Origin of the sequence: Gottfriedia sp. NPDC058432, from assembly GCF_042721555.1 — a bacterium.
In the GTDB taxonomy this organism is placed as follows: domain Bacteria; phylum Bacillota; class Bacilli; order Bacillales; family Bacillaceae_G; genus Gottfriedia.
Genome location: NZ_JBHXLC010000011.1, coordinates 115,344 through 173,014 on the forward strand (window position 1 = coordinate 115,344; position 57,671 = coordinate 173,014).

49 protein-coding genes and 2 pseudogenes (1 of these 51 only partly in view) are annotated in these 57,671 nt (G+C 33.1%); 21 read left to right on the plus strand and 30 right to left on the minus strand.

From position 1 onward, the window contains the following. The first annotated feature begins 78 nt into the window (after positions 1-78). A complete protein-coding gene (locus tag ACFWM3_RS13285) occupies positions 79-984 on the plus strand; it encodes a LysR family transcriptional regulator (RefSeq protein ID WP_390311631.1) in 906 nt (301 codons plus the stop codon). Positions 985-1,267: 283 nt separating this feature from the next. Here ACFWM3_RS13285 and ACFWM3_RS13290 read toward each other — a convergent pair whose 3' ends face one another. Beyond that, positions 1,268-2,557, minus strand: a complete 1,290-nt coding sequence (locus ACFWM3_RS13290) for an MFS transporter (RefSeq protein ID WP_056467776.1) — start codon at positions 2,555-2,557, stop codon at positions 1,268-1,270. Between the two features lie 447 nt (positions 2,558-3,004). On the opposite strand from ACFWM3_RS13290, the gene ACFWM3_RS13295 reads away from it, so the two are divergent. After that, entirely contained in the window at positions 3,005-3,778 is a 774-nt protein-coding gene (locus ACFWM3_RS13295; protein ID WP_056467779.1) for an SDR family NAD(P)-dependent oxidoreductase, read from the plus strand. A 92-nt stretch (positions 3,779-3,870) separates the two neighbouring features. On the opposite strand, the gene ACFWM3_RS13300 is transcribed toward ACFWM3_RS13295, so the two are convergent. The 5 genes from ACFWM3_RS13300 to ACFWM3_RS13320 all read right to left on the minus strand — a co-directional run bounded on the left by ACFWM3_RS13300 (position 3,871) and on the right by ACFWM3_RS13320 (position 10,028). Further along, complete coding sequence (locus ACFWM3_RS13300; protein WP_390311632.1) at positions 3,871-4,821, minus strand: alpha/beta hydrolase; 951 nt, start codon at positions 4,819-4,821, stop codon at positions 3,871-3,873. Positions 4,822-4,968: 147 nt separating this feature from the next. Then, entirely contained in the window at positions 4,969-5,967 is a 999-nt protein-coding gene (locus ACFWM3_RS13305; RefSeq protein ID WP_390311633.1) for a TauD/TfdA family dioxygenase, read from the minus strand. Between the two features lie 64 nt (positions 5,968-6,031). Then, positions 6,032-7,354, minus strand: a complete 1,323-nt coding sequence (locus tag ACFWM3_RS13310; RefSeq protein ID WP_390311634.1) for an MFS transporter — start codon at positions 7,352-7,354, stop codon at positions 6,032-6,034. A gap of 64 nt (positions 7,355-7,418) precedes the next feature. After that, positions 7,419-8,474, minus strand: a complete 1,056-nt coding sequence (locus tag ACFWM3_RS13315) for a TauD/TfdA family dioxygenase (protein ID WP_390311635.1) — start codon at positions 8,472-8,474, stop codon at positions 7,419-7,421. Between the two features lie 33 nt (positions 8,475-8,507). After that, complete coding sequence (locus ACFWM3_RS13320; protein ID WP_390311636.1) at positions 8,508-10,028, minus strand: long-chain-fatty-acid--CoA ligase; 1,521 nt, start codon at positions 10,026-10,028, stop codon at positions 8,508-8,510. Between the two features lie 452 nt (positions 10,029-10,480). On the opposite strand from ACFWM3_RS13320, the gene ACFWM3_RS13325 reads away from it, so the two are divergent. Further along, positions 10,481-11,449, plus strand: a complete 969-nt coding sequence (locus ACFWM3_RS13325; protein ID WP_390311661.1) for a YeiH family protein — start codon at positions 10,481-10,483, stop codon at positions 11,447-11,449. Positions 11,450-11,555: 106 nt separating this feature from the next. Here ACFWM3_RS13325 and ACFWM3_RS13330 read toward each other — a convergent pair whose 3' ends face one another. Both ACFWM3_RS13330 and ACFWM3_RS13335 read right to left on the minus strand, forming a co-directional pair. After that, the gene (locus ACFWM3_RS13330) at positions 11,556-12,095 is read right to left on the minus strand and encodes a DUF2179 domain-containing protein (RefSeq protein ID WP_390311637.1); all 540 of its coding nucleotides are present in this window, start codon (positions 12,093-12,095) and stop codon (positions 11,556-11,558) included. 439 nt (positions 12,096-12,534) lie between these two features. Further along, positions 12,535-13,158: a TetR/AcrR family transcriptional regulator gene (locus tag ACFWM3_RS13335; RefSeq protein ID WP_390311638.1), complete on the minus strand. Its 624-nt coding sequence runs from the start codon at positions 13,156-13,158 to the stop codon at positions 12,535-12,537. A gap of 117 nt (positions 13,159-13,275) precedes the next feature. Between ACFWM3_RS13335 and ACFWM3_RS13340 the strand changes: the two genes are divergently transcribed. Beyond that, positions 13,276-15,516, plus strand: a complete 2,241-nt coding sequence (locus tag ACFWM3_RS13340; protein ID WP_390311639.1) for an MMPL family transporter — start codon at positions 13,276-13,278, stop codon at positions 15,514-15,516. Between the two features lie 689 nt (positions 15,517-16,205). On the opposite strand, the gene ACFWM3_RS13345 is transcribed toward ACFWM3_RS13340, so the two are convergent. From ACFWM3_RS13345 to ACFWM3_RS13355, 3 genes are all read right to left on the minus strand, one after another. Next, a complete protein-coding gene (locus tag ACFWM3_RS13345) occupies positions 16,206-16,616 on the minus strand; it encodes a GNAT family N-acetyltransferase (RefSeq protein ID WP_390311640.1) in 411 nt (136 codons plus the stop codon). A gap of 76 nt (positions 16,617-16,692) precedes the next feature. Continuing rightward, positions 16,693-17,211: a spermidine/spermine N(1)-acetyltransferase gene (gene paiA / locus ACFWM3_RS13350; protein WP_390311662.1), complete on the minus strand. Its 519-nt coding sequence runs from the start codon at positions 17,209-17,211 to the stop codon at positions 16,693-16,695. A 25-nt stretch (positions 17,212-17,236) separates the two neighbouring features. Further along, positions 17,237-17,689 (minus strand): MarR family winged helix-turn-helix transcriptional regulator, encoded by a 453-nt coding sequence (locus ACFWM3_RS13355; RefSeq protein WP_390311641.1) that lies wholly within the window; start codon positions 17,687-17,689, stop codon positions 17,237-17,239. A 127-nt stretch (positions 17,690-17,816) separates the two neighbouring features. Between ACFWM3_RS13355 and ACFWM3_RS13360 the strand changes: the two genes are divergently transcribed. Genes ACFWM3_RS13360 through ACFWM3_RS13370 form a run of 3 tightly spaced genes read left to right on the plus strand, consistent with a single transcriptional unit; the run spans position 17,817 to position 19,108 of the window. Beyond that, positions 17,817-18,254 carry a GNAT family N-acetyltransferase gene (locus ACFWM3_RS13360; RefSeq protein ID WP_056467892.1) on the plus strand — a complete coding sequence of 146 codons (438 nt, stop codon included), beginning with the start codon at positions 17,817-17,819 and terminating at the stop codon, positions 18,252-18,254. Between the two features lie 17 nt (positions 18,255-18,271). Then, the gene (locus ACFWM3_RS13365; protein ID WP_390311663.1) at positions 18,272-18,916 is read left to right on the plus strand and encodes a YczE/YyaS/YitT family protein; all 645 of its coding nucleotides are present in this window, start codon (positions 18,272-18,274) and stop codon (positions 18,914-18,916) included. 57 nt (positions 18,917-18,973) lie between these two features. Then, on the plus strand, positions 18,974-19,108 hold the full coding sequence (locus ACFWM3_RS13370; RefSeq protein WP_056467807.1) for a hypothetical protein: 135 nt from the start codon (positions 18,974-18,976) through the stop codon (positions 19,106-19,108). Positions 19,109-19,174: 66 nt separating this feature from the next. Here ACFWM3_RS13370 and ACFWM3_RS13375 read toward each other — a convergent pair whose 3' ends face one another. The 3 genes and pseudogenes from ACFWM3_RS13375 to ACFWM3_RS13385 form a co-directional block, all read right to left on the minus strand. Continuing rightward, positions 19,175-19,951: a putative protein N(5)-glutamine methyltransferase gene (locus ACFWM3_RS13375; protein WP_390311664.1), complete on the minus strand. Its 777-nt coding sequence runs from the start codon at positions 19,949-19,951 to the stop codon at positions 19,175-19,177. Positions 19,952-20,151: 200 nt separating this feature from the next. Next, positions 20,152-20,565 (minus strand): annotated as a pseudogene (locus ACFWM3_RS13380) (SRPBCC family protein). A 17-nt stretch (positions 20,566-20,582) separates the two neighbouring features. Further along, entirely contained in the window at positions 20,583-21,821 is a 1,239-nt protein-coding gene (locus ACFWM3_RS13385; RefSeq protein WP_390311642.1) for a helix-turn-helix domain-containing protein, read from the minus strand. Positions 21,822-22,440: 619 nt separating this feature from the next. On the opposite strand from ACFWM3_RS13385, the gene ACFWM3_RS13390 reads away from it, so the two are divergent. The 3 genes from ACFWM3_RS13390 to ACFWM3_RS13400 all read left to right on the plus strand — a co-directional run bounded on the left by ACFWM3_RS13390 (position 22,441) and on the right by ACFWM3_RS13400 (position 24,725). After that, on the plus strand, positions 22,441-23,328 hold the full coding sequence (locus ACFWM3_RS13390) for a LysR family transcriptional regulator (RefSeq protein WP_056467811.1): 888 nt from the start codon (positions 22,441-22,443) through the stop codon (positions 23,326-23,328). Between the two features lie 254 nt (positions 23,329-23,582). Continuing rightward, entirely contained in the window at positions 23,583-23,807 is a 225-nt protein-coding gene (locus ACFWM3_RS13395) for a hypothetical protein (RefSeq protein WP_056467814.1), read from the plus strand. A 204-nt stretch (positions 23,808-24,011) separates the two neighbouring features. Next, entirely contained in the window at positions 24,012-24,725 is a 714-nt protein-coding gene (locus ACFWM3_RS13400) for a DUF421 domain-containing protein (RefSeq protein ID WP_390311643.1), read from the plus strand. A gap of 54 nt (positions 24,726-24,779) precedes the next feature. On the opposite strand, the gene ACFWM3_RS13405 is transcribed toward ACFWM3_RS13400, so the two are convergent. Then, positions 24,780-29,057, minus strand: coding sequence for a S8 family serine peptidase (locus ACFWM3_RS13405; RefSeq protein ID WP_390311644.1), 4,278 nt, complete (start codon positions 29,055-29,057; stop codon positions 24,780-24,782). 583 nt (positions 29,058-29,640) lie between these two features. On the opposite strand from ACFWM3_RS13405, the gene ACFWM3_RS13410 reads away from it, so the two are divergent. The 3 genes from ACFWM3_RS13410 to ACFWM3_RS13420 are packed head-to-tail and all read left to right on the plus strand — an operon-like array spanning position 29,641 to position 33,301. Further along, a complete protein-coding gene (locus tag ACFWM3_RS13410; RefSeq protein WP_056467822.1) occupies positions 29,641-31,101 on the plus strand; it encodes a spore germination protein in 1,461 nt (486 codons plus the stop codon). Beyond that, complete coding sequence (locus tag ACFWM3_RS13415; protein WP_056467825.1) at positions 31,098-32,210, plus strand: GerAB/ArcD/ProY family transporter; 1,113 nt, start codon at positions 31,098-31,100, stop codon at positions 32,208-32,210. Before ACFWM3_RS13410 ends, ACFWM3_RS13415 begins: the two co-directional genes overlap by 4 nt. Next, positions 32,207-33,301: a Ger(x)C family spore germination protein gene (locus ACFWM3_RS13420; protein ID WP_390311645.1), complete on the plus strand. Its 1,095-nt coding sequence runs from the start codon at positions 32,207-32,209 to the stop codon at positions 33,299-33,301. The genes ACFWM3_RS13415 and ACFWM3_RS13420 overlap by 4 nt, the downstream gene beginning before the upstream one ends. 127 nt (positions 33,302-33,428) lie before the next feature. Here ACFWM3_RS13420 and ACFWM3_RS13425 read toward each other — a convergent pair whose 3' ends face one another. Continuing rightward, positions 33,429-33,860: an Lrp/AsnC family transcriptional regulator gene (locus ACFWM3_RS13425; RefSeq protein ID WP_056467903.1), complete on the minus strand. Its 432-nt coding sequence runs from the start codon at positions 33,858-33,860 to the stop codon at positions 33,429-33,431. 149 nt (positions 33,861-34,009) lie between these two features. On the opposite strand from ACFWM3_RS13425, the gene ACFWM3_RS13430 reads away from it, so the two are divergent. From ACFWM3_RS13430 to ACFWM3_RS13440, 3 genes are all read left to right on the plus strand, one after another. Further along, positions 34,010-34,591: a beta-class carbonic anhydrase gene (locus ACFWM3_RS13430; RefSeq protein ID WP_390311646.1), complete on the plus strand. Its 582-nt coding sequence runs from the start codon at positions 34,010-34,012 to the stop codon at positions 34,589-34,591. Between the two features lie 34 nt (positions 34,592-34,625). Then, positions 34,626-35,069, plus strand: a complete 444-nt coding sequence (gene cynS / locus ACFWM3_RS13435) for a cyanase (RefSeq protein WP_056467834.1) — start codon at positions 34,626-34,628, stop codon at positions 35,067-35,069. 135 nt (positions 35,070-35,204) lie between these two features. Beyond that, a complete protein-coding gene (locus ACFWM3_RS13440; protein ID WP_390311647.1) occupies positions 35,205-36,485 on the plus strand; it encodes a purine/pyrimidine permease in 1,281 nt (426 codons plus the stop codon). Between the two features lie 160 nt (positions 36,486-36,645). Here ACFWM3_RS13440 and ACFWM3_RS13445 read toward each other — a convergent pair whose 3' ends face one another. Both ACFWM3_RS13445 and pdxR read right to left on the minus strand, forming a co-directional pair. Then, complete coding sequence (locus tag ACFWM3_RS13445; RefSeq protein ID WP_390311648.1) at positions 36,646-36,819, minus strand: hypothetical protein; 174 nt, start codon at positions 36,817-36,819, stop codon at positions 36,646-36,648. Between the two features lie 429 nt (positions 36,820-37,248). Next, positions 37,249-38,646, minus strand: a complete 1,398-nt coding sequence (pdxR, locus tag ACFWM3_RS13450) for a MocR-like pyridoxine biosynthesis transcription factor PdxR (RefSeq protein ID WP_056467839.1) — start codon at positions 38,644-38,646, stop codon at positions 37,249-37,251. Between the two features lie 119 nt (positions 38,647-38,765). Between pdxR and ACFWM3_RS13455 the strand changes: the two genes are divergently transcribed. Then, positions 38,766-39,692, plus strand: coding sequence for a DMT family transporter (locus ACFWM3_RS13455; RefSeq protein WP_390311649.1), 927 nt, complete (start codon positions 38,766-38,768; stop codon positions 39,690-39,692). Between the two features lie 293 nt (positions 39,693-39,985). On the opposite strand, the gene ACFWM3_RS13460 is transcribed toward ACFWM3_RS13455, so the two are convergent. From ACFWM3_RS13460 to ACFWM3_RS13470, 3 genes and pseudogenes are all read right to left on the minus strand, one after another. After that, positions 39,986-40,738 carry a DUF3888 domain-containing protein gene (locus ACFWM3_RS13460; protein WP_390311650.1) on the minus strand — a complete coding sequence of 251 codons (753 nt, stop codon included), beginning with the start codon at positions 40,736-40,738 and terminating at the stop codon, positions 39,986-39,988. A gap of 292 nt (positions 40,739-41,030) precedes the next feature. Next, on the minus strand, positions 41,031-42,026 hold the full coding sequence (locus ACFWM3_RS13465) for a DNA/RNA non-specific endonuclease (protein WP_390311665.1): 996 nt from the start codon (positions 42,024-42,026) through the stop codon (positions 41,031-41,033). Between the two features lie 240 nt (positions 42,027-42,266). Continuing rightward, positions 42,267-42,644: pseudogene (locus ACFWM3_RS13470) on the minus strand (tyrosine-type recombinase/integrase); the annotation flags it as partial. Between the two features lie 277 nt (positions 42,645-42,921). Here ACFWM3_RS13470 and ACFWM3_RS13475 point away from each other — a divergent pair. The 3 genes from ACFWM3_RS13475 to ACFWM3_RS13485 all read left to right on the plus strand — a co-directional run bounded on the left by ACFWM3_RS13475 (position 42,922) and on the right by ACFWM3_RS13485 (position 44,155). Then, positions 42,922-43,341 (plus strand): hypothetical protein, encoded by a 420-nt coding sequence (locus ACFWM3_RS13475; protein WP_390311651.1) that lies wholly within the window; start codon positions 42,922-42,924, stop codon positions 43,339-43,341. A gap of 266 nt (positions 43,342-43,607) precedes the next feature. Beyond that, on the plus strand, positions 43,608-43,826 hold the full coding sequence (locus ACFWM3_RS13480) for a hypothetical protein (RefSeq protein WP_390311652.1): 219 nt from the start codon (positions 43,608-43,610) through the stop codon (positions 43,824-43,826). 158 nt (positions 43,827-43,984) lie between these two features. After that, positions 43,985-44,155, plus strand: a complete 171-nt coding sequence (locus ACFWM3_RS13485) for a hypothetical protein (RefSeq protein ID WP_390311653.1) — start codon at positions 43,985-43,987, stop codon at positions 44,153-44,155. 87 nt (positions 44,156-44,242) lie between these two features. Here the strand turns inward: ACFWM3_RS13485 and ACFWM3_RS13490 are convergent, their stop codons facing one another. From ACFWM3_RS13490 to queG, 9 genes are all read right to left on the minus strand, one after another. Further along, on the minus strand, positions 44,243-44,629 hold the full coding sequence (locus ACFWM3_RS13490) for a FixH family protein (protein WP_390311654.1): 387 nt from the start codon (positions 44,627-44,629) through the stop codon (positions 44,243-44,245). A gap of 110 nt (positions 44,630-44,739) precedes the next feature. Further along, positions 44,740-46,131 carry a PepSY-associated TM helix domain-containing protein gene (locus tag ACFWM3_RS13495; protein ID WP_390311656.1) on the minus strand — a complete coding sequence of 464 codons (1,392 nt, stop codon included), beginning with the start codon at positions 46,129-46,131 and terminating at the stop codon, positions 44,740-44,742. Positions 46,132-46,496: 365 nt separating this feature from the next. Continuing rightward, positions 46,497-48,641, minus strand: a complete 2,145-nt coding sequence (locus ACFWM3_RS13500) for a transglycosylase domain-containing protein (RefSeq protein ID WP_390311657.1) — start codon at positions 48,639-48,641, stop codon at positions 46,497-46,499. A gap of 946 nt (positions 48,642-49,587) precedes the next feature. Continuing rightward, a complete protein-coding gene (yhbH, locus tag ACFWM3_RS13505; RefSeq protein WP_025671718.1) occupies positions 49,588-50,781 on the minus strand; it encodes a sporulation protein YhbH in 1,194 nt (397 codons plus the stop codon). Positions 50,782-51,104: 323 nt separating this feature from the next. Then, entirely contained in the window at positions 51,105-52,007 is a 903-nt protein-coding gene (locus tag ACFWM3_RS13510; protein WP_056467909.1) for an aldo/keto reductase, read from the minus strand. Positions 52,008-52,110: 103 nt separating this feature from the next. Beyond that, positions 52,111-54,006: a PrkA family serine protein kinase gene (locus ACFWM3_RS13515; RefSeq protein WP_056467854.1), complete on the minus strand. Its 1,896-nt coding sequence runs from the start codon at positions 54,004-54,006 to the stop codon at positions 52,111-52,113. Between the two features lie 433 nt (positions 54,007-54,439). After that, entirely contained in the window at positions 54,440-54,934 is a 495-nt protein-coding gene (gene trmL / locus ACFWM3_RS13520) for a tRNA (uridine(34)/cytosine(34)/5-carboxymethylaminomethyluridine(34)-2'-O)-methyltransferase TrmL (protein WP_056467857.1), read from the minus strand. Positions 54,935-54,996: 62 nt separating this feature from the next. Further along, a complete protein-coding gene (locus ACFWM3_RS13525; RefSeq protein WP_056467860.1) occupies positions 54,997-55,911 on the minus strand; it encodes an amidase domain-containing protein in 915 nt (304 codons plus the stop codon). A gap of 76 nt (positions 55,912-55,987) precedes the next feature. After that, positions 55,988-57,112: a tRNA epoxyqueuosine(34) reductase QueG gene (queG, locus tag ACFWM3_RS13530; RefSeq protein ID WP_390311658.1), complete on the minus strand. Its 1,125-nt coding sequence runs from the start codon at positions 57,110-57,112 to the stop codon at positions 55,988-55,990. A gap of 490 nt (positions 57,113-57,602) precedes the next feature. Here queG and ACFWM3_RS13535 point away from each other — a divergent pair, with 490 nt between their 5' ends. Continuing rightward, positions 57,603-57,671, plus strand: the 5' end (the start) of a protein-coding gene (locus ACFWM3_RS13535; RefSeq protein WP_056467865.1) for a hypothetical protein. It continues 228 nt past the right edge of the window; only the first 69 of its 297 coding nucleotides appear in the window; the start codon lies at positions 57,603-57,605; its stop codon lies beyond the right edge, outside the window.

Consider the following 57,671-nt stretch of genomic DNA (forward strand, 5'->3'; position numbering starts at 1 on the left):
TATAAATTATAATGAAAAAAAATTAAAGATTTTAATGTGTAAGTTAGTAACACTAATATTCAAAAAAAGGGGACAACCATGAATATTGAACAATTAATTTATATTGTTGAAGTCGCAAAATACAGTTCCTTGTCAGTAGCTGCTCAAAATCTACATGTGACTCAATCAACAATTAGCCAGTCTATAACAAACTTAGAAAAGGAGCTAGAAATTAAAGTATTTAAACGTTCGCGGGGACATGGGGCTGTACCAACTGATGAAGGCAGAGTCATTTTAAAGCTGGCCTATGAAGTTCAAAAAAAACTTGAAGAAATAAAAGAAGCAGCTAACTTATTTAACTCTACCGAGGTGGGTGAGCTTAGTATTTCTTCTTTACCGGGTTTAATGACATTTCTCGTTAAAGCAATCTCTACATTTAGCCATGATTATCCTCATGTAAATCTGGAGGTTACTGAAAAAAGCGGTACATTGGTAATAGATGATGTTAAACAGCATAAGACTGATTTTGGCCTAATTACATATTCAAGTGATTTAGGAGTAAATATGGAAGGGATCGCTTTTGAAGCACTGCTTGATGGAAAGCAAAAAGTATACGTTTCTAAGCATTCTCCTTTAGCTATTCTTGGTACTGTAACCCCTGAAGACATTCTTGATCAAACGCTCGTCATATATAAAGGCGAATTAATGCAATATTTTGTTCAAGATTTTTTTGTCAAATATAAGCCTATGAAAATTCTATTTACAACAAATAATATGGCTGGACTTCTCCAAGCCGTAGATGAGAATTTGGCAATTACATTTGCCCCTGATTTTGTCATGCAAAATTATCCATCGGTCATTAATGGTGATATTATTCCAATCGATTTAGTGAACCATAATACTGTTAACATTTCTTTAGGGTTAGTTCGATCAGAAGATAAACATTTATCTACATATGCTAATAAATATATTAATTTTCTAAAATCGGAAATTATTAATAGCTAAAAAGGAGAAGCAATTGCGTTCAAAATGGACGCGAAAGCTTCTCCTTTTTATTCGAATCTATTAGTTATCTCGAACTAATATTTTGTTCAGTTTTGACTTCTGGTTCGATATCGATATGGTCATCAGCGTAAGTTTCAGTTATTTTATCCTGGCAACTCCAGCAGTTACTACGATTTCTCTCCATAATGGATAATTCTTCATGACATTCAACGCAACAATCGATTCCATCAAAGGCTCTCTTATTTTTACACATACTCTTTCCTCCTCGATTAAATCAAACTTTTTATAAAATGACTTGTTCTTCTAATGCGATCGTAATATTTGTTTGCTTTACAGGACGTACAGTGATCCAAAATAATAATCCAAAAACAAACATAACTAATGAGGTCACCAAAAATCCGTAACCATATCCAGCTGACTCACTGCCTGCATTTCCAATAAAATTACCGAATATAACAGGAGCAATAATACTCGTTGAACTAGATATAGCAACATATGTCCCTTGAGCCTTTCCAATGTTTTTTGGTGAAAAAAACTCCATTAACATTGCTGGCGCAAGTGAAAGTATGACAATCGCAAAACCAGGTGCAAGGATGAAGAATATGATGGAAATCAAACTTGAATTTGCGACGCTTCCAATGTATAAACAAATAGCTGATAACATCATTGAAATTCCTGCAAGATTTATTCTTGCTCTTCGAATATCTTGTGTTTTGCGGTAAATGCGGTCTGATATTAAAGCAAATGCAATTTGGCAAATAGCCGCAAAGAGAAAAGGTAAAGATACTGCCATTTTTAATGTTTTACCATCAAAATGTTGAACCTTCGAAAAGTAGGCAGGAAACCAAACAGCTTGAACAGATAATAGCCAATATGCACAACCTGCGCAAATAGCAGTGAAAATAAAATTTCTAGAAAAAATATAAGGAAAAAACTGCTTCCATGAAACCTTATTTGGGATTATTGTGTTTTTAACCTCTTGTTCATATGTAGAGAATCCGATATCTTTTGGGCTTTCTTTTCCAAAAATCATCCATAAAAGTAGAACAATACATCCGACTGTACCCATTGCTACAAATGCGGCTCTCCAACTATATTGATTAATTAGTGAGATTAATAGTGGAGAGGCGATTGCAGGTCCGATGGTAGCTCCAAAGAGCACCGCTCCAAAACCAATACCATGTCTATGTTTAGGAAACCATTTTCCAATGATTGAAGTTGAAATAGAAATAGCTGGTCCTTCCCCTGCTCCTAATAGCATTCTTGAAAACATTAATAGAGATAAACTAGATACAAAAGGTGTTGTAAATTGAACGATTAACCATATTAACATAATCCAAGTAAACATCTTTTTCGTATTTTTAGAATCAGCCATGCCACCAAGAATAAAAGAAGAGATCGTAAAGAACCAAAAAAACGAGCTTCCAACTAATCCCCATTGCGATGGACTTAAATGTAATTCTTTCATTATCGGAACTGAAACTAAACCTATGATGATTTTATCAACTTGATTGACCATGCCAGAAGCAACTAGAATTAATAAAATAATCCAAGAATATTTTGGTGTGTTCAAAAAAATCTCCCTTTCTTTCCTTCTAATTATTGAACATCTCTAAAAAGCATCCTGTTTTTAACCAAAATTAGCAATTCTCCCTTTTTAGTAAAGCGCTTACAAAATTTACTAACCAAATGACAAAGATACCCTTTCCCCCTTTATTTACATCGATTCATTTCATAGCTTTAATTACATCCAAATATTCTTTTTATTTATTATATTCATAATTTTCAGTTAAATAAAATTAAACATTTTAACTTACATATAAATACTACTAATATATGCAATATGTTCCATTTTGCATAGAGGATTTTACCACCACAATATATTAGCACAACTGAATTACAAATTAAAATCTTTAATTTTATATAAATACTATTTATATGTAGAATTAGGATAGTAATGTGTAAATACTATATCATTCAATTTTTTATAGTACGATCGAATCGAAACGGAGGCTGAACAATGGATTTAAAATTAGCAGGAAAAAAAGCACTTATTGTTGGAGGTAGTCGAGGTATTGGTAAAGCTGTTGCCCGCCAGCTAGCTCTTGAAGGTGTAGATTGTACGATTTGTTCAAGAAATGAATCCACGCTAAAGATGACTGCAGAGGAACTAGCAAAAGAAACTAATCGAAATATTTATCCAATCGTAGCTGACACTACCGATCCAGACTCCATCTTAAATCTAGTAGAAAAATCAGCAGCAGTAATGGGAAGTATAGATATCTTAATTAATAGTGGAGCCCGTGTTGGTGGACATGAGCCTGAGGACTTTAATAGTATTAAAGAAGAACTTATTATAAAGGATTTTGAAGAAAAATATATGGGTTATTTTCGAAGTATTAGAGCCGTTGCACCATATATGATTGAAAACAACTGGGGACGAATTATCAATATTAGTGGACTAGCTGCTAGGATTGGCGGCAATTACTTTAGCTCTGGTCCTCGCAACGCATCTGTCGTTCATTTAACAAAATCCGCATCAATGGAATTAGGAAAGCATGGAATTAACGTCAATGCAATTTATCCTGGAATTGTTGATACCGAAACTTTTAGAGACAAAGTAACGAATGAGGAAGCAATTCAACAAGTTAAATCACTAAATTCTCTAGGTCGCCTGATTACTCCAGAGGAGATTGCTTACGTCGTTACGTTCCTAGCATCACCTTTATCAGCATCAATTACTGGGGAAGTAATACCGGTAACTGGTGGTATCGGAAATACCGTTTATTTCTAATATACTTATTTGAGTTAATAGTTCAAAGTAATAGAGCCTCACTATTTTTGAGGCTCTTTAAGTGTGTAGACAAATTCCAAAAGACTTGATTATCAGACTGATTGTAAGCGTTTGTCAAAGGCAGAGCGTATAAATTTATCAATCTTAGAAACTGTCGATTCAATATTTTTCGAAAAAATTGCCATATGTGCAAAATAGCCGTGGATCATTCCAGGTTCACATGCATATTCAACTTGTACTCCAAACTTTTTCAACCGATTGGCATAGGCTACCCCTTCATCCCGTAGTACATCATTTTCCGCTGTAATAATTAATGCTTGCGGAAGGCCACTTAAATCTTTTGCTATTAACGGAGAAGCGTACTCATCCGACTCGTCCTCTTCATTTCTTAAATAATGAGTTCGGAACCAAATTAGCTGTTCTCGATCTAAACCAAATCCTTTTGCAAACATTTGATGTGATTCTGTATTAAACTCAAGATTTGTTGGGGGATAGATTAAAACTTGTCCAGAAATGCTAGGACCCTTTCTGTCTCTTGCAATCATTGTAACGACTGTAGCAAGATTTCCCCCTACACTATCTCCACCAACGATCAATCTAGAGACATCCCCATTAAAGGAAATACCATCTTCATAAACCCACTCCAAAGCAGAAAATGCATCTTCCACTGCTGTCGGAAACTTATATTCTGGTGCAAGGCGATAATTTACTGATACAACAATGCTCTTTGTTCTATTAGCAATTAAGCGACAGCTTGCGTCCGTTGATTCAATATCCCCGAGAACCCATCCACCACCATGGTAGTATATGAATATTGGAAAGGGCCCCTGACCTTCTGGCATGTAAACTCGGCAATTAATTTCTTCATGACTACTTACTGGAATCATAAAGTCCTCTACTTTTGATAATCCTTCTAAATTTACAAGGGGTCGTGGTGACTTTGATAGCATTTCTCTTACAATTTTGGGTTCCAGTTCATGAATTGGTGGCATCTGTTTTAGTGCTCTTAAAAACTTCTCTGCCTGCCGATCTAATTTTGCCAAACAATATCAGCCTCTCTCGTTTTAATTTTCATTACCTAAACTTTTATCTAGACAATTAGTCAATCTAAATGATAAATGGTGATCTTATTCACGTTTTTCCTTGAATAAAATCACCAATTACTTATAAGCTTATTTTCCACTAGTTCTTTAGCTATTTATAGGTGCACCACCAATATAAAACTCAAAACCTGGAGCAATTTTACGACCATTTGGCATCATTAGCCATAATCTTAATAAATGACGTTTTTTATCCTCTTCCTCGAAATCTTCAAAATGAGTACGTGAATGGAAAACAGTATAATTATTAACGAATTGCATGTCACCTGGTTCCATCATCATATCGATATGGAAGTTTTTATCATGAGTAAGAGAATCAATAAAATCAAATGCTTCAATTTCCTCTTCTGTCAAAAAGATACCTGTTTTCGTTTGTGCTGATTGAACATACTGGCGAATATATCTGCAGCTTAATTTACCACCGAAATAGCTAAAGATTGGTGATTGAACGACAGGTGATTGACCTGGCGTTTCCTCTCCACGAAGGTCATGGGCAAATGAACGATAGAGAATTTCAAGATATTCTGGGTGTTTTTCCAGAATTTCATTATAGATCGACATTGCACTTGCGATACTACTTAAACCACCAGATTTAGCTTTACGAAGACATAGTAATCCAACCACATCAGCAAGATCCGTATGATAATCAAGATGTACATTCGTTTGGTAACCACGTACTTTTGTATTATCATTAAAGTCTTTGCCTACATTTTTAATATGACCTAGGAGTTCACCATTTTTACTTTGGATGATTGGCAGTCCCAAATGGAGTCCAAGCCCCCAGTAAATGATACTTGCTTCTTCATCGGAATATCGCTCCATTGGCAATCCACGTATTAAAAGAAAACCTCTTCCATTCTCTAATTCGTCAACAAAGTACTTTATTTCGTCAGCTAGATCAGGAATTGGAAAATCTTCCTTTTTAAAATCAGGTGCTTTTAAACCCCTTTGTTGAACACATAATGTGGCCTTCTCAAGCACAGCAATAGTCGTGTCAGTTAAAAAATAAATCCATGATTCATCTTTAGCTAGATCAATACCTTTCCACGCAGATCGCCCTTGAATTTTTTCATTTAAAATGGTTGACATTAAAACTCCTCCTTCGAAAATGAAGATTACTAATTTAATAGTCAAATAGTTAAAACGTTTATTTTTAACTCATACTACTCATTTGCTCCCCCGACTCATTTATTGCGTTTCTTTGATTTGCGGGATGTACACCAAGCCAAAATACGATTCCTATAATTAACATTCCTAATGAAGAAAAGCCAAATGCGTAATTATAACCAATTGCTTGGGTTAGCGAATGTTGGATAAAGTATCCGAAGACTAGTGGAGCAATAATACTAGATATACTTGCAAATGCAATGAATGCTCCCTGGGCTTTTCCAATGTTCTCGGGAGAAAAGAACTCCATCAATATAGCTGGAGCAAGTGAAAGAATTACATACGCAAAACCAGGTGCTAGTGTAAAGAAAACAATAGACATAGTAACTGAATTCACGGTTATCGCTAGATATAGACAAATAGCAGATAACATCATCATGAGACCCGCAAGATTAATACGGGCTTTACGAATATTGCCTGTTTTGCGGTAAAGACGATCAGATAGCATAGAAAATCCAATTTGGCAAAAAGCTGCAAAAAGAAAAGGCAATGATACCGCTAGTTTTAAAGTCTGAGGGTCAAACTGTTGAATTTTTGTAAAGTAAGACGGGAACCACACTGCCTGAATGGATAATAACCAATATGCACAACCACCGCACATAACGGTTAATAGAAAGTTTTTAGAAAATAGGTGTGGAAAAAACTGTCGCATTGAAACCTTAGGAATGCTAGAAGACTGGCTCTTTGATTGATGAATAGCTGATAGTCCAATTTCTGTTGGGTTCTCTTTACCGAAAATTAACCACAAAACTAACACACTCAGTCCAAGAACACCCATCACTAAAAATGCCGATTTCCATCCATGTTTATCAATTAATGATATTAATAATGGGGAAGCAATTGCCGAACCCCCGGTCGTTCCTAAAAGAACCGCACCAAAACCTATACCATGCCTATGTTTTGGGAACCATTTTCCCATGATTGCCGTAGAAAGAGCTGGGGCTGGTCCTTCGCCCAATCCTAAAAACATTCTTGTTATCAAAAGCAAAGTTAAGCTAGAAGCAAAAGGAGTTGCAAACTGAACAATTAGCCAAACTAATGACAGCCATGACAACATTTTTTTCGTATTTTTCGAATCAGCCATTCCTCCGAGTATCATTGAGGAAAATGTAAAAAACCAAAAAAATGAACTTCCTACAACTCCCCATTTTGTTGGACTTAAATGTAATTCTTTCATTAAGGGAACAGAAACCAAACCAATGATAATTTTATCGACTTGGTTGATCATACCGGTAAGAACTAGAAATAATAAGATAACCCAGGCGTACTTTGGAGTTCTTGGCATATAAGTATATCCCTCACTTTTCACTATTTAAGGAACACCTTTTCTAAAAAAAGAAAAGGTGTTCACACTCATTCTTACAGAAGTAAAATTACTTTAAAGTTTCAACTATTCCACCCGCAGTTTTATTACGAGCAGGTACACCGCCACGACCCGGTTTTCCAGTATTTTCGTCAAAAAACATTGCGAAATCCGGAGAAATTTCACGGCCATTAGGCATCGTGAGCCATAATCTTAATAAATGACGTTTTTGATCAAGTTCTTCGTAATCCTCGTATTGAGTTCGTGAATGAAGAACCGTATAATTATTTACAAATTGCATATCGCCTGGCTCCAGCATCATATTAAAATGTAAATTTTCATCATGAAGTAGAGAGTCCAGTAAATCTAATGCTTCGATTTCAACTTTTGATAACTCGATACCCGTTTTCGCTTGTGCTGATTCGATAAATAAACGAACATAACGGCAACTTAGTTTTCCATCATAGTAACTAAAAATTGGTGATGTAAATATTGGCGATTCTCCTGGCCCCTCTTCTCCACGGCGATCAAAGTTAAACGGGCGACAAAGTATTCCTAAATATTCAGGGTTCTTCTCTAGAATCTCATTGTAAACTGCCATTGAGCTTATAATGCTACTCTCTCCCCCTAATTTCCCTTTTCGTAGACTTAATAAACCTACTACATCAGAACCATCAGCGTGAAAAGGAAGATGCAGTTTCGTTTGGTAACCGCGAACGTTTGAATTTTCTAAACTAAGACCTTGATCTCTAACGTGCCCTAAAAGTTCACCATTAGCATTTTGTGATACTGGAGTACCCATATGAAGGCCAAGACCCCAATAAATGATGCTTGCTTCTTCATCTGTATATCTTTCAATCGGTAAACCTCGAATTAATAGAAATCCTCTTCCATTCTCAAGTTCTTCAACAAAGTAATCAATTTCATTTAAAAGATTTGGAACTTGGAAGTCTTCTTTGTTAAAATTGGATGCTTTTAACCCCTTTTGTTTAACATGAGCTAGTGCATTTTCAAGCTCAACAATTGCTTCCTCAGATAAGTAATAAATCCAAGATTCATCTTTTGCTAGGTCTGTTCCTTTCCAAGCTACTGACCCTTTAACCTTTTCCTTTAAAATTGTTGACATAATGAATCCTCCCTTTATGAATGATTTATTTGTTTACTTTACTTCAGTCAATTCTCTTAACTCTCTTCGCAAAATCTTCCCTGTTGAATTCTTTGGTAGTTCTTTACAAAGTTCTACATATTTAGGAACCTTGTATTTAACTAACTTATCTTTACAAAATTGAATCATATCGTTCTCTGTGAACAGTTCATCTCTAACTACGACGTATGCTTTTACACTTTCTCCGTATTCTTTATTAGGTACGCCAATTACTGCTGCCTCTACAACTGCGGGATGTTGATATAGTACTTCTTCCACTTCACGAGGATAAATATTGTATCCTCCAACAATAATCATGTCCTTCTTTCGGTCAACAATGTAGATGTATCCATCTTCGTCCATTGTTGCAAGATCACCAGTGTAAAACCACCCGTCTTTAAAAGTGGCCAATGTAGCTTCTAGCATCCCTAAATATCCCTTCATTACATTTGGCCCTTGTACAACTAATTCTCCAACCTCGCCTCTTGGCAATTCTTCTCCAAATTTATCTACTACTTTGCTTTGAACAGCAGGAATATTTCTACCGATTGAACCTGGTTTCCTAATTCCTTTTAACGGATTAATTGCAACAAGTGGCGCAGTTTCTGAAAGTCCATAACCCTCTAATATAGGTACGTTGAACTTACTTTCAAATTTTTGCAGAAGCTCTACTGGAATCGAAGCACCACCTGAAATACAAATACGAATGGATTTAAAATGCTCTGACGAAGCTTCAGGTAATTGATTGATAAAATTGTACATCGTAGGTACTCCTGCAAATATTGTGGCATTTCTTTTTTGGATGTTATTGACTACATCGACAGGACTGAATTTAGGCTGAATTAAAACTGTTGAGCCACAAGCAATCGATGCATTCAAACAAACTGTCATACAGAAAACATGAAACATTGGCAGAACAGCAACTACTCGGTCGTTTTCATCCATTTCAAGCAATTTTGATATAGAATCTGCATTCGATGCCATATTTCGATGTGTTAATATTGCACCCTTTGGTTTGCCTGTAGTACCCGAAGTGTACAGAATAACTGCTAGATCTTCTTGATCAACGAATGGACTTTCACTTACACTTACACTTGCACTCGGTTTCATAAGGTGTTCCCATGTCCATTCCTGTTTCTCTGCTTCTGTATAAATGACTAAATTAAGATTAACCAACTGTTTCTTTAGTTCTGATAACGTTGGCCCAACGGATTCATGAGCAATAACCGCTTTTACTTGACTATTTTCCAATATGTAGCTGATTTCATCTTGGGTAAACAAAGGATTAATTGGAACAACAAATGCACCTAGTCGCAAAATTCCATAGTATGCAATGAGAAATTCTGGGCTATTTCCTAATAAAAGGGCAACTCCATCTCCTTTGCCGATTCCTTGTTCAGACATTCCTGCAGCAAATTGATTTACAAGCTGGTTTAATTCCCCATATGTTACACACTGATCACCAAACATATAAGCGATACTATCCGGGAAATTAATTGCGCTTCTATTTAAGATTTCGTATAAGTTATTACTCATTAATTGAATATTCCCCCTTTCAACCGCTTGGAAGCATTTTATAAATTAATTATTTTGAATATTTAAAATATTACTACACTAAGTATACTCATAAATAAAAATGAAATAAAATTAAAGATTTTAATTTGTATGTAAGTCTAACTAATATTAAGAACGTTATTCATTATAATAAGGTCCCAATAAGACACACTTTATTGGATAGCTTTAAAATAAAAAAACAAAGCCTAAACTTGAAAAGGCTCTGTTTATTTTTAGTTAATCTATTTCTTCTTTTTCTATGTATCGCATTTCCTTATTATAACTATAATAATAATTTATTTTCCTTATGATAAATAATTCGATACGATAATAACATAGAACGCCACGAGGAGATGGACAAGATGGAACAAAAAGCAATAATTAATACAGAACCAGAGCAACAAAAAAAGCCAACTAAACAGTTAAATATATCGATGATCTACGGAGTAGCTTTTACATTCATCATAGCTGTTTTAGGTTTTCTGATGGCAAAGTTACCAGGGTTCGATCATGTTGGACCACTTGCATGTGCCATTTTACTTGCTTTAGTGTATAGACAATTTTTGGGTTATCCTGAAAAGTTGCGCGAAGGAATTCAATTTTCTTCAAAAAGACTTTTAAGATTTGCCATCATACTGTACGGATTAAAACTAAATATTATTGTCATTTTTAATGACGGTTTGCCTTTATTACTAAAAGGGGCTGGAACAATTATATTTTCGATTGTTGTTCTTTTACTTATAGCAAAATGGCTTAAAGCAGACTTTAATCTGTCCTTATTATTAAGTATTGGAACAGGCATTTGTGGCGCCGCTGCAATCGCTGCAGTATCTCCAATCATTAAATCTAAAGATGAAGACACAGCTATGGCCGTTGGTATCATAGCATTAGTTGGCACAATTTTTTCTATCATTTATACGCTAATCTATCCTTTATTACCGATTAGCCCAACTGAATATGGCGCTTGGGCTGGAATAAGTCTTCACGAGATTGCTCATGTTGCTTTAGCAGCTGCTCCTGCAGGTCAAGATGCTCTCGCTCATGCTTTGCTTGCCAAACTTTCTCGTGTTTTTCTATTAATCCCGGTTTGTTTTATCCTTTTATTCTGGATGAAAAAGAAAGGAAAATTAGATGGAGAAGCAAAATTGGAGTTTCCATGGTTTTTAATTGGATTTGTCATTATGAGTTTTGTAGGGAGCTACGTCCTTGGAAAAGAAGTTCCAGTATCTAAAAATTTCATGTCAGACATTGCTGCTTTTACATCATTTATCTTAACAATGTCTATGACTGGCTTAGGATTAAATATTAACCTAAAAGAATTACGTACAAAATCATTACGCCCTCTAATCGCCATAATCATTACATCAATTCTTCTATCTATCTTTACATTTATCTTGGTTTAAATAGATCCTTAATTGACAGCAAACTCACCGTTTAAATGATATTAAATAAAAAAATCAGAGAAACTTTACGTCAGTTTCTCTGATTTTTTTTCTTACTATTTAGTGTCTAAAATACGTTCGATTTCTTATGTTTTGCTTTCTTCATTGCGTTCAATAAAAATCCACCCTTAAACCTTCTTGCTTCATATGAAATAATAAAGGCACTTGGTTCATATTGTTCAATAAGATCCATTAGTTCGGGTTCTCTATTACGTTTTGTCAATATATCCAAATGATAACGCTCGCTGTCCCTTCCTTCGCCTTGGAACACTGTCACTCCGAATCCTTCTTCGCGAAGTCGGTTAATAAGCATTTTATTTTTGTTCGTTAAATTAACTACTAATGTTGTATAGCCGATTGCTAAGCGGTTTTCTACGTAACTGCCAACTAGTATTCCAATTCCAAATCCGACTGCATAAACAACCATCGAAACAGTACTTTGGTCTCCAGAAAAAACAAGCGACAATCCAAATACGTAAATAATTGCTTCTACAAAGCCGAAAAACGCAGCAGCCATACTCAGCCCTTTAACTAGAAAAATAGTTCTTAATGTTAAAATAGGAACATAAATCAATTGCAATAATAAAATTAGTAAAATATCTTTCAATGTAGACACCTCAAAGTTTAAATTTTTGGACAGCAAATTTAGGTATATAATTTGTTTCATCCTAAGCCTTGCTTTTAAACTTTTTTTAAGGAATCAAAGTGAAAGCCTAGTAGAAAATTATTTGAATAATAAAGTTGAATTGATGCGTAAATAATGTGATTTTTTTGTATTATTTACCAGTTGTAGTACTTAATTCAACCTGTTCAGTTAAATTCCTGCTTATCTTTATGGAGATTAAATGATTACTGTAAAAAATAAAACGAACCTCTTATTCTAAGTCATTTACTCATGAAGCTGTTATGAGTATGTTCTTTTCATTTTCTTGCTATTTTACTTACTCATAAGCCTTCATAGGAGTAAGTATAAGTTTTTCATCATCTCAATTTTGAATATGTTTTACACGCAAAAAAGAAGATCTACTCAAAAAGTAAATCTTCTTTTATTTATTGCCCATTATTCCATTCCAAAAGAAATCTATGATTTGTTCAGCCATTTCATCTATTGTAGAAAAAATTGAATTTTGATCTGTATCCTTAAAATTTCCAACTGATAAAATTGCAAGAAACAATTGGGTATAGAATTTTGAATTCCCTTCAGGTATTTCTCCATTCTCTATTGCCGTTGTCATTGCTTTTTCGATCACGTTATACATCATTTCTTCTGCCTTATTCATCTGTTGTAATTGCTCATCTGATAAAGAGACTTTCGCTTCTTTCGTAAAAGCTTTTAAATCAATTTCAAAAGTAGCTCTTAAATGGACTTTTACCATTTCGTTGAGATTTTCTTTTAAGGATTTATCTGTAGATAAAATCTCAGCAATTCGATCACTTATTCGAAGCATCATTTGAACCATTGCATCCGTAAAGAGATCTGCTTTTGTTGGATAATAATAATAAACCGTTGCTTTGGTCACACCACACTTCTTAGCCACGTCATCCATTGAAACTAATTGATAACCGTTTTGAAGAAATAATTGGATTGCATTTTCAACAATTGTTGTTTTTGTAGGCTTTTTTTTTGAATCCTGCGGTGGTCTTCCAAGAGGCCGTTTCATTTGTTCCATAAGCTTCTCTCCTAAACTTTTAATTCTCCTTCATTATATCATAATAAAAGTTCTTGAATAATTAACTAACCAGTATATATAATTAAGATAATAAATTTTACGTGAGGTGAATTCCATATGAAACATCACCCCTTTCATTCTTGGGGCAAATTTGTAAGTAGTAAACGTACGAGATGGATAACATTGTTGGTGTGGGTTTTATTAACGGTTGTATTATCGTTTACTTTTCCATCTGTAAACGAAGTAGAAAACAATGCTGCAGATAACTTACCTAAGCAATCCATGTCACAAAAAGCGGATCAGTTAATAAAAAAAGAATTTCCAAATGATTCCGGAAACCCTTTATTAATTGTTTGGAACCGTAAAGACGGACTAAATGAAGACGACTACAAAGTCATTCAAACTGTTTATAAAGAACTTCGAAACAATCCATTAAAAAATCAACTAACATCACCGTCATATGATTTAATGCCTATCCAGGCCATTAAACGAAGTTCATCAGAGGATGGTACAACAATTATTACGGCTGTTCTTTTTGACAAAAAAGCAGATGATAAAGTGCTACAAAAAAATATCAACATACTAGAAAAACAAATTAAAAATAATACTGGTGATGACCCAGTAAAAAGAAAATTAACAGAATCTGGTCTAAAAGTCCGCTTTTCTGGCCCGGTTGGTATTCAAACAGACGCTGTAAGTTTATTTTCACAGGCCGATGTTAAACTTTTATTATCAACTGTATCACTTGTATTAGTTTTCTTAATCCTTCTATATCGTTCGCCGATTATGGCAATTGTCCCGTTAATAGTCGTTGGTTTCGCTTATGGAATCGTAAACCCATTATTAGGTTTCTTAGGTGATAAAGGTATTATTACGGTGGATTCTCAAGCTGTTTCGATTATGACCGTATTATTATTTGGTGCAGGTACTGATTATTGTTTATTTTTAATATCTAGATATCGTGAATATTTACTTGTTGAAGAAAACAAATATAAAGCACTTCAGCTCGCGATCAAAGAATCTAGTGGAGCCATTTCGATGAGTGCTTTAACGGTCGTTATTGGATTAGGCACACTCTTATTAGCTCAATATGGTGCTTTCCATCGTTTCGCAGTACCATTTAGTTTGGCAGTCCTTATTATGGGTATTGCTGCGATCACAATTCTACCTGCCCTACTTTCTATATTTGGTAGAGTTTCATTTTTTCCTTTTATCCCAAGAACAGAGGAAATGGAAGCATTAAGAGCTAAGAAAAAAGGAAAATCAATTAAGAAAACAAAAATCAAAGTAACATTTAATCAAAAAATAGGAAAACTAGTTACTCATAAACCTTGGACAATTATTCTAGTCTCTATCATACTCTTAGGAGGGCTAGCTCTATTTGTACCTCGAGTACAATACACATACGATTTACTTCAATCATTTCCTAAAGATATGCCTTCAAGAGAAGGTTTTGATTTAATATCTGACCATTATTCATCAGGTTTATTAGCACCTGTTAAAGTAATAGTCGATACAGAAAATAAAAATATAACTGTAAAAAAAGAATTAGAATCACTTTCATTCGTAAAAGATGTGTCTGACCCTATTACAGGTAAAGATAATAAAAAGTTACAATTATATGAAGTTTCTTTAGTCGATAATCCATATTCGATTAAAGGATTAGAGCGAATACCTCAACTAGAAAAGAAAATTAAGAAACTATTGAACGAAAATGATATACAAAAAGTAAATAAGCATTACTGGATTGGTGGAGAAACTGTTACGAATTTAGATACAAAAAATATAACTGAGCGTGATGAATCCATTATCATTCCGGTAATGATTGGATTAATTGCATTATTACTGTTATCATATTTACGTTCCTTAACAGCGATGATTTACTTAATTCTAACCGTCATATTATCTTATCTTTCAGCATTAGGTGCTGGTTGGTTAATTCTTCACTACGGATTTGGGGCTAGCGCGATACAAGGTTCGATTCCTTTATATTCCTTTGTATTTTTAGTAGCATTAGGTGAAGATTACAATATATTCATGGTTTCCGAAATATGGAAAAATAAAAAGAAACAAACTCATCGCGAAGCAATTTCAAATGGAGTCGCAAAAACTGGGGCTGTTATTTCATCTGCTGGATTAATCTTAGCCGGTACATTCCTAGTGTTAGCAACACTACCAATTCAAGTATTAGTACAATTTGGTATAGTTACTTGTGTTGGCGTATTAATTGATACATTCATCGTTCGCCCACTTTTAGTTCCAGCAATTACTACAGTTTTAGGTAAATTTGCATATTGGCCTGGTGAACTTTCGAAAAAAGAATATGATTCAAAACAAGAAATGCAAATAGAAAAATAAACATAATAAAAACACCACAATGCATGATATACGGACATAATGCGTTGTGGTGTTTTTCATTGATACACTCTTTGTAAATTACTTATTCTTTTGATTAAGCTGTTTCATCACCAGATTAATCAATAGATATAGGCCGTATATCCCTAAGTAAGAGCCAGAAATTAAAAAATAAATATTAAGAAATACAGCATGAATACTTGTCATAAAAACAACATCATGTTTTATAATTTCATAAATTGATATTGCTGAAATACCCCCAAAAACAACATAAGAAATGATGGCGATCAAATTAAAGATTGTGTTAAATATTCGATTAAATCTAGCTAATCCATTCATAATAATAGGAAAAAAAATAATTGAACAAAATATTAAAGTTTTCAAGTGGTTTACTTACTCCATTTTATAATTGAATTATGATAATTTTTATTCTTTACAAATTTATATTAACTATCCAAATTGAGCGCTCTTTTCATTTCCTCTTAAAAACACCAAATAAATACCAAAAAAGCTTGGTGACCAATCAAGCTTTTTTTGGATAACCGTATGAAAAAGGGGTGGGGAATTATACATAAGGTTTTATGACAGCATTTATTAATACCGGGGTTTTTTGTATTGAATGTTATCATATATTAAATGATAATGATTATCAGTATCATTGTCAACTTTTTTACGTATATTATACTTATCTACTATAAATATTTCTCCATAATAACGTATTCTTTACCATCTTTTATAAAACTGGTATTGGTTTCTTCCAAACCAAATTTTTTATAAAAATTCACTTTATTCTTTCTAGCATTACACCAAATTTTCCTCACGTTATAATTCTGAACTTCGTTTATAACGTAATCTAACAGTGTACTCCCATACCCTTTACCTTGTTCTTGTTGAAGAGTTACAAATTTACGGAACTGACATTCTCCGTTGGTTATAAAAATAGAAATGACTGAAATTAGAGTAAATCCTTTAAAAAGGCCATAATGTTCCCCTAAATCATCATCTTTCAATTTTATATAATCAAAAGGCTGATCTGGCCACATAACTTTATGCCTTAATTCCCAAACATCTTCCTTATTTACCTGTCTAATCGCAATTTCCATCGTTCTCTCCTTTGAGTTTTTACCTTTAATCTTTAAATGAGAGATTTTTTTCATGTGAACAATAACAAAAAAATTATTATACGAGTGTTTTAGTCATAATAAAGTCTATTTGTTCTTCATCACCCATGTAAAATGAGTGCGACCCAGTGTGAACAAAACCCATTTTTTTATAAAATGCGATAGCATTTTCGTTTTTTTCCCATACGCCTAGCCAGATTTTCTTTTTATTAAGTTCATCTGCAATTTCTATGGCCTTATTATATAGAACTTTACCAAGACCGTGTTTTTGAAGTTCCTTCTTTATATAAATCCTCTCAATTTCAAGTGATTCATCACCCATTACTTCAGATTGGGCAACATCTGTATTGACCTTTAAATATCCAGCGACGGTATGATTAAAATAAATGAAAAAGAATTGCGAAGATTGATTTAACAATTCTTCTTCTATTTGATTTAAATTAAACGCTCTTTCTAAATAAGCATTCATATTTTCTAATGTATTTTGATCCTTAAATGTCTCATTAAACGTTTCATAACCGATTTGTTGAAGTTTGTGCGAATCTTTAGAGCTACATTTTGTTATATTAATCGTCATATTCATACGTCTCTCCTCTATCTAATTAATAATTTCTCTTATTTCCCTTTTTTACAAATTCCCAGTCTTTTTCTACATTTTTTCTTACCTTTTGAAGAAGATTAAAAATGGTTTCAACTTCTCTTTCGGACAGCCCCTCTAGTGCAACGATATTAGAATAATCGTTTTCTCTTTTAATAAAAGGATAAACACTTTCCCCTTTTTCTGTAGCAAAGAGTTTTTTTATTTTTTTGTTCTCTTTATCCTCTTTCTTTTCAATAAATCCATTCATTTCAAGTTTTTTTATAGCACGCGCTGCTGTAGTTCGATCTACTTTTATCATCTCAGCCAATTTTTCTTGAATGATTCCTGGATTTTCAACTATTCGCACTAGATATAAATACTGCCCTTTTGTAAGGTCATGCTCTTTAAATTCAATATTACTGATCGAATCTAGTGCCCTTGCGATCATTCCAATTTCACGAAGAATTTCCTTCATAATGAACTCCTTAGTATTAATTTTGTTGTAAATGCAATAAAAATGTTATATATTGAATTTAACTTATTTATGTTGCATTTGCAATAAAACAACAAAAAAATTTAATGAAAAGGGACTGATAAAAATGATGAATACAAAAAAAGTAACGAATGAAGACGAGCTAAAAATAGCATTTGCAATAAGGAAAGATATATTTGTGAAAGAACAAGGAGTACCTCTAGAAGATGAATTTGATCAATATGATAATTTAAATGGAGATTGCGAACACATATTAGTTCATTACAATGAACAACCAGTCGGAACAGGAAGAATTAGGTTTGTTGAGGGCGTAGGTAAATTAGAAAGAATCTGTATCCTTGAGTCTTTCCGAAAATTTGGTCTAGGCAAAAACATTATTAAAGCTTTAGAAGAAATCGCGGAAGAGCAAGGAACTTCGAAAGTAAAATTGCATGGCCAAACACATGCAGAAGGTTTTTATAAAAAACTTGGTTATCAAACTTCCTCTGATGTCTTTATAGAAGACGGGATCCCTCATATTCTAATGCTAAAAGAAATAACTAAATGATAAAGCGATTAATTATAGTGAAATATGCTTTTTACGTAATAGGAATTTTAATATTAACTTTAGGTATTTCAATCAATATACAATCTAACCTGGGAACTTCACCTTTTGATGCGCTTTTAGTAGGGCTATCCAAAAATGTGGGGCTGACTGTCGGAAGTTGGGAAATCATCATTGCTTTACTACTAATATGTATAAATTCTTTTATAAAAAGACAAAGACCAGAATTTTTAGGATTAGTAACTGCCTTTATTACGGGTATCGGTATTGATATGTGGCTTTATTTACTACACAATTTAGTAACACCTGAAATTTGGTATAGCAAAACAGCTTGTTATAGTATCGGATTAGTTATTTCAGGACTCGGCACTGCAACCTATTTACACACAAACTTTGCACCAATTCCAGTGGACCGATTAACATTAATCCTCCAAGAGTTAACTAGAACAACTATCTTTTTTTCGAAAACACTCATTTATCTCATATTCTTAATAGCAGCATTCATTTCAAATGGGCCAATCGGCATTGGAACAATCCTAACCGTTTGCTTTGGTGGGTTAATACTTAATTTCTTTATGCCACTTACAAAAAAGTTATTAGACCGCATATTATCTCAAAATAGTACATCTTCTAACTTTGAAAAAGAGAAAAATCTTTCTATATAGATGTACTAGCTCATAAATCTACTGTCTTCGGAAACACTATCCTTGGAGGTGAAGCACATGAGTAAAAAATCATCTGGAAGAGGACAAAAAGCCCCAAGTGTTAATCCACAAGGATACGGAAAAGACGTTGAATTTTCAACCGAGCCTCAAAGTGAACTACAAAATTTAGCAAAAAAGTCGAACAAAAAATAAACTTTGCTATTAAAAACAACCAGAATTACCCATAACGGGGCTATTCTGGTTGTTTTTTTACTTAATCTATAATGGGGATTTTGTACCAATTACGACTGTGGCGTCCAATTCAATATTGTGTTTTAATTCAGCTATTAGTCCATATTCAGTAAAGATTTCAGCTGTTTGAGGAGCCTGATTTTTGCTCGTTTCTATTAATAAATGCCCGCCTGAAGCTAACCAAATAGACGCATTTTCTGCCACTTTTCGATGAATATCATTTCCATCCATACCACCATCAAGTGCCACTTTCGGCTCATAAAGACGTGCCTCCTGTGGCAGCGACTTTATTGCCTCAGTTGGAACATATGGTGCGTTCGCCACTATAATATCAACATTCCCAAGTAAATGAGGTGGCAGTGGATTATAAAGGTCCCCTTCATAAACAAGACCACCTAGTTTAGAAACATTGAACTTGGCACACTGAACTGCCGTAGGATCAATATCGACCGCATACAACGTAACGAACCCCACTGCCTTGGAAATCGCTACACCCACTGCACCAGAACCACAACAAAGATCGACCACTTTGACACCAGGTACAGATAAGTCAATAGCTTTTTGAGCAAGAAACTCTGTCCGACGGCGAGGAACGAAGACACCTGGGACTACTGTAATCCTATTGCCATAAAACTCCGCCCAACCTAGGATATATTCTAATGGTGAGCCAGTTACTCGAAGATTTACCATTGTTAAAAGTTCTTCCAAAGTATCCGCTTCAGAAATGAGAAGCTGAGCCTCTTCTTCTGCAAAAACGCAACCGGCGTTTCGAAGTTGCTCGATTATATAGTCACTACTAGAAATTTCATTTTGCTTTATAATAATTACCACCCAATCTTTATAAAGTTTATTATTGGGAGTTCGTTATATAATCTAAAATACCTTCTTCAACTTGGATACTAGTAGTTGGAGATGGTCCTTGCTACGCGGTCTGTAAATATTTATTAAAAAAAAACAGAATAACTCTCTATAGAGATCAATTCGTTTTTTAAACACTTATTAGTTTAAGACATACTTGCCAGATGTTCCCCAAGACGATCCATTGTCTGTTCAGCACCTGGAACGGCATATGTTTTTACCTTATCAAATACAGTAACATCTTATTCAAATCGTGAACTATATGTAAGTTTAGTCTTACCATCAAGCTCTTCAAAGATTGCTGTCGCTAGAAAATGAGAAAACACATCATGTTTGAAGACGATTCTCTCCAGTTGAACGACTTCGACTATGATGTTAGTGTTTGGAAAATCAACGCCATCAGGACTGTTCATGATAAACTCCCATATACCTCCAGATTTCATCTCAAACTTTTTAAAAGTCGACGTAAATCCATTAGGTCCCCACCACTTTGATAAGTGCTCCTCATTCGTCCAAGCTTCAAACACAAGCTCACGTGGAGCATCTAGTACCGAGGCCAATTAAAGATATTACTAATTCAACTTAAAATTCGAATATATTTTTCTTCTAATTCTTCACTCAAAAAATCTCGATAATGCCAGATTGCTAATAAACATTTTTGGAATCTCTCATGACTCTCCGAATTTTTGACCTTTAACGCCACGTTTAATATTTCATCAAGACCTTCGTTTATTTTATCTTCTTCACATTTTAACAATCCTAGTGCATAACAGTAATCTAAATAAAGATGCTGTTTAAATAGATCAGTTGAGTTGCCCATTTCAACGATTTGATCTTCATACTTTTCAATAAAGTTTTCAGCATCTTCTAGTCTACCTAACTTAACATAGCTTTCTATAATTCTTGGAATTCCTACATAAAAGTCATCTCGATTTAAAAGCCAATTAATATATGAATCAACAACATGTAGATTGCCAAAATCTATGTGCGCGACAAATCGGTTTCCAACAGCAATATCCGCATAATACGTATTAATTTTTTCATATTTTTCAATTAGGTTTAAAATATCATCCAAATTGCCACCTAATCTTGTTAGTGCAAATGCCTGATACATTAATGCTCGTCCTATATGCTCTTTAATTTTAGCCATTCTTTCTAATCGTTTAGCATAATGTAAAACCTCATCCCAATTTTTTAACATATAGTAAGTAGCTGTAATCCATAAGATTGTTAATTCCTGAAACTTAGGCGGCATATAGGAAATATACTCAATAATTCGAACTAAAACTAAACTTCCCTCACTCGTTAGACGAGTCATATAAAATTTTCGGAAATAACTAATTGCTACTTCTTCAGTTCCTGAATTGGGCATGTGCTCAATGATTATTTCGTACAAAGGTAGTGCTTCTTTTTCCTTTCCTTCTAAAAACAACTGCTCTGCAATATGGAATAAATTTTGAAAGTATTTAGAACGGATTGCTTTTGATTTTTCCTCAATCATTACTGATAAAATAAAGTTTAATTCCGTCTTAAAACCATTCTTGGCACATTCATAGATAAAGGCATCACTTCTCCTTTTATCTAATAAATTTCTCTCATTAAAACATAGTTTCGCATATCCTTTGTAAAAGAATCCTTTAGGTAGTTGAAAAGCCTCAGTTATTGCATCCAAGTAATGCAATGATAGTGGTTTTTTATTATTAAAGATTCTACTCATATCGCTATAATGGATATCTGCTTTTCTTGCTAACTCTTTAAGATTCCATTTATTTACCTTCATCAGCTTGTTAAACTCGTAAAGTAGAAAATCATTCATGTTGCACCCCCACCTAATTTTTAAAATTTCTCTCTATATGAAAAGCAAAAATGCCATAAACCACTTTATCTATGGCTTACAGCATCTAATTATTGTTAACTGGAATGAAATATATTGAAGTACAAAGATGCTGTCTAACTACACGAGGTTATGATTTTGTAGTTTATCTTTAAAATGATTGTCTCTTTGTTCAGTTCAAATTATGAATTGAACCCAGTTATTATTATCATGCAATTTTAAATACCGAAAATAAACTTAAAAATATTATTATAGAATACAAATTATGTGCATCTTTATTTTTGATTTGGCTATAAAACAATCACTTTTAATCTATATACCATTATTCAAAAATTTCAGAAAATAAAACCGATTCCTACCTTATTATTGTATACACTATATTTTAGTTACTTATATTTATCTTGTAAAACGCGTTTTTGTTTATTACCTATTAAGGAATACTTAATTACACACTTCTTAATAAAATATATCGAAATAACAAATTCTCTTTTAGGCCAATGGTCAATATTTCCAGTACTAAAATACTATTTAATAATTTAATATATTTAAAAACATACAGTATAATTATTCATACTTCGACACCGCTTAAAGGAGGTACAAAATGAATATCGAGCATTTAAAATATATAGTAGAAATATCGAAAGAGGAATCTATTACAAAAGCAGCTAAAAACTTACATATATCTGCCTCAGCTGTTAGCCAAGCTTTGAAGGAATTAGAAAAGAAATTAGATTTAAAACTATTCTTCCGCTTAAAGATGAAAACAGTACCTACTGAAGCTGGAAAAGAAGTCATTAAACAGGCACAAAAAGTCTTAGATGAATTTGAAGTTTTAGAGGATAAGATTTCAATTCAAAAGAATGCTCTTCAAACTCAAATAAAAATTGCAACTGTTCCCGGATTAATATATATGATTAATGACTCAATCATAAACTTCAAAAAAGATTTTCCAATGATTGATGTGCAAGTTTATGAATATGATCCTGCACAGATTCTAGACCTAATTCCAACTGTTCAACCTGATATTGCTTTTTTATTTTCAAATGAAAAAAGACTAAATGAAAACAAAGATTTACGATACGAACTGATGACTACAACAAAATACTGCGTACTCGTCGGTGACAAATCTCCCTTAAATAAGCTTCAAGAAGTTACGCCAGAAGACTTGATTCAGGAAAATTTTGTTCTATATAACAGTAATTCTTTAATAGAACACAGTCGCAATATTTTTGACAATATGAAAATCTTATTCGTTACAAATAATACCGATAGTATTAGAGATGCCGTAAAAAAAAATTTAGGGATTACACTGGTCCGTGATCTAACGTTTAAAAACCATCCTGATACTTTATTAGGAAAAATTAAGACCATTCCTTTAAAAACTCCAACTTTTATAAGTGATGAATTCTGGTCTGTTTCTCTTGCAAGCAAGCCCCTTACTCAAGTTTCAAAAAACTTTATCAAATATATGCAAGCTAATATAGAGTGAAAACTAACTAGACCAAATCTTTGAGGGATTTGGTTTTTTACTATCTAAATAGTCCTCTTTCTGTCGATATTTACATTATATTGAAGGTTGATTTGATTTGAAGTTTGAAAAAAACTATAAATTTTAAATTTTCCTAAACTGAAGGGTTCCTCCCGAAAAAGCTAACCTAAACATAATTTGCCTTACCGCCATGGAATAAGGCACCATTCCTTTTCCAATCAAATATACTTATTTGAAAGGAGTGAGTGATCAAAATGCCTTGGAGTCAAAAAATAAGATATTTAGTAGGTCAACCAGTAGGAGTTTCTTTAACAAATGGGCAAGGTACATCAGGAGTATTGTGTGGTGTATCTGGTTCAAAGGTTCTAATTATTGAATATATGTATCAATCACAATTTGCTCTAAAACAGTACGATTTCAATATGATTCAAGATATTAATGGATTTCCACCTTGTCAAAGCCAGCATCCGGTTTATTAAATAGTTCTCTATCCTTAATTTCAACTTCCATGTACCATATTATGAATAGTAATCAAAACTATTAAAACCTGCATAAGTGTGTAGGTTTTTCATATTTAAATTGGAATGGACATTTAATTGTTTCTTACAAAAGAATCTACTTTTACGTATTATCTATTTCTTTTATGTAAAAATATAGTAAGAATAAAATTAAAGGTGAAGGTAATGATTGGAACAATTGACGTCATAGTTCGAACTCTTTCAGCATTTGTTTTACTTATTTGTATTACTCACATACTAGGAAAACAAACCATTTCAAAGATGACTTATCACGATTATATTACTTCTATTACAATAGGTTCTATTGCAGGTAATTTAGCGTTTAATACTTCAATAAGATTCAGTAACTATCTAACTGCATTAATCATTCTTTGCACGTTTTTATTCCTTGCTACTTTGGTTTCATTAAAGAATAAAAAAGCTAGAGCAATATTTAATGGAGAGCCTACTGTTGTTATACAAGATGGTAAGATCCTTGAAAAAAACATAGAAAAATTAAGAATTTCAATGGATTCATTCAATCAAGCACTGAGAAGGAGAGATATATTTGATATAGATGAGGTAGAATTCGCTATTTTTGAACCTGATGGACATTTATCTATATTAAAGAAACCATTATATCGTTTTGTAACTAGAGAAGATTTGGGAATATCTAGTCCTTCGCAGTCAAATTTCCCTATTGAACTCATTATGGATGGTCAAATGGTTGATAAAAACATCACTCAAAACCACTTAACAAAAGATTGGATCGTTACTGAAATTGAGCGACGAGGTTTGAAATTGGCTGATGTTTCATATTGTGTTCGTGGAACAAATGGTCAATTGTATTTTGATTTGTACAAAGATCAGATTAAATCGCCTGTTGATATAGAGGAATGAATAAAAGAATCGGTAACCTCACTTGAGATTACCGATTTTCTGTAATTTTATAGATTAATTTAGACCAAGTGCTTCTAACACATCATCTAATGTTTTACCTTTATATTTCTTAACTGGTTTTGGCGAATTATCATTCCAAGGATTTTGCATCATGTAGTTATTAATGACATATTGCATATCTTTTGCATCCACAACGCCATCATAGTTAATGTCAGCAGCACGCTTATTTGTATCCCAGTATGTTTGAATGTACAGCGCATCATTTACGTCAATGACATTATCTTTATTGACATCTCCACCAGGGATATAGTCATATTGAACTGGTTTTGATCCTGCTGTTACTTTTCCGTCTTCTTTTATCCCTACTGTAAAATCTTTTGAGAGCGTAAAGTGACCTGGTACATCAATTTTCAAATTAAAATTATCATCTGTTATCGGCAACCTTGTTCTAATTGACCACGGATTTGTTGAAGAATAACCAAATTGATCCGTTACACCATATTCTTTACCTTTTGAATCTTTCACACTAATTTTTGTACCTGTTTTACTATAGTCAAGTTGTTTCATTTCTGGCTCTAAACCACCAAACTTCATTAATCCTTCTGCTTCAATGCCTGATCTCATAAGTGAATAAGTAGGTGTGATATAGAAATACGGTTGAATTCCTTGAGTCGTTACTGTACTGTTATCCACATTTGTATAAACAGCGCTAAAGAATCTTGAACCGGTTGTACTTTTGAAGCTCATTGGTCCTTTGTAGTAGACGTCTTTTGCTTTGAATGTTGCGTCTACTAGGGATACATCGCCAGCAATTCCTTTATTCGCAAGGTCTCCAGTTGCAGTTGCAGTAATCGTCATTTTAGTGTTCCCACCCTCAGAAGGGGTAGTCGTATATTGAACATCTAGCTTGCCTTTAAAAGCCATATTTGGTTGTACATTTACTACATCAAGGAACGTGCTTGGATATACGAAACTGAATTCAGCTTTCTTCAAGTTTGTTTTCACATTTTTTGTTGAGAATGTTAAAGTTGTTGACTCCCCCATGTTTATGCGTTTCTTATCAGAAATTGCAGTTGTATAAGAAGTACCTTTTCTAACAAAATAAGCATCAATGAAACTGCCATAATTTCTTACACTTGATTTACTATAATCTGAGAAATCGTATTCTGTAATTGGATTTACAATTGGACCAGAAGTAGCTAAAGGTATTTGTGCATTGAAATTTCCTTTTGAGTCTAATGGAATACTGATTTCTGATGAATTAGAAGGATTATAATACGTAAAAGTATTATCTCCTTGTGAAGCAGAAATGCCCCCTGCCTTCATCTCATCGATATCTTTATCAAATACATTTCCTGATACAGTAACCTTAGTGTCAGTTGGGATAGTAGTTTCATAAATGCCCCCTGCTGTCATATTGTCCATCGTTACCTTTGGTTCTCTCTCTCCATAGTAAACCGGTGCATCTGATGTGAACTTTTCTCCTTTATCGTTTGTACCAACCATACGAATTTTATATAATCCAGGATCTGTCTGTTTTGAATCATACGTAATTGGATTATCCGGATTGTCAGTTAATGGATAATATCTACCTTCATTTAAAACTCCTCGGAAATAATATTCCGTATTCTCGTCTGCTCCCATTCCATCAGCTGAGCCCAAGAATCCGATTTCTTTATCTGTTTCTGGGTCCACAAGGAAGAAATCAAAGTAACGCATATGTGAATTCAGTTTAAAGTTTACTCCAATTGACCATCTCGTGTAGTTACTTCCTGCTTCATATGCAATTGTATAAGCTGATGGATTACCAGTTACATAGGCTATCCCTTCTTTTACCGTGTGAATCGCAAACGGGATTTTATATGTTTCATTTGAATCCTTCTGGTTTGTATAGACTACATATCCTTCATAAGTTCCGAGTTTTGCAGATTTCGGAACATTGATCGTAGCGTTCATATTCGCACTGCTGTATTTTTTTACTTTGATAGAAGATTTTACATCTAGTGTAACACCATTTTCAGCAGCATCTTGATTTGCTCTAGAGTCGTCTGTAAAGCGAGCATCTAATGTCTGGAACTGAACCTTTACGTCATATGTTTTATCTACAGAAGATTTATTAAATAAAGTGATTGAACATTGATCTGTCAAGTCTTTACCATCAACAGCTTGTTCACCAAAACTTAACGCTCCAGTAATGTTTTTTATTTGTTTAATGCCCTTACTTGCTAGAGTGGTTCCACCGGTATTCGTTGCATTATCTTTAACCGTTGAAGTAGTGTCTTTAACTTGGATCTCCGTCTGTGCATGAACAGCTTTATAAGGGTTTACACGCCCAGCGCCAACTTCATAAACACTGTATTTATCAGATAAGGGATCCGCTGTATTCATAAGTGTTGCTTTAATATCTGAAGTATCCATATCAGGATGAGCTTGCTTGATTAAAGCGGCTACCCCTACAACGTTTGGCGTTGCCATCGATGTCCCAGATAAGCGATCGTATGCATAATTATAGTTTCCGATTTGATCCGCTCCGTGCATATAGGAAGGAACAGTAGAAAATACTGATACTCCTGGTGCAATTACTTCAGGTTTAATATCGTATAATACACGTGATGGACCGCGAGAACTAAACTGCGCTAATTTATCACCTGTTGTCACTAATTGTTTCATATTACTAAAAGTAAAGTCTATCGATGCACCTGGTACTGCTCCTGTTCCAAATGTAGGCAATTTAGTTGCTAAAGCTTTTCCTTGTGCGTTACTTAGTAAAAATGTTGGTATATAGTTAAAACCTTCTCCAAGATATACATCACCATTTGGAACGGGCGTGTCGTATAAAACAACAGCTTTTGCACCATGTGCCTTAGCAGTCGCTATGATTTGTGCCATTGGGTAGCTTCCTCGTTGTGCCAGTACAACTTTTCCTTTTACATCAATTGGAACAGTAGCTTTATCATCCTTCCAATAACTAACTTCACCGCCATAATCGACATTTACCATTTGCAGAGTTTGGCCATCAAAGTCTGCAACGTTATCCGTTAAGCCTTGTGCAGCTAGTTTTAAATCAGCAGGTAGATCTCCTGTTGCCGCATGGAATGCTCCTGTATAGGATGGAATTGTAATAGATGTATCACTTGCTCCTACTGTAATAGCTAATGGTGAATTACCAGGAGCCCCAAGAGAATACATTGAATCCCCAGAATTTCCTGCTGCGACAATCGCAGTTACACCTGCAAGAACAGCATTGTTAACCGCAATTGTTGTAGGATAAAATGGATCATTGTAATTTGCGCCAAGAGACATATTAATAACGTCCATACCATCTGCAACTGCTTTATCGAGTCCTGCAAGAATAGCTGATGTATAGCCGGATCCATATGGCCCTAAAACACGATAAGAATAAATATCAGCATCTGGTGCAACACCTGTTACTGCAAGATCCCCATCGTTTTTCCCTTGTCCAGCAATAATACCAGCTACATGCGTTCCGTGCTCAGTATAGTAAGCTTCTCCGTTTGTGGCTAACTCAGCTTGTCCAGACTTCTTCCAATCTGCGTAAGTTGTTTCCATCGGATCATTATCATTATCAACGAAATCATAACCACCTTTAAAAGCACCTTTTAAATCTGGATGGTTATAATCAATACCAGTATCAAGAATACCAACTTTTACGCCTTTACCTGTAAAGCCTTCTTCATGAAGCTTTTCTACTCCAGGAAATGTAACCATCGTATGAGTTGTAGCTTGTTTTCCTGATGTAGCTTTTTCACTGATTGACGGTGGCTCTACTTGTACTTGTAAATCACTATAGACTGCTTTTACTGAATTTGATTTAAGAAGCGATTTAATTTTGTTTGCAGGGAGCGTCATAGAAACCCCATTAAATGCTTTTTTATATGAACGTTTAATTGAATATGGATTTTTCTTAGCTTTTAATTCACTACTAAAAATTGTTTTTAAATCTTTTTGGAAAGTTTCGTGCGAAGCGTCCACTTTTGCTTGTGCATCTTTTGCAGTTAGTGAATCACCATCTGCTTCTGCTTCTAAAACAGCAGTTTGCTGAGGCTTGTCCTTAAATTCGACAATGACAGACGTAACCTTGTCGCTTGTTTGATCGACTTCAGGTGAAACCAGAAGCCCTGCTTTGTCACTTAGCTTCAATTGTTTAATTGCCTCACGCTGCTGAGGTGTTAGACTTGCTAATACTTGATCAATCTTTGAAGTTGCTTGTGCATGAACCTGATGTGAAAATGAAACCGGTGTTAATGTAGTGCCTATAAGTCCTGTTGTTAATGCTAGTGTTGTAACATTTTTAAACATTTTCTTTTTCATCTACTAACCTTCTTCCTTTTCTTAAGATAGATTCATTATATTGAGAGTTGGCACGATTGGCATTTTGCAAAATTCATTCAATTCAAACTTTTTTTCGTGATTTTCTGCTGTTTAATGAAAAATCATGTCAAAAAACCAGAAATATCCTCTACGACATTTCTGGTTTTTTGCTTGTTATTCTAAAGTAAATGAAGAGTTAATCGCAAATAAAACTAGCAAAACTGCAATTAAATCTCCAAGAATCGCAAATAAAATTAATAGTTACCTCTACCGGTTAAGGTATTATGATCTAAAACTTGTACAAAGGTAGATACTTTCAAAGGGAGAACTTGCAAAATATGCTCTATATTGAATAAATACTTGATAAAAAGTAACTAAAAATGAAAAGAACTATTAAAATACCTCCCACTAGCGCTAGTGCATTCTATTTTATAATTACAATCAAAAATAGGGCTTCTCGTGTCAGTTAATCTGACCCATGAGATAGCCCTTTTCTTTATTTATAATCATTCAATTACTTAATCTGACCAATGAATATGTTTTTCTATTTTACAAACAATATACGATAGGAGGTGGAATATTATTGAAAACGGAACAAACAATTACAATTTCTAAAGACATTAATCGTAATTTAGAAAAATTAAAAGAAGAGTTTTCAAATGTTTTTGATTTTAAAACAAGAAAGATTACTTTCAATAATAGACCACTATGTATTGCTTTTATCGATACAATCTCAAATAAAGAGATTATTAATGAAAAAATTATAAAGGTACTTTTAAATATAAAACATGGAAATATTATGACTGATCTTCCGGTTTCAACTATTTCTACAACTGATTGTTTTAACGAAATTAATGTTTCTCTTATTAATGGAAATACAATTATATTAGAGGATGGATCCAAGGAAGCCTATATAATAGATACTATTTTATTTGAAGTGAGATCAACTAGTGAACCTGTAAATGAAAAAGTCGTTTCGGGTGCTCACGACGGTTTTATTGAGAGCCTAAGTAAAAATGTAAATTATATAAGAAATAGAATTAGAAGTTCTCATTTTAAAACGGAAATTGTACAAATTGGTGATCCTGCTACAAATGTTGGCATTTTATATTTAGATAATATAGTAAATAAAGATATTCTACAAAATGTTAAAAATCGTATTCATTCAATTCAACTTGAAAATAATTTAACATCAGGTAAACTGGAAGAATTTATCGAGGATAGTTCCTTCTCCCCTTTCCCACAATTATTAAAAACAGAACGTCCTGATCGAGTTATTTCAAATTTGTTTGACGGTAAAATTGCAGTAATCGTTGAAGGGAGTCCTACCGTTTCAATTATGCCAGCTACTTTTTTTATGTTTTTTCAAACTCCTGATGACTATAATGGGCGGGTTTTAGTTGGGTCTTTTTTAAGAATCATACGGCTATTTAGTTTTTTTCTTTGTATAACTTTACCTGCAGTATACATATCAGTTATTTCATTTGGTTATGAAATTCTCCCATATGAATTAGTTACTACTATTCAAAACAGCATCGAATTTGTACCATTTTCACCATTTGTCGAAGCGATCATTATGCAATTGATATTGGAATTATTAAGAGAGGCATCCATTCGACTACCAAGCCCAATTGCTCAAACGATCGGCATTGTAGGAGGGCTCGTTATCGGAACAGCTATTGTAGAGGCTAATTTAGTTTCAAATCCTATGACAGTAGTACTCGCCATCACAGCAGTTGCATCATTTGTTGTTCCTGTTCATGAAATGAGTTTTACACTTCGATTATTAAGCTTTCCAATGATTATTTTGGCATCAATCTATGGATTTGTTGGTATTATATTCGGTTTAACGCTTATTTTTATTCATATTGTTAAACTAGAATCTTTTGGTTCTCCATACTTTTCACCTCTTGCACCAATTCGAATAAAGGATTTAAAGGATACCTTGATAAGAGTGCCAAATTGGAAAATGAAGACTCGACCGACAAATGCGCAACCCACTGATACGATTCAGTCCCAAGGAACGAAAGGGTGGAAAAAATGATAATTAAGCAAAATGAGACCATTTCATCCTTTCAATTATTTTTTTATATGGTAATCGTCCAATTAAATGTTACAACATTAAGGCTACCAATGTATTTATATAAAGAAAGTGCTCATGATGGATGGATTTCTTTATTACTTTCTTGTTTCTATTCTGTTTGTACTATATTCCTATATTCATTTTTAATTAAGCGGTTTCCTAATTTAACAATTTTTGAAGTTTGTACGCTTTTTTTTGGAAAATGGATCGGTGGAATATTAAAAATTTGTTATATTTTATATTTTGTCTTTATTGCTTATTCAATTAATCAATCCTATCTATTTGTTTTTAGTAAGTGGGTTTTTCCAAACTCACCATTTTGGAGTATTTTACTCCTTTTATTGATAATTGGTATCTATTTAGGAAAAGAAAATATTCGAACGATGACTCGATTTTTTCAATTATCTTTTTGGACATTTTTAATCATTTTCGTTTTTAGTATTGAAGCGTTTCAACAGGTGGAATGGAAATTTTTACTACCAGTTGCTCAAGTTAACTTTACCCATATAATGAAAGGAAGTTATACGTCTTATTATTTTCTACATGGTTTTGAGTGTCTTTTAGTTGTCTACCCATTTGTAAAAGGTCCTCATAGAAAAATAATAAAAAGCTCTATTTTTTCTATATTATTTATTACAATGATTAATCTATTTACTGTCGTTTTATGTTTCGTATTCTTTAGTAAAAAAGAAATGGCGTTAATTCCAGAACCAACAATTTATTTATTTAAAACCTTAACTTTTTTCAAAGTACTAGAACGACTTGATTTACTATTTCTTTCATTGTGGTTTGTCGTAATTGCCTCTTCCTATGTTGCTTATTTAAATTTGGCTAATGTTGGCATTTCAAATTTGATAAATAGAAATAGAGTTACTACATTTTCTACTCTTGCAATTTGCTTGATTATCTTTCTAGTTAGTAATTTAGTACCTTCTTCAAATGGTTTTTTAGATATCTTAATAAAAATCTTATCTATTTCGAGTTTTATTTTTATACTATTGATTCCGGCGTTGATCTTATGTATTTCCCTACTCTTTAAGATTAAAAGTAAGGAAGTTAAAGTGTCATGAAAAAATATCATTATATTCCTTATTTATTAATCTTCTTTTTAACAGGTTGCTGGGATCAACACTCCTTGAAGGACTCTGCATTAGTACTAAGTATTGCATATGACCAACTTCCTAATGACAATATTAAGGGAACTGCAAGCGTCAGTGCTAATATTGTAAAAGGTGACCAAACCGAGGCCACTAATTATATTGTTAATGATCAAGGCGCAAGTATAAGAGATGTACGTAACAATATTGATTACCAAATTCCTGGTAGTTTTTCACCCAACAAATTGCTAGTGATGCTATTAGGTGAAAACCTCGCAAAAAACAATTTGTATCCTTATTTTGATACCTTTTTCCGATTTATTAGAAACCCACTAACTTCACGAGTAGCAATCGTAAAAGGACAGGCCTCTAGTATTATTGAAATGAAAACTTATAAAGATATTTCTATCAGTGAGTCACTTTCAGAAATGCTTGAGGCAGCTGAAAATATTTCTGTAATTCCAAAAGAGACACAAGAAACTATTTACAAAAAAATGGACGATCCAGGTAGGGATTTAGTCGTCCCTTATTTAGAAAAAATAGATGATGAAACAATAAAAATTAAAGGTGTGGCACTTTTAGAAAACAATCGTTTTACCGGAAAAGTCCTAAATAATAAACAGTCAAAATTATTGTTATTACTGCAAGACAAAAAAAGTAATACGATGAGTTTGACGGAACCATTAGGGAGCAATAATGAGATTGTTTCTTTTAAAGTAAAAAGTATAAAAAGAAACCTACAAATTAAAAATGAAAAGCAACCTAAAGTAAAGATCGATTTAAAAATAAAGATCGATTTAATCGAGTATACTGGCGAAGATCTAGCTAGTAATATCAAGAAAAGGGAAATAGAAAACAAAATTGCTAAAAATATCGAAAACGAGCTAAAAGAAGTAATTAGCATTCTTCAAGAAACAAATTGTGATGCATTAGGAATAGGTAGATATTTAATGGCCTATCATCCTGATACTTGGAAGATGTTAAATTGGGAAAAGGACTATTCAAAAGTTCCCTTTGAGGTCAATACAAAAGTGACTATGTATACAAGTGGAATTATTTTATGACAGTTAAAACTAGTAAAGTTTAGCAATCATTTATTACATTATAAAACCAGAAAAGCCCTTTATCGGGCTTTTTTTGTTTTGCTTATTTCTATTCGTAATTTGTGTCAGTTTCCAAATGTGATTAGCTTTATTTTAACTTTCCTATTGATAGGTTAACACGATAATTTCCATACTTTAATAGTCTTTCTAGAAATGTATCCAATTCTTCATTCGAAGCAAAATGAGTTTTTAATAAATAACATCCTTCACCACTTGTACGATGTACTTCAGAAACTGCTTCTTCTTCTTGAAAGAACATCTTAAACTCTTGATGATTAGCTGTTTTTACGAACACAGTAACAAATGCAGTCACTATTTGTCCTAATTTGATTCGGTTTATTGCGATTGTATATTGCTCAATTATTCCTAAATCCTCTAGTCTTCGAATTCGATTTCCTACAGCCTGCCCCGTCATATGTATTTTTTGACCGAGTTCTTTCCATTGAATTCTTGAGTTTCCTCCTAATAATTTCAATATCTCAAAATCTGTCTGATCAATGATATAAATCAATCCTTTCATCATGAAAGTAGAAAGCCAGATAGTGTTTCGCCAACTTATTCTGCTTATCGATACAATTCACTATACTTAATTTATCCTCTTATATCACTTTACTTATAACATAGTGGATTCAACAAAGAAATACTCTTAATGTAAAGGTGGTTAAAAACATGTTATTACAAGAAATTTTAGCGTACAATGAACAACTTGTACAAAACAAGGAATACCTTCCTTATGAAGCAACAAAGATACCTCAAAAACGTATGGTTGTTGTCTCTTGCATGGATGCTCGTTTAATCGAGCTGCTTCCAAAAGCTTTAGATTTACACAATGGTGATGCAAAAATCATCAAAAATGCAGGTGGTACGATTACAGATGCCTTCGGTAGTATCATGCGAAGTGTTGTAACAGCTGTATATGAATTGAATGCAGAAGAAATTTATATTATTGGACATCATGCATGTGGAATGAGCCAAAGTAATCCAAAAGGAACACTTCAAAAAATATTGGATCGTGGAGTATCTTCACCAGAAATTTTCTCAGCCATCGAATATGCTGGAATTGACCTTGAAAAGTGGTTGTTTGGATTTGATCATGTCAACGATTCAATTCAAGCTAATATTGATTTAGTAAGAAATCATCCATTTATACCAAAAGAAATTCCTGTCCATGGTTTAGCTATTGATCCACACACAGGTAAATTAGATTTATTAGTTGATGGATATAAAACATTAAATGAAGTGAAAAATTAATTATTATTACTTAAATGGAAGGAAGTTAATAGATATGAATAGAAAAGAAGCTACGCAAAAAATTATAGAAGCAAAAATTGCAAAAGGTTTAACCTGGGAAGAAATTTCAAAAGTAAGTGAGAACTCTGAGTCTTGGGTTGTAACAGCATTATTAGGACAAGCTACAATGACACGTCCAGAAGCAGAAAAAATGGCTGAACTATTAGGGTTAAATGAAGAAGTAGTTCAAGCCTTAACGATTATTCCACATAGAGGTGATGCAATGCAAATGCCTCCTACTGACCCAATCTTATATCGTTTATATGAAATGTTATTAGTGTACGGACCAACTATTAAAGAATTAATTCAAGAAAAAGTTGGTGAAGGTATTATGAGTGCAATTGATTTCGAACTAGGTGTGGAGAAAAAAGAAGATCCAAATGGTGACCGTGTAATCCTAACACTTAATGGTAAATTCTTACCTTATCGTAAATGGTAAATTATAAAAAAATATTTCTATTAAATTAAAATAAATTTACACTATATAAACCTTAGAAATCCATCTTTTAAATCTACCACTATAGAAAAGATGGATTTTTTCTATAAGTTTCTTTTTTAAGCAGGGGAGATTAATATGAATAATAAATATGTTAATACTAGTTTTAGTATCTTACAGTGGTTTGTGTTTCTATTAGCAAATGCAATTGCATTGCCAATCATTATTGGAGGCATATTCCATTTATCAATTGATGAAATTTCAACTTTAATGCAGCGAACTTTTTTAGTTGTGGGAGTAAGTTCTTTTTTACAAGCATGGTTAGGGCATCGCTATCCCATTGCGGATGGCCCAGCCGGTTCATGGGTAAGTATATTTGTCATATTGGGACAAGTAGCTATGCATCAGGGACAAAGTGCAAAAGATGTACTCCGACTTTTAGAAGGTGGATTAATTATTGCAGGTCTATTACTTTTCGTCCTTGGGATAACAGGACTTGTGCATCGAATTCTACGTTTATTTACCCCTTTGGTTACAGGAACATTTCTTTTAATCTTAGCTCTTCAGCTTAGTGGTGTGTTACTAAAAGGAATGATGGGGTTACAAGGAACAGTAACTCACCCTAATTATACATTAGCTACTATTGCACTCTTTGTTTTTGCCCTTATTACTTTCTTATCAATTAAGGGGAAAGGATGGATGAAAAGTTACGCTGTGTTACTTGGAATATCAGTTGGTTGGCTTTTGTATGCTGTATTTGGAAAACCGTCCCATCTTCCTTCTGATTCACCTTTAGTTAAGTTCCCTGATGTATTTGCTTGGGGCATGCCTAAGTTAGATACTGGGATAACCATAACTGTAACTTTATTTACATTCCTATTAGTTGCAAACACAATTGCTGCAATTTCGGCTGTAAAACAAGTGGCTCCGCTATCTAAAGAAAATGAAAGACAAACATTGAACCGTGGTATATGGGTCGGAGGTATATCTCATGTTTTCACGTCGTTGTTCTCTACAATTGGCGTTGTACCATTACCTGCATCAGCAGGATTTATTCAACTAACAGGACAAAAAAAAGTGAAGCCGTTCCTTATAGCAAATCTCATATTAGCTGGAATTTCTTTTATTCCCTCTTTTGTAGGCTTTATATCCTTGCTACCAGGTCCTATTGCAAATGCCGCGCTTTTAGCAACCTTTGTCCAAATGATCGGAATTTCATTTCAATCGATTTTACGTGAAGAATTAAACCAACGTCGATTAACGATATTAGGAATTTCATTATTAATTAGTTTGGGAATAATGTTTCTTCCAGAAAGTGCATTTAGCGGAATACCATCTACCTTCAAATATGTTTTAAGTAATGGATTACTCGTAGGTACCATGATTGTTATTCTACTGGAACAATTTTGGAAAGAATGATTCTTGATAACAAAAAACAGAAAAACCCTATAAGGGGCTTTTCTGTTTTTCACTTGATTAGTTGTATAAAAATCCTATAGGCCAAGAAAAATAAGGATAAAAAAAAGCATTCTTCCCGATTTTTCTTTGGTATGCTTACATTATTGTAAAATTATATTTATTAGTGCTTTAACATATATCCCCAAAGTAATAATGGTGTAATAAGAAAAGTGTAAAGTACTATTTGTAAAATAATTATTGGTTTTATTTCTTTAAAATCACTTACCCAAAACTTAGAAACTATTGCATATAATACTAATTCTATTACCGGTCCAAATACAATTAACCATTTCATTTTAAAAATTTGCTCCTTTTAGAAATTCTAAGATGCATATATTACAATCTCACTCTAAAATTATAACACGAAAAAGAAGAAATTATTTTACAAAAACAAAAAAATCTGAAGTATTAAATAAATTCAAAACTTCCCACAATATTCAAGGTGATCCACCAGATGATATTCCATGATTAGCTGAAGATTTCATTTTTTGAAGACACCCTCTATATACAACAAAAAAACAAAAAAACCTATAAGGGGCTTTTCTGTTTTTCACTTGCTATTCTATTCGTACTTCATTTTATTCTATTGTCCAGTGTTCCTGTTTAAAGAAGCTCTTCATTGAATAGAACACAATATATAGCCTGTATCTATAATTACAGACTTTTTTATGCATGTTGGCTTTTAAACAGATCTAAAGTAATCGAGAATTATTTTAGTATCATGTTATATTTTAAACCATGAATTATACAACCATCGAATAGCCTCTTCAATCTCAGCCTCTGATAAAATAGCAAATCCAAGTAAGACTGTATTTTTCGGATTATTCCCTTCGCTATAATACATTGAAACTGGATAGACTTTAATACTGTTTTCAGCCGCTCTTTTTATTAACTCTTCTTCTAACATTCCATTGTGAACCTTTAATAAAATATGTAAGCCAGAATCTTCTCCTATCACTTCCACTTTATTAGAAAAATACCTTTCTATCGCCGAAATAAGTACATCTCTCTTTTTTCTATAAACAACTCGCATTTTATTAATATGTTTTTCCCAATGTCCTTCGTTTAAAAATCTTCTAATGATTTCTTGATCAATTCTCGAAACACTTTGTGTGTAGAATAAATATTGTGAATGATACAATTTAATCAGCTGTTTTGGCAACACCATATAACTCATTCGTAATGATGGAAGTAAAGCTTTTGAAAATGTCCCCATGTAAATTACGTTTCCCTCTGCGTCAAGTCCCTGCAATGCTGGAATCGGTTTTCCAGAATAACGAAATTCACTATCATAATCATCTTCAATAATATAACGTCCATACTCCTCTTGAGCCCATTGTAATAGTTGTCCTCTTCTTTTAATTGGCATAATCATTCCACAAGGAAATTGGTGAGACGGTGTAACGAAAATAACTTTCGCATTGCTAGCTTCTAAGGCTGCAATAGAGATCCCATCCTCATCAAGTGGGATCATTTGAACATTTTCTTCTCCCTTCTCAAAAACAACCAACTTTCGATGATACCCTGGATTTTCAACTGCAAAATTCCTTCCCTTTAGTAACTGAAACAAGATTCTTATTAAAAATTGGGTTCCGGCTCCTATTACAATTTGACTCGATGAACATCTAACACCTCTTGATTCATATAAATATTTCGCAATCTCTTCACGCAAGTTGGATTCACCTTGAGGATGACCAAGAAATAGAAGTTCCTTATTTTCTTGTTGCCATACTTCATTTGAAATTTTACGATAGACAGCGAATGGAAATGTCTTTGGATCTACACCCGTCTGTGTAAAATCAAATTTATAGATCTGTTCTCCGTATAATACTTCATTAACGAATTCTCTTTTTTTCTCTGTGAGCATCATTTGCTCAATTTCACATACAAAATACCCCTTGCGTGAAACTGATTCAATATACCCTTCTGCCAGAAGTTGTTCATATGCTGATTCGACTGTGTTTTTACTCACTTCTAAATACATTGCTAACTTTCTTTTTGCTGGAAGCTTCGTCATAGGAGGGATTTTTCCACTTCTTATTTCTTCTTTTATATACCCATATAACTGTACATACATCGGCATTTTTGACTCAATATTCAAATTTGGTGTTAACTCTAACATGAAATCTGACCCCCTCACTAAATGAATTACTGATACTTTATACAGTACCAGAGTTTATATATAATACTTTTTATCATGTAAATCGAATAAAATCAATGTTTGAAAGGAGCATCATGATTATGCAAAACAGCAGACGTCTTGGACTATTTATGATTCTTACAGGAGCTACTTTATGGGGATTATCAGGTCCATTAATTCAATGGTTTTTTCAACGTACGACAATATCATCAATCGACTATTTAGTCATTCGCCTCTTACTTGCTGGGGTCTTTATTTTATGTTTCTTACTTACAAAAAAACAAAATATATTTCGTATTTTGCAACAACCACATCATCTATTACACCTTATCATTTTCTCAATCCTTGGAATGCTTGGCGCACAATATGCTTTTATTGAAACTGTGTATATTAGCAACGCCGTGACAGCTACACTATTTCAATTTTTAGGACCAGTTCTAATTACTATTTACGTTGCAATCCAAAATAAAAAACTGCCCTCTACTACGCAAGCAGTAGCAATTGTCTCTGCACTGATCGGCACATACTTTATTATTACAAATGGATCAGCCCATAATATTGTCATGTCTAAGGAAACTATTTTATTCGGACTGTTAACAGCTATTGGTTTTACCTTCTATACACTTCACCCTACTTCCCTTATACAAACATGGGGGACGACTCTTATTATTGGCTGGGGTATGCTAATTGGAGGTATTGCATTATTTATTTACAATCACTCTTTTGAATGGAAACAGCTTTCACAAACCTTTACGCTGTCAATATTCTCTATGCTAATTTTAATTATAATAATTGGTACAGTTTCTTTTCTTCTCTACATCGGTAGCCTAAAATATTTATCAGCAACAGAGACTAGTATTTTATCTAGTATTGAACCACTTGTAGCAACTATTGTTTCTATTACTTGGCTAAAAGAATCTTTCGGAGTATACCAATTACTAGGTGGTATATGTATCGTCATCGCAGTTATTTTCTTAACAATGCCAGAAAAAGTAGCAAAATCCACATTCAAAACTGAACAAATATAATGTCAAATGTAAAAAGAGATCTATTTTTATGATTACTACTTTCCATTATGATGAATAAGAACTCGGACTTCACTATTGATTAAACACTAAATCTTAAAAAACAGAAAAACCCTATAAGGGGCTTTTCTGTTTTTCACTTGCCATTCAAATCGTACTTCATTTTATACTATTGTACAGCGATTATTTCGCTGCCTTCTCATGCTCCTGCTTGAAAAAGCTCTTCATCGAATTGAACACATCTGACTTTTGTTTAAGGATGTAGTCTGTGTTCTTTGCATAAGCAATACATTATTCTACAAATACCAAAGCAATTCATTTTTCATTTTCTTACCATTCTTATTCATCTTTTTTACAACTTCCCATCTCTTATTTTGCTTATTCACTTCATAAAGTATATTTGTTCCATCTGATTTCTTAAAAAGGATATATGCTTTTTTCCCTTTTATAAAGGTAACAGGAGAAATCACATTTTTATAAGGTGGATGGACCTCTGGATTCAAAATGTTATTAATAATCTCCTCAGTAATATTGGTAAGGGATTTGTATTCCTTTTCTTTTTCTGCTTTATATTGTAGCTGCGAATAATTATATTCTGAATATAGCTCTAAATTTAAATTAAACGATTGCTTTATATCTGAAATCGTCTCACTATAAAACTGTTTAAATTTCCTTTCCTCTTGATCGCCCTCATGAACAAAACTAATCTTCTTAATTCCCATTGGGCTTATATGAAAGATCATTGTCTCCTTTCCATAAGGAGGATTGTGTGCATGTTCAAAAGTATTCACTTGGACTTTTGCTGTAAAGCTAAAACTACCTTCTCTATCCCTATTAATATTTAATATTTTCGCATCATACAAACCATACGCTTTGTGATATCCATAATAATCTTCTACACCTTTTGAAATATAAGGATCGAGTGTAGTCAGCAATGTATCATGAAGTAATTTATTATTTATTTCATTTTGATTTGCTTTAATTACAGAAGGTTGAATAAGAAAAATGAACATGCTAATTGAGATTAATATAAAAAATTTTGTCTTCATATAAACCCTGCCTAATGTATTTTAGGATTATATTTACCCATGCAAAAAAAAAGATACTTAGATCCATACAATATCTTCTCCCAGAAAGCACAATAAAAAAAATCGACTAAATAGTCGATTTTGATGTACATGCGTTAATTGCATAAGAAACTCTATAATTCCAAAATATCAATGATGCTGTATTAACAAATTCATAAGATCAAAACACTTATCAAGGGAATTAAAACCAGCATCATTTTATAACTTGCCTCTTTACTTCAATAAGAAGAAAAGAATCACCACATAACCTCATTTATTCGCCTACTAAGCCATCACCATCTCGATCATCCATATATTTATAGAGCCATGAATCGCGCGTAATTGGCATTTTAAATCCAGCAGCTTTGGCTTCAGCGATCGTAACACTTCCGTTATGATTTGTATCCACTTTACTAACGTCTTCATTACTATTTTTCGTTTTGTTTGCAGGCACATTGTTTGTTTTCGGTGGAGTACTGCTAGTACCTGTCGTTTTCCCTAAATTTTTGTTAACTTCATCTGGGTTTACATTGTCAAATTCATCTGTAATGGATCTGCCCTGAATTTTATATGTGAATTTATAGTGATTAGGAATTTGCGTCCTAATATTGGGATAGTGAATCACTGCTACGAAATCAGTGCAACCTCTTGCATCTCGAATCACTTTTTCCATATAAGCTTGATCACCGTGCCTATTGAGATTGCTGTTCTGAGGTGTAATGTTATATGCGTTTGATACTCCCCCAAGCGAGTCAGCAATCACATGCCCTTTATCCAAGGTTGGACTCTCTGTACCAGGAACATTTGCTTCATCAGAGTAATATCGACCTGATGACAAAACATGATCCGTATTCGAATTTTGAAGAGTTATCTTTTTCGCCTCAACACGAATTAGCTGACCGTATTCATTTGTATACGCCCAATATTCCCGTTCTCCATATCCGACATCTACTTTGACATTCGGCTGTCTATCTCCTGACATATCCCCGCCGTTTACTACAATTAGGGTATATTTGCTATAATCAAATCCGTCTGTTGTACCTGTTGCCTTTGAAGTGCTAGAAGCAGGAACACTTTTGCTCGGTTCACTATCACTCTTTGTTTTTTCTGTGTCATCTGCAGGTGTACTCTTAATGTTTTCAACAGTCTTAGAAGCCGTGCTCGTTGGGGATTCCACTTTTTTTGACGAAGTCTGTTCAGTGATTTGTCCGCAACCCACAAATATAGATAATAAAATCACAGTAAATAAAATCAAAAATACTCTTTTAATCACACTTCTGCACACCTTTCTCATTTTTCTACTCTAGAAAATCCTATTTAACGATAACACATTTTGATCTTTTGTTGGAAAATATTTATCGTTGGTTTTTACAACAAAAAACCAGAAAAACCCACTACCTGGCTTTCTGGTTTATCTTTATAGAAGAGAAATTTCATAATACACCCTTTTTCCTTATCAGCATGCTCAGCTTTATAAGAAGTTATTAAATGGAGCGTTGCAATTCCTTTTTTAAAAGTATTTACAATATTGATCTTGGCGTTGCTTTCCACTCAGTTTCGCATATATACGTGTTGTTTCACTCTTTTCGTGACCTAATAAGCTTTGGATTACTTCAATTGGAGCTCCATTATCCATTAAATGGGTTGCATAACTGTGTCTTAGTTGGTGGGGTGAAATCTTCTTATTAAACTCTGCCTGTAAAGAAACCTCATTAATTATATGGCGCGTTTGAGCAATACTTAACCGACGTGGTGCTCTTTCGGTTACAAATAATGCAGGATCTGAATCGTCTCGTTCGTTCAAGTATCTAAATAACCAAATTTCAGCTCGAGTATTGAAGTATACTTCTCTTTCTTTATCACCTTTTCCTCGTACTATTACAGAGTGATTCTAGTTTAGTGGATTACTTTTTATTGGATCTTGTGCTTTCTCAATTATGGGTTGGAGGTAAATTAAAAATCGAAAAAAGATTGAACCAAAATAACTTCATTTCATTCAAAAGATCTTATGCAACTTACGCATGCAATAGTTGAACAATCATTAAGCTGCTTCGGTAGCTTTTTCTTATGGTAGTGTAGGAATATTTTTAAAACTCACCCTAATCATTATGGTAAAATATGGTATGTATATACTCAAATTTTATTTAAATCGGAGGTAATTAGTTTTGAAAAAAAGATATCTAGTAATTAGTATTATATCAATTCTCACCTTATTTTTAGGTGGATTTCAATATGTTAAAATGAATAAAACTAAGTCATCTAATGAAGTTTGGGTAGGTTATAAAAGTAAAAGTAGAACAGATTTTAAACGAGTGAATGTGGAAAGTCAGTCCAAGATAGATAAATTAGAAGAGATTTTAGTGTTCGGTAAAACAATTAATAAACCAAAAGGTAATTTACAAGATTACGATATTCAATTATCGTTAAAAGTTCCTGAGAATGAAAAATCGTATAGCTTTTTAATTTGGTTTACGAATAATGGTGCCATTATTAAGCAGAATACATTGAATAAGTTCAATTATAAAAGCTTGGATAATCAAGATGCAAACTCAGTAAAAGAGATTATAAAATATAAAAGGAATTAATTTTTCGATGTCTATGATACTTCTTGTTCAACTAACGCATGTGATTCTTCAATAGAAGATCGCTTTTTCTTATGCCAAAATGGCAGTTTAGTCGAATAAGGAATTGCTAATATTTTCAAAGACTTGTTGTTAAATAGTTGTTATACTTCAAAAGGAGTTAACAATTAGGATGGTGTTTTTTTATGAAGGTTCCTGTTTGGGGATTAATTTTGCAGCTGTTATATATTTTGTTTAATACTGTATTTAACTTTCTTAGGGTTTTTGTAATGGAGCATTATAGTGTATATCCAGTAGCACTTTTCGAGTTATTCCTTGGCTTATCCAGTATTTTTTGTGGGATCGTTGGAATTTGGAAAAGAGAAAAACCATTACTTTCTGTGTTTGTAATACTTTTTGGGGTATTAATTTGTTGTGATTTCGTATTTATTTATCTTTTATTTGAAGCGGGTATACCGCCAGCTATTCCCTGGTTATATTCAAAATAATTATGCCTTCTTATGCAACTAACGTATTGCTTTAGTTAAACAACCTGATCGGCGGAATAGCACATAAGAAGGAAATAGTGTTATTTTTATTGAATTAAAAGTATTCATATGTATAACTAAATTTCTTAAAAAAATTCAACAATATTGGAGAGAGAATTATGAAACAGGTTGTTTCTGCAATTTATATCGCAAGTGGCACATTACTTGTTGCTCTAACATATTTTAATTCTTTTGGTGGTCCCCGTTTCTTTGAAAATATCGGTCTATTTTTCATATTAATAGGAGTAATTATCCAAATAAGATGCTTTTTTCAGTTTCAGGATAAGTAAGAATTATTTATGCAACTAACTCATGCGTTAGTTGCATTAGGTTTTATCAATTTTACATACATAAAGATATTTTTATTACTAATTTTTTTATTTTAAAGATACCCCATTCACTTTACGAACAAATTTATCTTGTTTTAATACGATTGTCTTGTCCCATGAACCATTCATAGGTAATTTCACTTTTCCTTTATAAACACCTTTTGATACTCTCTTTAATTTACCATCTGCTTTATGACTCATGCTTTTCATTTTTAAGATTATTTCTACTGAATCAACGTTAACAAATTTATTCTCGTTATTTTTTAAAGTTACCTCATAGCTATGTTCTGAATCCTTGGATGTTGGTTGATCCGATAGACTAACATTTATATTATCTAAATATTTGTTTGAAACCGCTGATTCTTCTGACTTGCCACATCCATAAAAAATTGTTACAGCCAACAATAATAGTATAAATCCATTTATTATTTTCACGATATACCTCTGTTTATCTCTAATGTTTTTTTATTACTAAAAAAGCTAAGCAAACTTTTATTTGTTAACTTAGCATATTTCAGTTATGAATTAATCATAAATTACTTTTTTTATTGTATACCAATCTGACGAACTTTCTTTTTTATAAATTTAACAATAAACTCGATTAAACCTATTACAAAGATTGATATACCAACCATTGGCATTAAAAGTCCACAAATTACTGAGATCAATAAAACACCTAAATAGAATTTATTTCCTTCACTTGCTTTTGGGATCCCAACTGTTCCCGTTGGACGGCGCTTCCACCACATAGTAATTCCACTTCCTACGATTAATACAAGTGATAAGCATGCTATCACATTAATAATTAAGTTTGCCCAGCCAAAATATCGTCCTTCATGTAAAGCTATCCCTGTTTCAACTGTTTTATCAAACGTACTATAATCTTTCCAACGATAATCAAGTAGTGTTTTCCCACTATATTGATCAATATCCATCGTTACATAATTTTTAACGCTTCCCGCTGCCCATCCGTAAGTAGATATTAAGTAAACTCCTTTATCTCCCTCTGGCATAGTAATTGTATATCCAGGATAAATTTTTGTTTGTTCAGCAATTCTAACTACATTTTCAATCGGTAACATTCCTTTATTACTATAAACAGATTCAGGAATTGGAATATTTTCAGCTGCCCATGGTGTTTTAGCAACATCTTTATTAATTTTTGTTGATTTAATACTACCATCCCATAAATGTTCAGGTGCATTTGAAAGCTTTGCTTTTGCAACAAACGTATTTAATCGTTCACCAAATGAACTAGCCCAAGGTAACCCAGATAATACGAGAACTAACAAAATTATCGTCATCCAAAATCCTGTACTCGCATGTAAATCTCGCCAAAATACTCGCGATCCTTTTCTCATTCGAATGCGAAGAACACTTAAAAATGATTGTTTATTTCGTGGAAAATATAAATATAATCCTGTTGCTAATAAAATAATTGCCCAAGAAGCTGATAATTCAACAAGATTATCTCCGATTTTACCAACCATAATCTCACCATGTAATTTTACGATAATCTCCATTAACCGTTGATCGTTTTGTAATTTACCTAATACTTTACCTGTGTATGGGTTTACAAAAACTGTGTAACTAACATCACCTTTTGCAATCCCAATTTCGGTTGCACGTTCTGGATCTTTAACATCTGTAAAAGATGTAATCGCATCATTAGGGTATTTATCCTTTACAGCTTTTAACTGTAAGCTTGGTGTAATTTCTTTACTACCTTGTTCCACATAGTATAGATTTTTACCTAACATCGGTTCTACATATGGTCTAAATAAATAGATCGCACCAGTAATTGCTAATAAAATTAAGATAGGTGAGAAAATCATTCCTCCATAAAAATGCCATCTCCAAATCGTTTTGTAAAGAGACGTCTTTTTCGAAGAAACTTGTTCAGATTGAACTGAATTTAATAGTGTCTTTATCTCCATTTGTTTTCCCCTTAATATTTTATAAATCCCTAAGAAAGTATAGATTGGAATTGTGATAAATTAATGAAGTTTTAATGAAAATTTTATTTAATAATTTTGGAAATATATAAATGTAATTCTATTTACTATATTAATAACAAAAAAACTATAAGACTCACTTAATTACTTTATTTATTTCTGTTGTTTCTTACTCAACTAAACTACCATTTTGTTGAATAAGAATCCTCTCTATCCCATTTATTAATCTTTGTGTATTTATGACAAAAAAACAGAAAAACCCTCAATGGGGTCTCTCTGTTTCTCACTTTCTACGAATTTTATATAGATTTACTAAACTCGACTTTTAATTATGTCGGGTCGCTTCTTTAGTCCTTCCATTTTTTACCTTTTCCATTTCCATGTCCTTTTTCTTTTCCTTTTTCTTTTCCTTTTCCTTTTCCTTTATTTTTATGCTCCTTCTTTTCATGCTTGTCTTCTTGCCAACCATCATCTTGCACTTTCTCTTCTTCTCTGTACATTTCCTCTTGTTTCTTTTTCTTTTCTAATTGTTTTTTATAATTCTTTCCAAGTAGTGGTAGATCGAACTTATTGGGCGGAATTTCCTTTCCAGATTTCAATATAATTTCTTTAAATATTACAGTCGCGGTTTGACTACTTGATGATGTCAAATAATGATTTTTATCTGTTTTATCATAGCCTAACCAAACAGCCCCAACGATGTTTGGAGTATACCCTACAAACCAATGGTCTTTTGCTCCGTTCACAGTAGAAAAAGGCAGCTGAGTAGTTCCTGTTTTACCTGCAATATCTCTGCCTTCTATTTGTGCTTTAACTCCAGTTCCCTCTTTGACAACACCCTTGAGCATAAATGTAATTTTTTGAGCGATGGATGCCTCGGTCACCCGAGTTTGTTTTTTATTCCATTTCCCAATCGTCTCTCCATCTGCATTCTCAATTTTTTGAATCGCATGTGCTTCTACCATAATTCCGTTATTTGGAAAGGCGGAAAATGCTTGAGCCATTTTTAAAGGAGATGTTCCTTCATTCATACCTCCAAGAGCTAGACCAAGAGTCTGATCTTTTTTACCTAATGGAATACCAAAACGCTTTACTGCATTTATCCCATTTTCTAATCCTATTTTTTGCAATAACCAAACAGCAGGTACATTATAAGAGTGGATAAGGGCGTCGTACATCGTAACTTCTCCATGAAATTGATTGTCAGAGTTTTGAGGTTGATAGCCATTGATATTAATAGGATGATCTTCTAAGTTATCAAAAATATCATATCCTTGTTCCAACGCTGGAGTATAAGTTGCCAATGGTTTCATTGTGGACCCAGGCTGACGTTTTAATTGAGTAGCACGATTAAATTGCCTAAAAGTATGCTCACCACGTCCGCCAACAAGGGCAGTAATACCTCCTGTTGAAGGGTTAATCAGAATGGCTCCGCTTTGAATGGTTTGATCAGACTGACTTTTAGGAAACAAATTGTTATTTTTATACACATCTTCAACAGCACTTTGAATGGCAGGATTCAATTCGGTATAAATATGGAGTCCTCCTGAAAGAACCTCGTTTGGTGTCAGATGATATTTATTGATCGCCTCATCAATAATATAATCTACATAATATGGATATTTACCTTGGTAATCTTTATTTTTCTTATCTGCTAATACAATTGTTTGCGCCTTAGCCTTCTGAGCTTCACTTTGACTAATATAGCCTTCATTTTCCATTAATGACAGCACAGTATTTCTACGATTAATTGCTTTATCGAAATTCTTAAAAGGCGACAGGTTAGAAGGAGCCTTAATGATGCCCGCTAACATCGCTGATTCGCTTAATGTTAACTGATCCGCATCTTTCCCAAAATACACTTGGGCTGCACGCTGAATACCCCAAGCACCTTCTCCGAAATAGATCTGGTTCAAATAACGCTCTAAAATTTCATCTTTCGAGTATACTCTTTCAATCTTTTTTGTCAAAATCAATTCTTTTAACTTTCTTGTATAGGTACGCTCTTGTGTTAGAAAAGCATTTTTGGCTAACTGTTGCGTAATTGTACTTCCACCTGCAACAATTTCTCCACTTACTAAGTTTTTTAGTAGCGCCTTTGCAATCCCGAAATAGTTAATACCACTATGCTTGTAAAAGCGTTGATCTTCAGTTGCAATAACGGCATGTATCATATTTGTTGGAATTTGCTTTATGCTGACTCCCTCGATGTTTGATACTGAGATCTTACTTGTGGCTTCTCCTTTTTGATCAAAGATGATTGTCGGCTGCGGTGCAGGATCTTCCAATTTACTCACATCACTTGTCCAAATCAAGATATTCATAATAAATAAAAAGCATACAACTAACGCTGCGACTATCGATAATATTTTAAAAAGGAAGCCTTTGGAAGATAAACGGTTCCATAGTTTCTTTGATAATTTTCTTTGCTGTCTTCTCTCTATTCTCCCCACACTGTTTTCCCCTTTAAATTTAATGTAACTGTTTGTCATTTATCTGTAAAAATGTTTATCATTTGCTGGATGGTACATCCAATATTCTTCTATATCCTATCCATCTTTTTTGCTTCGTTAATTTATAGAGGGATAACATAAATATAGAAGAGCTATCAACGCTATTTACCCTTATAGAATAAAGGCTTCTATTAAATCTAATTTACTTTCTTTGATTCGGTCTTCTCATGAACAATACGTACATACCGTACTAAAGAGGAATTGATTAAACTATACCCTTTTTCATTTTTCACAAAAAAATAATCATACTTCAACAGTTTACTCATTACTTCAAGCCGAATCTCCTCGATGGTAACTTCTAATCCTTGGGTTACATTTTCCCATTTTATAGAGGATTCACAAGTGTAACAAACATAAAGTGTTTTCAAGTATATCTTCCTTTCTTTCGCTCCTGTCTTCACAAAAAAAATACCCTTTTTCATCGGGGTATTTCACAGTATACTGCTATCTTCGTTTACATAACTTTTATTTTACACTAGCTATGTTTTTATTGTTTGATTTATCACAATTATACAAGGTGTTGTAATATATATCACTAACTAATAAAAGGAAAAAGCTAACAACTAAATCATCGTGTTTCTTCTCTGATTGATGAAATGATGGAATTTCAAGATTAAATTACAGATAAAGGTGGGCTTATGAAATTACCAGAAGCTTTTGGGAATACTCATCTGTTCAGTCCAACCCTGTTTACAATCACACATCACTTTTAATATGTACCCCGATTATTTCAACAAAAGGAAAACCCTATTCATTTTTTTAACAATATTGGTCAACTATACTGCAAATATGTTGAATAAGATCCTCTATGCCATTCATTAAACTTTGAGTATTCATGACAAAAAACCAGAAAAACCCTCTACCGGGCTTTTCTGGTTTCACTTTCTATTCTATTCGTACTTCATTTAAATCGATTGTACAGCTATTATTTCGCTGCCTTCTCATACTCCTGTTTAAAGAAGCTCTTCATTGAATGGAAAACATCTGATTTTTGTTTAAGGATGTAGTAGCGGAATTTTTCATCATTAATGTTTTTATATGCGGACATTAGTGTAGAGTGTCGATTGTATTGGTTTACTTCTCCGTATCCGAACATATTGCTCACTTTCATTAATTCTTGAACTAATTTTACGCAGCGAGCATTATCAGATGTTAAATTATCTCCATCAGAGAAATGGAATGGATAGATATTATATCTTTCTGGAGAATATTTGTATTCAATTACTTCTAAAGCTTTTCGATAAGCAGATGAACAGATCGTTCCTCCGCTTTCTCCTTTTGTGAAGAACTCTTCTTCTGTAACTACTTTTGCTTCTGTATGGTGTGCAATAAACTCGATATCAACTGATTCATATTTTGTTCTTAAAAATCTAGTCATCCAAAAGAAGAAGCTTCTTGCCATATACTTTTCCCATAAGCCCATACTTCCGCTAGTATCCATCATTGCGAGTACGACGGCTTTAGATTCCGGTTTTCTAATTTCATTCCATGTACGGAACTTTAAGTCTTCTGGAGATATAGGATAGAATGATGGCGTACCACTCATTGCGTTACGTTTAAACGCAGACATCATTGTACGTTTTTTATCAATGTTACCCATTAACCCAGTTTTTCTAATGTCATTAAATTCAATATTTTCTACTGTATTTAAGTCTTGTTCTTTTCTTTTTAGATCTGGTAATTCTAACTGACTAAAAAGAGCTTCCTCTAATTCCATTAGTGAAACCTCTGCCTCATAATAATCTTCGCCTGATTCCTTACCTGCTCCTTGCCCTTTGCCAGCACCTTTTTGCGGCTGGCCGCCTTGTGAACCATCTCTTGCCACTACATCGCCAACTTTACTGTCTCCAGTACCCTGACCAACGTGTTTATTTTTATCGTAGTTGTATCTAATCTTATACTCATCTAGTGACCGGATTGGGATTTTTACTACATCGCGCCCATTTGACATGATGATGCTTTCTTCTGTGATCAAATCTGCTAAATTCTTTTTAATCGCCTCTTGTACCTTCTCTTGGTGGCGCTGTTGGTCGTCGTGTCCTTTACGATGGAGGGTCCAGTCTTCCTGTGAAATGGTAAAATTATGCTTTTGTTCATGTTCATTATTTTCATTACTCATTTTCTTTCCCTCCCTTACTTGTTATGATTTATTTTAAAAATAAAAAAATCGTCACACAGTAATACACAATTGCATAAACTAATTCGGTAGGTGATTTTCTACCCTTTTTTATGGATTACTCTATCATATGCAGAAGGACACAATAATTGACAATGTTTCTTCTAAATTTTACACCCATTTTTTCAGAAAATAGGACGAGTCCTTAAAAATAAATATATTTATATAAAAATTCCAATAAACTTTTGCCTTTAACTATATGTAACAATACTTAAAAAAGAACAAAAAAAGTGGAAAACTAGTAAAAAGTTTTCCACTTTTTTTATTTAAGGTAAATTATGCCCCATTCCAGCTACGTAAATTCGTAACCATTGTTCCGCTGACATACTTAACTTTGTAGATTCAACTGCTGTTTTGACACGTTCAATTTTACCAGACCCTATGATTGGCATCATTTTAGCGGGGTGAGCTAATAACCATGCGTACATTACTTCGTCGATTGAATTTGCACCAATTTCACTAGAAATCTCTTCAAGCATCGCTCGAACTCGTACCGCTGTTTCAGACTGACTAGTAAAAATTTGTCCGCCTGCTAATGGGGACCAGATCATTGGAGCAATATCTTTTTCAAGTAATAAATCAATTGTTCCCTTTTCAAAATGCTCTAATTGCATTGGCGAAACTTCAATTTGATTTGTTACTAAAGGCATGTTTAGATATTCTTGTAATGCATTAAATTGAGATGGTAAAAAGTTGGATACCCCAAAGTGGCGTACTTTTCCTTCAGATTGAAGTTGATTAAACGCCTCTGCGATTTCCTTTGGATTCATAAATGGATTTGGTCTATGTATTAACAGTAAATCGATATAATCTGTTTGTAGATTTTCCAATGAATTGTTCACACTCGTTAAGATATGCTCTTTACTAGTATCATAATGATTCATTTTAAGTTCAGGAAACTTTGATGACTTTAACTTTATCCCACATTTTGTAACGATTTGGATTTTTTCACGAAGCTCCGGTTTTATTGCTAAAGCCTTTCCAAAAATCTCTTCACAAGTATAACCACCATAAATATCGGCATGATCAAATGTTGTAATTCCTAAATCAATGCATTCTTCTATAAAAGCGACTAATTGTTCTGATGTCATTTTCCATTCAGCTAAACGCCATAATCCGTGAATAATTTGTGAAAACTCAAGATTCTCAGCTATTTGAATTCTTTTCATATACATTACCTTACCCTTCTATTTAATCATTATCATCATTATAGGATAAACGTTATTAATTGCAAAAGAAAACGGCTATCTAATAGATAGCCGCTTAAACAATTTATCGGTTTAGTAATGAACCTACGTAGCGTAATAATTCATTTGCTGATGTTGAATTATAACCATATTCATCAACTAATCTACTGACAACGTCATTGATTTTCTTCAATTGACGCTCGTCAGGAGTTTTTGTGGACGTCGTAATTTTCACAACATCCTTCAGATCCGAAAAAAGTTTCTTTTGGATAGCTTCTTTTAATCTTTCATGTGAATTGTAATCAAAACGTTTGCCTTTTCTTGCATAGGCAGAGATTCTGATTAATATTTCTTCACGGAATGCTTTCTTCGCATTCTCAGAGATGCCAATTTGTTCTTCAATCGAACGCATCAACTTTTCATCTGGATTCATCTCTTCACCTGTTAAAGGATCACGAAGCTTATTCTTATTGCAATATGCTTCTACATTATCAAGATAATTATCCATAAGTGTTTTTGCAGACTCTTCATATGAATAAACAAAGGCTTTTTGAACTTCTTGTTTTGCAATATCATCATATTCTTTTCTTGCGATTGAGATAAAATTCATATAACGCTCACGATCTTCATTCGAAATAGATGGATGTTGATCTAAACCATCTTTTAATGAGCGTAATACATCTAAAGCATTAATTGAAGGGATCTCTTTTCGAATAATTGTAGATGAAATACGGTTAATGACATATCGTGGATCGATACCATGCATACCTTCATCTAAATATTCTTTCTTCAGCTCTTCTAAATCAACAGTGTTATAGCCTTCTACCATTTCACCATCATATAGACGCATCTTCTTAACTAAATCAATATCTCCTCGTTTTGGTTCTTTTAAACGAGTAAGTATTGTAAACATTGCGGCAACTCTTAAAGTATGAGGAGCAATATGAACATTTGAAACATCACTTTCAGAGATCATTTTTTGATAGATTCTCTCTTCTTCACTCACTCTTAAGTTATAAGGAATTGGCATTACGATTATTCGAGAATGTAATGCTTCATTTTTCTTATTATTAATAAAGGATCTGTACTCTGTTTCATTCGTGTGAGCAATGATTAATTCATCCGCAGAAATCAATGCAAAACGCCCTGCTTTAAAGTTTCCTTCTTGCGTCAGGGATAATAAGTGCCATAAAAACTTTTCATCACATTTTAACATCTCTTGGAATTCCATCATTCCACGGTTCGCTTTATTCAACTCACCATCAAACCGGTAGGCACGTGGATCTGACTCTGATCCGAATTGAGCAATTGTTGAAAAATCAATACTTCCTGTTAAATCTGCAATATCTTGAGATTTTGGATCAGACGGGCTAAAAGTACCAATACCAACTCGACGATCCTCTGATAAAAATACTCTTTCTACCATAACATCTTCTATTCTTCCACCAAACTCTTGTTCAAGTCTCATTAAGTTTAAAGGTGAAAGATTTCCTTCAATTCGAACTCCATATTCTGTGAAAAAATCATCTCTTAAATGGTTAGGAATTAAATGCAATGGATCTTCATGCATTGGGCAACCTTTAATTGCGTAGATTGCACCTTGATCAGACCTTGAATAATTTTCTAAGCCTCTCTTTAACATCGTTACCAGTGTAGATTTACCACCACTTACAGGACCCATTAACAATAAAATACGTTTTTTTACATCTAATCTCTTGGCAGCAGGATGGAAATATTCTTCCACGAGTCTCTCTAACGCTTCTTCTAATCCATATAGGTTGTTATTAAAGAAACTATAGGTTTTTTTACCATTCACTTCTTCAATACCTGCGTCTTTAATCATATTATAAATTCTAGAATGTGCAGTTTGTGCAACCAATGGCTCCTCTTTTAACATTTCAAGATACTCAGCAAAAGTGCCTTCCCATTTCAATCTTTGTTCCATGTCCCGGTGCTGCTCAAGTTTCTTTAAAATATCCATGGACAAGTACCTCCTTCTTCTCATCTGTAAGAGAGATTATTAAAGGATATGCAAGGATGTCCGTACTCATGCTATATCTTTGAGTAGGAAAATATATTTTATCGAAATCCAATTCTCATAATTTTACTTTCATATTTCTATGTTTTTTTTGTATAATAAGGTTTAGGGTGTTGGGAATTTTTCAATTGGGAGGATACATACTGATGAGACTAGTATTAATTTTATTAGTAACAGCATCATTCTTAGCAGCAATTTTCACAGGCGGCTATAATGACAAACCTGGACTGAAAAACAGATAATATTTTTTAAAGGATGCTTCTAAACGCGGATCTTATTTTAATTTAGACCGTTTTATGGAAGCATCTTTTTTTGTACTCTTTGATAAACTCTTAAATTAATACAAAAAAAATCACCATTTATATGGTGACTTTTATTATTTAGAATAATCCTTTACCTTCAACAACTCGCGGAAATCTTGCTGACGTAAAGCTTCATAAATTAAAATTGCAGCTGTATTTGATAAATTTAGTGACCTAATATGATCTGTCATTGGTATACGTAAGCAAGTTTCCATATTTTTTTCAATTAACTCTTTCGGAAGCCCTGTTGTTTCTCTACCAAATACAAAGAAAATCTCTTCATCTAAATTTGTATAGTCAAAGTTTGAATATGTTTTTTCCCCAAATTTAGTTATAAAATAAAATTTCCCGTCTTTATACTTATCAAATAAATCGTCCAAAGAATCATGATAATGGATATCTACATGCTCCCAATAATCAAGACCAGCTCTTTTTAACATTTTATCATCAGTTGAAAAACCTAACGGACGGATTAAATGTAAACTTGTATCTGTTCCTGCACAAGTACGTGCAATATTTCCTGTATTTGCTGGAATTTGTGGTTGATATAATACAACGTGTATTCCCATCTTTTTCACCTCTATATTGTTTCAATGCTTTATATTATAACAAATTCGTAATTAATAAGGTATTATTCCATTGGAGGATTAGAAAAGTCATCAACGAAGTGAAAAAACTTATACTTTATATTCTCCGTAAAAGCAGAAGAATCATAGTAAGACCAATATCTTTTACGGCTATTTACAGTATGTGCATTCACTAACGGTTCACCATTTTCATCCTTAGCAACAACGATTGTACAATGATTCCATACTCCATCACCTTCGAAATCATATACGATAATATCCCCCAATGTAAGATCTTTTGGAGAAGGCACCTCTTCTGCTTTAATTCCAGTTTTAGGTGAAGGTAAAAATCTTCTTAATGCGTGAGCAACTCTCCAGCTATAACTACTATTAGAATGATTTCTATACCACCACCCTGTCCCTGGTTTTGGCATTCCAACCATTCGAATACCTCCAGCCCTTAAACATTGAGAGATAAAATTAGTACAATCATTTGCATACAATGGATATTCTTTATTATGGCCATCCCACCAGGTTTCAGCATATTTAACAGCATTAAAGCGATTATATCTGTTATTTCGATCTAATGATTCACTATCACCTATATCGTCTTCTTCGAGTTCATAATTTTCAACTTGATTATCAATCGGGAACGCTATGTCATATAAGATTTCATCATTTTCAATCGCGATCTGTCTTTGATGTTGATCCTCTTCAAAATATAAATCGGTTTGCTTTAAAAAATATCGCGTATGGAAGGTATAATTTATATACGTTATATCCTGTTCATTCCAAATATTATTTACATCAAGATTTCCATATACTTTTACTAATGAAGTATTACGTTTATTATATAATTCAACTTTACGCCTGATGGCCTGATATTCTTTTTCTTGAATAGGATGACTTCGATGTCCTTCACCAAAATAAAGTTGTAATCGTTCTTTTAAATAACGCTCTAAAAGTTCACGATTAAACAAGATAATCCCCCTTTTCAACATATATTCTTATTCTATACGATGTTGAAAAATAAGAGATTATACCACTCATTATTGATTACTTTGAAAGAACAGCATTAATTTCATTAAGTACAATCTCATCTTGCTCTTTTTGTAAACAACTTTCAATAAATGGTGTACTGGTCTTTCCTTCAATCTCAAAAATAGCCCAGATAGCTGTACCTCTTATTACTGGTCTAGCATCTTTTTTTGCTAATTGCTTTAAATCCTCTAATGCAGATTCATCTTTAAAATGTGCTAAAGCAATAATAGCATTTCGCTGAATAGGATTCTTTCCTCTCCATGACCCAGACATTTGACCAAACTGACTTTTAAACTCTCTATTACTTACCTGTAATACTGAGCGTAATAAAGGTTTTACAGTTTCCGGATCAGGTTCCATCTCAGTATGATGCGTAAAATTAACCCCTTTATTTTTAGGACAAATAGTCTGACATGTATCGCAACCATATATTCGATTTCCCAGTTCTTTTCGAAACTCAACAGGAATCATTTCTTTTGATTGGGTTAAAAAAGCAATACAATTTTTAGCATTTAATTGACCTGGAGAAACAATAGCGCTTGTCGGGCAAACATCAAGACATTTTGTACACTCTCCACACTGTTCCTCAATAGGCGAATCTGCTTCAAAAGGTAATGAGGTAATCATTTCCCCTAAATACACATAGGAACCGAATTCTGGCGTAATGATTGAACAATTTTTAGCACTCCAACCTATACCTGCTCGCTCAGCTACAGCTCGATCTACTAGCTCTCCAGTATCGACCATCGACTGAACCTTTGCATTTGGATAATGTAATAAAATAAATGACTCAAGCTGAAGTAATTTCTTTTTTACAACGATATGGTAATCTTCCCCCCATGAAGCCCTACAAAAGATACCTCTTGTAGATCCTTTTTTACTTTTAGGAGGATTTTTCATTTTAGATGGATAAGCTAGAGCAATTGCAATTATTGAATTAGATTCTGTCATAATTTTTCTTGCATCTACTCTTCGTTCAATATCCTTTGTCTCAAAACCCGATTGGTAATTTAATTCCTGCTGCTTATATAAACGATTTTTTAATGTTAAAAACGGATCAACAGTTGTAAATCCAATCTTATCTATTCCAATTTCTTTACTATATAAAATCAATTTTTTTTGAAATTCTTTTATATTCACAAGAATCACCTAACTGCCTGTTAATTTACAAATTATATTTTCTATTCTAGTCAGAAAATTATTTCTTTATCTAATTATGACACAAAAGCCTTTAATAATAGACTTTTTAATATAAAAAAACGCAATGTATCGTTCTTCGAATGAATCAATACACTGCGTTGTTATCAAGTTATAAGTGCTTATCTACTAATACAAATGTAATATGTATTTAGTAGGTTTTTAATGAACTTGTAATTAAATTTATCATAAATATGTCATAAATTCAAGAATAAAATCATTTTTTGTCGAAAGTGTTCTAGCATGGTTAAGCTTAGAATATGGAAAGGTCGAGAATAGAAAATGTCTAAATTAGTAAGCTCAATAATCATCAGAACTTTATTAATTAGCTAATAGCAAGTGTATTGAAAGATTTGTAGAAATTTGAATAAAGGTATAATTTATTTTCTCATAGAATTCTTCTTTATAGGTTAAATATAGGAGGAGAATAACTATGACAGATCCTTTGGTAAATGAAGAAAAAAATCCTTTGGTCGAAAGTTTCGAAGGTGTCTGTAGTTTG

Coding starts and splice junctions, on each gene's coding strand:
- ACFWM3_RS13485 (WP_390311653.1), top strand. CDS start 43,985: ATGAAACAGGTTGTTTCTGCAATTTATATCGCAAGTGGCACATTACTT.
- ACFWM3_RS13440 (WP_390311647.1), top strand. CDS start 35,205: ATGAATAATAAATATGTTAATACTAGTTTTAGTATCTTACAGTGGTTT.
- ACFWM3_RS13405 (WP_390311644.1), bottom strand. CDS start 29,057: ATGAAAAAGAAAATGTTTAAAAATGTTACAACACTAGCATTAACAACA.
- ACFWM3_RS13390 (WP_056467811.1), top strand. CDS start 22,441: ATGAATATCGAGCATTTAAAATATATAGTAGAAATATCGAAAGAGGAA.
- yhbH (WP_025671718.1), bottom strand. CDS start 50,781: ATGAGTAATGAAAATAATGAACATGAACAAAAGCATAATTTTACCATT.
- ACFWM3_RS13305 (WP_390311633.1), bottom strand. CDS start 5,967: ATGTCAACCATTTTAAATGAAAAAATTCAAGGGCGATCTGCGTGGAAA.
- ACFWM3_RS13340 (WP_390311639.1), top strand. CDS start 13,276: ATGAAACATCACCCCTTTCATTCTTGGGGCAAATTTGTAAGTAGTAAA.
- ACFWM3_RS13460 (WP_390311650.1), bottom strand. CDS start 40,738: ATGAAGACAAAATTTTTTATATTAATCTCAATTAGCATGTTCATTTTT.
- trmL (WP_056467857.1), bottom strand. CDS start 54,934: ATGGGAATACACGTTGTATTATATCAACCACAAATTCCAGCAAATACA.
- ACFWM3_RS13400 (WP_390311643.1), top strand. CDS start 24,012: ATGATTGGAACAATTGACGTCATAGTTCGAACTCTTTCAGCATTTGTT.
- ACFWM3_RS13295 (WP_056467779.1), top strand. CDS start 3,005: ATGGATTTAAAATTAGCAGGAAAAAAAGCACTTATTGTTGGAGGTAGT.
- ACFWM3_RS13500 (WP_390311657.1), bottom strand. CDS start 48,641: ATGACAAACAGTTACATTAAATTTAAAGGGGAAAACAGTGTGGGGAGA.
- ACFWM3_RS13425 (WP_056467903.1), bottom strand. CDS start 33,860: ATGAAAGGATTGATTTATATCATTGATCAGACAGATTTTGAGATATTG.
- ACFWM3_RS13325 (WP_390311661.1), top strand. CDS start 10,481: ATGATCTACGGAGTAGCTTTTACATTCATCATAGCTGTTTTAGGTTTT.
- ACFWM3_RS13395 (WP_056467814.1), top strand. CDS start 23,583: ATGCCTTGGAGTCAAAAAATAAGATATTTAGTAGGTCAACCAGTAGGA.
- ACFWM3_RS13415 (WP_056467825.1), top strand. CDS start 31,098: ATGATAATTAAGCAAAATGAGACCATTTCATCCTTTCAATTATTTTTT.
- ACFWM3_RS13495 (WP_390311656.1), bottom strand. CDS start 46,131: ATGGAGATAAAGACACTATTAAATTCAGTTCAATCTGAACAAGTTTCT.
- ACFWM3_RS13315 (WP_390311635.1), bottom strand. CDS start 8,474: ATGTCAACAATTTTAAAGGAAAAGGTTAAAGGGTCAGTAGCTTGGAAA.
- ACFWM3_RS13455 (WP_390311649.1), top strand. CDS start 38,766: ATGCAAAACAGCAGACGTCTTGGACTATTTATGATTCTTACAGGAGCT.
- ACFWM3_RS13360 (WP_056467892.1), top strand. CDS start 17,817: ATGAATACAAAAAAAGTAACGAATGAAGACGAGCTAAAAATAGCATTT.
- ACFWM3_RS13515 (WP_056467854.1), bottom strand. CDS start 54,006: ATGGATATTTTAAAGAAACTTGAGCAGCACCGGGACATGGAACAAAGA.
- ACFWM3_RS13345 (WP_390311640.1), bottom strand. CDS start 16,616: ATGGAAATTGCGATTAGACAGGTAAATAAGGAAGATGTTTGGGAATTA.
- pdxR (WP_056467839.1), bottom strand. CDS start 38,646: ATGTTAGAGTTAACACCAAATTTGAATATTGAGTCAAAAATGCCGATG.
- ACFWM3_RS13285 (WP_390311631.1), top strand. CDS start 79: ATGAATATTGAACAATTAATTTATATTGTTGAAGTCGCAAAATACAGT.
- ACFWM3_RS13385 (WP_390311642.1), bottom strand. CDS start 21,821: ATGAATGATTTTCTACTTTACGAGTTTAACAAGCTGATGAAGGTAAAT.
- ACFWM3_RS13420 (WP_390311645.1), top strand. CDS start 32,207: ATGAAAAAATATCATTATATTCCTTATTTATTAATCTTCTTTTTAACA.
- ACFWM3_RS13445 (WP_390311648.1), bottom strand. CDS start 36,819: ATGAAATGGTTAATTGTATTTGGACCGGTAATAGAATTAGTATTATAT.
- ACFWM3_RS13355 (WP_390311641.1), bottom strand. CDS start 17,689: ATGAAGGAAATTCTTCGTGAAATTGGAATGATCGCAAGGGCACTAGAT.
- ACFWM3_RS13480 (WP_390311652.1), top strand. CDS start 43,608: ATGGAGCATTATAGTGTATATCCAGTAGCACTTTTCGAGTTATTCCTT.
- cynS (WP_056467834.1), top strand. CDS start 34,626: ATGAATAGAAAAGAAGCTACGCAAAAAATTATAGAAGCAAAAATTGCA.
- ACFWM3_RS13370 (WP_056467807.1), top strand. CDS start 18,974: ATGAGTAAAAAATCATCTGGAAGAGGACAAAAAGCCCCAAGTGTTAAT.
- paiA (WP_390311662.1), bottom strand. CDS start 17,211: ATGACGATTAATATAACAAAATGTAGCTCTAAAGATTCGCACAAACTT.
- ACFWM3_RS13510 (WP_056467909.1), bottom strand. CDS start 52,007: ATGAAAAGAATTCAAATAGCTGAGAATCTTGAGTTTTCACAAATTATT.
- ACFWM3_RS13320 (WP_390311636.1), bottom strand. CDS start 10,028: ATGAGTAATAACTTATACGAAATCTTAAATAGAAGCGCAATTAATTTC.
- ACFWM3_RS13430 (WP_390311646.1), top strand. CDS start 34,010: ATGTTATTACAAGAAATTTTAGCGTACAATGAACAACTTGTACAAAAC.
- ACFWM3_RS13335 (WP_390311638.1), bottom strand. CDS start 13,158: ATGGAACAAATGAAACGGCCTCTTGGAAGACCACCGCAGGATTCAAAA.